50 protein-coding genes (1 of these 50 running past the window's edge) are annotated in these 57,671 nt (G+C 63.4%); 24 read left to right on the forward strand and 26 right to left on the reverse strand.

All coding sequences use genetic code 11. The features are described from left to right. Positions 1 to 182 precede the first annotated feature (182 nt). A complete protein-coding gene (locus L981_RS07030; protein ID WP_043613308.1) occupies positions 183 to 365 on the reverse strand; it encodes a hypothetical protein in 183 nt (60 codons plus the stop codon). A 141-nt stretch (positions 366 to 506) separates the two neighbouring features. Further along, complete coding sequence (locus L981_RS07035; protein WP_043613582.1) at positions 507 to 2,276, reverse strand: cytochrome c biogenesis protein DipZ; 1,770 nt, start codon at positions 2,274 to 2,276, stop codon at positions 507 to 509. 224 nt (positions 2,277 to 2,500) lie between these two features. On the opposite strand from L981_RS07035, the gene L981_RS07040 reads away from it, so the two are divergent. The 4 genes from L981_RS07040 to tsaA are packed head-to-tail and all read left to right on the forward strand — an operon-like array spanning position 2,501 to position 5,886. Next, on the forward strand, positions 2,501 to 3,538 hold the full coding sequence (locus tag L981_RS07040) for an iron ABC transporter substrate-binding protein (protein WP_043613311.1): 1,038 nt from the start codon (positions 2,501 to 2,503) through the stop codon (positions 3,536 to 3,538). A 23-nt stretch (positions 3,539 to 3,561) separates the two neighbouring features. Then, the gene (locus L981_RS07045) at positions 3,562 to 4,569 is read left to right on the forward strand and encodes an iron ABC transporter permease (protein WP_043613313.1); all 1,008 of its coding nucleotides are present in this window, start codon (positions 3,562 to 3,564) and stop codon (positions 4,567 to 4,569) included. Beyond that, positions 4,566 to 5,390 carry an ABC transporter ATP-binding protein gene (locus L981_RS07050; RefSeq protein ID WP_052201642.1) on the forward strand — a complete coding sequence of 275 codons (825 nt, stop codon included), beginning with the start codon at positions 4,566 to 4,568 and terminating at the stop codon, positions 5,388 to 5,390. The genes L981_RS07045 and L981_RS07050 overlap by 4 nt, the downstream gene beginning before the upstream one ends. Beyond that, the gene (tsaA, locus tag L981_RS07055; protein WP_043613316.1) at positions 5,365 to 5,886 is read left to right on the forward strand and encodes a tRNA (N6-threonylcarbamoyladenosine(37)-N6)-methyltransferase TrmO; all 522 of its coding nucleotides are present in this window, start codon (positions 5,365 to 5,367) and stop codon (positions 5,884 to 5,886) included. Before L981_RS07050 ends, tsaA begins: the two co-directional genes overlap by 26 nt. 58 nt (positions 5,887 to 5,944) lie before the next feature. Here tsaA and L981_RS07060 read toward each other — a convergent pair whose 3' ends face one another. The 6 genes from L981_RS07060 to ligD all read right to left on the reverse strand — a co-directional run bounded on the left by L981_RS07060 (position 5,945) and on the right by ligD (position 12,212). Further along, positions 5,945 to 6,151, reverse strand: a complete 207-nt coding sequence (locus L981_RS07060; protein WP_043613318.1) for a molybdopterin-binding protein — start codon at positions 6,149 to 6,151, stop codon at positions 5,945 to 5,947. Between the two features lie 163 nt (positions 6,152 to 6,314). Then, positions 6,315 to 7,088 (reverse strand): exodeoxyribonuclease III, encoded by a 774-nt coding sequence (xth, locus tag L981_RS07065; RefSeq protein ID WP_043613320.1) that lies wholly within the window; start codon positions 7,086 to 7,088, stop codon positions 6,315 to 6,317. Positions 7,089 to 7,101: 13 nt separating this feature from the next. Then, positions 7,102 to 7,743, reverse strand: a complete 642-nt coding sequence (locus L981_RS07070) for an alpha/beta family hydrolase (protein ID WP_043613322.1) — start codon at positions 7,741 to 7,743, stop codon at positions 7,102 to 7,104. A gap of 1 nt (position 7,744) precedes the next feature. Continuing rightward, positions 7,745 to 8,830 (reverse strand): tetratricopeptide repeat protein, encoded by a 1,086-nt coding sequence (locus L981_RS07075; RefSeq protein ID WP_043613324.1) that lies wholly within the window; start codon positions 8,828 to 8,830, stop codon positions 7,745 to 7,747. Next, a complete protein-coding gene (locus tag L981_RS07080; RefSeq protein WP_043613327.1) occupies positions 8,830 to 9,714 on the reverse strand; it encodes a Ku protein in 885 nt (294 codons plus the stop codon). Before L981_RS07080 ends, L981_RS07075 begins: the two co-directional genes overlap by 1 nt. 26 nt (positions 9,715 to 9,740) lie before the next feature. Next, a complete protein-coding gene (gene ligD, locus L981_RS07085) occupies positions 9,741 to 12,212 on the reverse strand; it encodes a DNA ligase D (RefSeq protein WP_043613330.1) in 2,472 nt (823 codons plus the stop codon). A 133-nt stretch (positions 12,213 to 12,345) separates the two neighbouring features. Here ligD and L981_RS07090 point away from each other — a divergent pair, with 133 nt between their 5' ends. The 3 genes from L981_RS07090 to L981_RS07100 all read left to right on the forward strand — a co-directional run bounded on the left by L981_RS07090 (position 12,346) and on the right by L981_RS07100 (position 16,376). Beyond that, positions 12,346 to 12,993 (forward strand): TetR/AcrR family transcriptional regulator, encoded by a 648-nt coding sequence (locus tag L981_RS07090; RefSeq protein ID WP_043613332.1) that lies wholly within the window; start codon positions 12,346 to 12,348, stop codon positions 12,991 to 12,993. A 161-nt stretch (positions 12,994 to 13,154) separates the two neighbouring features. Then, positions 13,155 to 15,434 carry a methyl-accepting chemotaxis protein gene (locus tag L981_RS07095; protein WP_052201643.1) on the forward strand — a complete coding sequence of 760 codons (2,280 nt, stop codon included), beginning with the start codon at positions 13,155 to 13,157 and terminating at the stop codon, positions 15,432 to 15,434. Between the two features lie 132 nt (positions 15,435 to 15,566). Continuing rightward, positions 15,567 to 16,376 (forward strand): phosphate/phosphite/phosphonate ABC transporter substrate-binding protein, encoded by an 810-nt coding sequence (locus L981_RS07100; protein ID WP_043613334.1) that lies wholly within the window; start codon positions 15,567 to 15,569, stop codon positions 16,374 to 16,376. Between the two features lie 29 nt (positions 16,377 to 16,405). On the opposite strand, the gene L981_RS07105 is transcribed toward L981_RS07100, so the two are convergent. Beyond that, positions 16,406 to 17,149 carry an SDR family oxidoreductase gene (locus L981_RS07105; RefSeq protein ID WP_043613336.1) on the reverse strand — a complete coding sequence of 248 codons (744 nt, stop codon included), beginning with the start codon at positions 17,147 to 17,149 and terminating at the stop codon, positions 16,406 to 16,408. Between the two features lie 97 nt (positions 17,150 to 17,246). Here L981_RS07105 and L981_RS07110 point away from each other — a divergent pair, with 97 nt between their 5' ends. Then, positions 17,247 to 18,155, forward strand: a complete 909-nt coding sequence (locus tag L981_RS07110) for an AraC family transcriptional regulator (protein WP_043613338.1) — start codon at positions 17,247 to 17,249, stop codon at positions 18,153 to 18,155. A gap of 129 nt (positions 18,156 to 18,284) precedes the next feature. After that, positions 18,285 to 18,872, forward strand: a complete 588-nt coding sequence (locus L981_RS07115) for a YqaA family protein (RefSeq protein ID WP_043613341.1) — start codon at positions 18,285 to 18,287, stop codon at positions 18,870 to 18,872. Between the two features lie 16 nt (positions 18,873 to 18,888). On the opposite strand, the gene L981_RS07120 is transcribed toward L981_RS07115, so the two are convergent. From L981_RS07120 to L981_RS07135, 4 genes are all read right to left on the reverse strand, one after another. Further along, entirely contained in the window at positions 18,889 to 20,328 is a 1,440-nt protein-coding gene (locus L981_RS07120) for an amidohydrolase family protein (protein ID WP_043613343.1), read from the reverse strand. Continuing rightward, positions 20,321 to 21,427 carry an amino acid ABC transporter permease gene (locus L981_RS07125; RefSeq protein ID WP_043613345.1) on the reverse strand — a complete coding sequence of 369 codons (1,107 nt, stop codon included), beginning with the start codon at positions 21,425 to 21,427 and terminating at the stop codon, positions 20,321 to 20,323. Before L981_RS07125 ends, L981_RS07120 begins: the two co-directional genes overlap by 8 nt. A gap of 3 nt (positions 21,428 to 21,430) precedes the next feature. After that, positions 21,431 to 22,579, reverse strand: a complete 1,149-nt coding sequence (locus tag L981_RS07130) for an amino acid ABC transporter permease (RefSeq protein ID WP_052201652.1) — start codon at positions 22,577 to 22,579, stop codon at positions 21,431 to 21,433. Positions 22,580 to 22,754: 175 nt separating this feature from the next. Then, entirely contained in the window at positions 22,755 to 23,786 is a 1,032-nt protein-coding gene (locus L981_RS07135; protein ID WP_052201644.1) for an amino acid ABC transporter substrate-binding protein, read from the reverse strand. A 239-nt stretch (positions 23,787 to 24,025) separates the two neighbouring features. On the opposite strand from L981_RS07135, the gene L981_RS07140 reads away from it, so the two are divergent. After that, positions 24,026 to 24,712: a GntR family transcriptional regulator gene (locus tag L981_RS07140; protein WP_043613592.1), complete on the forward strand. Its 687-nt coding sequence runs from the start codon at positions 24,026 to 24,028 to the stop codon at positions 24,710 to 24,712. 165 nt (positions 24,713 to 24,877) lie between these two features. Continuing rightward, positions 24,878 to 26,467 carry an ABC transporter substrate-binding protein gene (locus L981_RS07145; RefSeq protein WP_043613348.1) on the forward strand — a complete coding sequence of 530 codons (1,590 nt, stop codon included), beginning with the start codon at positions 24,878 to 24,880 and terminating at the stop codon, positions 26,465 to 26,467. 60 nt (positions 26,468 to 26,527) lie between these two features. Here L981_RS07145 and L981_RS07150 read toward each other — a convergent pair whose 3' ends face one another. From L981_RS07150 to L981_RS07170, 4 genes are all read right to left on the reverse strand, one after another. Next, entirely contained in the window at positions 26,528 to 27,202 is a 675-nt protein-coding gene (locus L981_RS07150; protein WP_043613351.1) for an HAD family hydrolase, read from the reverse strand. A 112-nt stretch (positions 27,203 to 27,314) separates the two neighbouring features. Then, positions 27,315 to 27,986 (reverse strand): metallophosphoesterase family protein, encoded by a 672-nt coding sequence (locus L981_RS07155; protein WP_043613354.1) that lies wholly within the window; start codon positions 27,984 to 27,986, stop codon positions 27,315 to 27,317. 215 nt (positions 27,987 to 28,201) lie between these two features. After that, positions 28,202 to 28,573 carry a hypothetical protein gene (locus tag L981_RS07165; RefSeq protein ID WP_043613358.1) on the reverse strand — a complete coding sequence of 124 codons (372 nt, stop codon included), beginning with the start codon at positions 28,571 to 28,573 and terminating at the stop codon, positions 28,202 to 28,204. 142 nt (positions 28,574 to 28,715) lie between these two features. After that, on the reverse strand, positions 28,716 to 30,428 hold the full coding sequence (locus tag L981_RS07170) for a phosphoethanolamine transferase (protein WP_043613360.1): 1,713 nt from the start codon (positions 30,426 to 30,428) through the stop codon (positions 28,716 to 28,718). A gap of 271 nt (positions 30,429 to 30,699) precedes the next feature. Here L981_RS07170 and L981_RS07175 point away from each other — a divergent pair, with 271 nt between their 5' ends. The 8 genes from L981_RS07175 (at position 30,700) to L981_RS07210 (ending at position 39,936) form a co-directional block, all read left to right on the forward strand. Then, on the forward strand, positions 30,700 to 31,374 hold the full coding sequence (locus L981_RS07175) for a response regulator transcription factor (protein WP_043613363.1): 675 nt from the start codon (positions 30,700 to 30,702) through the stop codon (positions 31,372 to 31,374). Then, on the forward strand, positions 31,371 to 32,729 hold the full coding sequence (locus L981_RS07180) for a HAMP domain-containing sensor histidine kinase (RefSeq protein ID WP_043613364.1): 1,359 nt from the start codon (positions 31,371 to 31,373) through the stop codon (positions 32,727 to 32,729). The genes L981_RS07175 and L981_RS07180 overlap by 4 nt, the downstream gene beginning before the upstream one ends. A 168-nt stretch (positions 32,730 to 32,897) precedes the next feature. After that, on the forward strand, positions 32,898 to 34,064 hold the full coding sequence (locus L981_RS07185; protein WP_043613366.1) for an HPP family protein: 1,167 nt from the start codon (positions 32,898 to 32,900) through the stop codon (positions 34,062 to 34,064). Between the two features lie 180 nt (positions 34,065 to 34,244). Then, positions 34,245 to 34,946 (forward strand): CerR family C-terminal domain-containing protein, encoded by a 702-nt coding sequence (locus L981_RS07190; protein WP_043613367.1) that lies wholly within the window; start codon positions 34,245 to 34,247, stop codon positions 34,944 to 34,946. Next, positions 34,943 to 35,950, forward strand: a complete 1,008-nt coding sequence (gene hlyD / locus L981_RS07195) for a secretion protein HlyD (protein WP_043613369.1) — start codon at positions 34,943 to 34,945, stop codon at positions 35,948 to 35,950. Before L981_RS07190 ends, hlyD begins: the two co-directional genes overlap by 4 nt. Then, the gene (locus L981_RS07200) at positions 35,947 to 37,677 is read left to right on the forward strand and encodes an ATP-binding cassette domain-containing protein (RefSeq protein WP_043613371.1); all 1,731 of its coding nucleotides are present in this window, start codon (positions 35,947 to 35,949) and stop codon (positions 37,675 to 37,677) included. The genes hlyD and L981_RS07200 overlap by 4 nt, the downstream gene beginning before the upstream one ends. Further along, on the forward strand, positions 37,674 to 38,822 hold the full coding sequence (locus L981_RS07205) for an ABC transporter permease (protein WP_043613374.1): 1,149 nt from the start codon (positions 37,674 to 37,676) through the stop codon (positions 38,820 to 38,822). Before L981_RS07200 ends, L981_RS07205 begins: the two co-directional genes overlap by 4 nt. 1 nt (position 38,823) lies before the next feature. Beyond that, positions 38,824 to 39,936, forward strand: coding sequence for an ABC transporter permease (locus tag L981_RS07210; RefSeq protein WP_043613376.1), 1,113 nt, complete (start codon positions 38,824 to 38,826; stop codon positions 39,934 to 39,936). Here L981_RS07210 and L981_RS07215 read toward each other — a convergent pair whose 3' ends face one another. Further along, positions 39,937 to 40,539, reverse strand: a complete 603-nt coding sequence (locus L981_RS07215; protein ID WP_043613379.1) for an alpha/beta hydrolase — start codon at positions 40,537 to 40,539, stop codon at positions 39,937 to 39,939. It lies immediately after the preceding gene. 161 nt (positions 40,540 to 40,700) lie between these two features. Then, positions 40,701 to 41,630: a VOC family protein gene (locus L981_RS07220; RefSeq protein ID WP_043613381.1), complete on the reverse strand. Its 930-nt coding sequence runs from the start codon at positions 41,628 to 41,630 to the stop codon at positions 40,701 to 40,703. Between the two features lie 234 nt (positions 41,631 to 41,864). Here L981_RS07220 and L981_RS07225 point away from each other — a divergent pair, with 234 nt between their 5' ends. Further along, positions 41,865 to 43,691, forward strand: coding sequence for a sensor histidine kinase (locus L981_RS07225; RefSeq protein ID WP_043613383.1), 1,827 nt, complete (start codon positions 41,865 to 41,867; stop codon positions 43,689 to 43,691). Continuing rightward, positions 43,688 to 45,049: a sigma-54 dependent transcriptional regulator gene (locus tag L981_RS07230; protein ID WP_043613385.1), complete on the forward strand. Its 1,362-nt coding sequence runs from the start codon at positions 43,688 to 43,690 to the stop codon at positions 45,047 to 45,049. Before L981_RS07225 ends, L981_RS07230 begins: the two co-directional genes overlap by 4 nt. Before the next feature lie 107 nt (positions 45,050 to 45,156). On the opposite strand, the gene L981_RS07235 is transcribed toward L981_RS07230, so the two are convergent. The 5 genes from L981_RS07235 to L981_RS07255 form a co-directional block, all read right to left on the reverse strand. Then, positions 45,157 to 45,558 (reverse strand): VOC family protein, encoded by a 402-nt coding sequence (locus L981_RS07235; protein WP_043613387.1) that lies wholly within the window; start codon positions 45,556 to 45,558, stop codon positions 45,157 to 45,159. Between the two features lie 189 nt (positions 45,559 to 45,747). Continuing rightward, entirely contained in the window at positions 45,748 to 47,349 is a 1,602-nt protein-coding gene (locus tag L981_RS07240; protein WP_043613389.1) for an ABC transporter ATP-binding protein, read from the reverse strand. A gap of 1 nt (position 47,350) precedes the next feature. Beyond that, entirely contained in the window at positions 47,351 to 48,481 is a 1,131-nt protein-coding gene (locus L981_RS07245; protein ID WP_043613392.1) for an ABC transporter permease, read from the reverse strand. Beyond that, complete coding sequence (gene oppB / locus L981_RS07250; RefSeq protein WP_034799616.1) at positions 48,474 to 49,397, reverse strand: oligopeptide ABC transporter permease OppB; 924 nt, start codon at positions 49,395 to 49,397, stop codon at positions 48,474 to 48,476. The genes L981_RS07245 and oppB overlap by 8 nt, the downstream gene beginning before the upstream one ends. Positions 49,398 to 49,451: 54 nt before the next feature. Then, complete coding sequence (locus L981_RS07255) at positions 49,452 to 51,050, reverse strand: peptide ABC transporter substrate-binding protein (RefSeq protein WP_043613394.1); 1,599 nt, start codon at positions 51,048 to 51,050, stop codon at positions 49,452 to 49,454. A 759-nt stretch (positions 51,051 to 51,809) separates the two neighbouring features. Between L981_RS07255 and fba the strand changes: the two genes are divergently transcribed. Continuing rightward, a complete protein-coding gene (fba, locus tag L981_RS07260; RefSeq protein ID WP_043613395.1) occupies positions 51,810 to 52,853 on the forward strand; it encodes a class II fructose-bisphosphate aldolase in 1,044 nt (347 codons plus the stop codon). A 140-nt stretch (positions 52,854 to 52,993) separates the two neighbouring features. Here the strand turns inward: fba and L981_RS07265 are convergent, their stop codons facing one another. Continuing rightward, entirely contained in the window at positions 52,994 to 53,806 is an 813-nt protein-coding gene (locus L981_RS07265; protein WP_043613398.1) for a MerR family transcriptional regulator, read from the reverse strand. 226 nt (positions 53,807 to 54,032) lie between these two features. Between L981_RS07265 and L981_RS07270 the strand changes: the two genes are divergently transcribed. Both L981_RS07270 and L981_RS07275 read left to right on the forward strand, forming a co-directional pair. Further along, complete coding sequence (locus tag L981_RS07270; protein ID WP_043613401.1) at positions 54,033 to 55,301, forward strand: 4-aminobutyrate--2-oxoglutarate transaminase; 1,269 nt, start codon at positions 54,033 to 54,035, stop codon at positions 55,299 to 55,301. A 257-nt stretch (positions 55,302 to 55,558) separates the two neighbouring features. Then, complete coding sequence (locus L981_RS07275) at positions 55,559 to 57,034, forward strand: NAD-dependent succinate-semialdehyde dehydrogenase (protein ID WP_043613403.1); 1,476 nt, start codon at positions 55,559 to 55,561, stop codon at positions 57,032 to 57,034. Between the two features lie 84 nt (positions 57,035 to 57,118). On the opposite strand, the gene fabI is transcribed toward L981_RS07275, so the two are convergent. Next, positions 57,119 to 57,671: the 3' portion of an enoyl-ACP reductase FabI gene (gene fabI / locus L981_RS07280; RefSeq protein WP_043613405.1), read on the reverse strand. The gene runs 233 nt beyond the window's last position; the window shows 553 of its 786 coding nt (coding positions 234–786); its start codon lies off the right edge, out of view; it ends in the stop codon at positions 57,119 to 57,121.

Here is a 57,671-nt window from a genome sequence, read left to right on the forward strand (position 1 = left end):
CCCCCATCCGCAACCGGCCCCAGCATCGGCTCGGCCGGATCGAGGATCCCGTTGGTCAATTCGTTGACGAATACCGTCCGAGCCCCGGCCGTCTGGCGCTCTCTCGTTTTCTCCAGCATGTCACTTTCCTCCAGGTTGATTGGTGTCAAAGGTTCAGGCCGTTCGTCACGGCGATACTATCATCAGTTGAAGAAGGGATCGGCAAGCTCCTCGTGCGGCAATCTTGCCGCCTGCTCGACTCCCGTTGCGGATCCGGAACCGGAAACGAGCGCGGCAAGAAGCGAAGGCTCTCTCGGGTCGCTATCCCAGGCGCATGGGGCGGCCACGAGCACGGCGATGGCGAAAATTGTTGCGAAGATACGCATGGTGGCTCCTTCCGTTATTGATGTCGGCAGCGGCGTTTCGTCACCAAGGGCTCGTGCTCGCGGCCAGAGATCTTCTTGGACGTATCGCGGGCGTAACCAGTTGCGCGCTGGCAGTTCGTCTCTGTCGCCAACGGCACGCTCTCATCCAAAGGTGAAGACGAAGGCTTCTGCGCCGGGTGCGAGGAAGCGGATTTCGAAGGTCCGCTCCCGGGCTTCGCCGGACTGGCGGACGAGTTGGTAAAGACGGGTCTCCGTGACGGTACCGTTGCCGGCAGCATCGATATCCGCTCCATGGTCCGCCGCCGGCGGCGCCCCGTCCACAGTTACCTGAAACGGGACCGGCTTGCCGCCGGCGCCAGTGCCGAGCACCAGGTGCAGGTCCCGCGCGCGGAACCGGTAGGTGATGCCGCCGCCGGGGTCGTTGAGCCGCGCCTCTTCGGCGCCGACCGTCCAGTTGCCGGTCAACCCCCATTCATTGAGCCCCGGTTCGCCGGCCGTGTACTGTGCCGCTGCATTGGCCGAGACGCCCTCGGGCGAGACGAAGTTTGCCGCGCGCGCATAGCCGACATAGGTCTCGCCTGAGCCGAGGCGTGCCAGGTCCGGCGAGGCCTCGGCGCCCTTCGCATCCGGCTTGACCAGACCGCCTTCGGCCTTTTTCTTGCCAGCTGCTTCCGCCAGCAGGTCCTGGATCACCCGCTCGGATCCTTCGTAGTCGCCTTCGCCGAAATGGGTGTAGCGGATCTGCCCCTCGGCATCGATGAAGTAGTGGGCCGGCCAGTAGCTGTTGGAGAAGGCGCGCCAGATGGCGAAATCGTTGTCGATCGCCACCGGATAGGTGATCTTGAAATCGCGTACCGCCTTTTCGACGTTGCCGATCTGCTTTTCGAAGGCGAATTCCGGGGCGTGCACGCCGATGACGACGAGGCCCTGGTCCCTGTACTTCTCCGCCCAGGCCCGAACGTAAGGAATGGTGCGGATGCAGTTGATGCAGGAATAGGTCCAGAAATCGACGAGAACGACCTTGCCGCGAAGCTCGGCCGGCGTCAGCGGCTTCGAATTCAACCACTGAACTGCACCGTCAAGCGACGGGAACTGTCCTTCGACCGGAAGGTCGCTGCGATAGGCCGCCTGTCGCGTATCCTTTGCGGCAAGGGTCGTACGCGTGCTTGCGACGTCCGCGGGCGATGCACCGCTGCGCAGGTGATCGAGGATCGACTGTTCGACGCCTGAGGTGCTCGCATAGGAAAGCTGCGCCAAAAGACCGGTGTCGAGGCCCAGCGCAATCGCGCCAACGCCGGCAAGCACTGCGACGCCGAGACCCTGGCGGATGCGGTCGCCAAGGCCGAGAAAGCGCTTCATCGCCGCGAACACTCGAGCACCGGCCAGAACGGCAAGCGCCAGCGAGGTCGCAGCACCGGCCGCATAGGCCACAAGCAACAGCGTCGTCTGCGCATTCGCGCCATTCAGCGCCGCCCCTGTTAGCACCAGGCCAAGCACCGGCCCGGCACACGGCGCCCAGAGCAATCCGGTCGCAACGCCAAGGAGGATCGAGCCGCCGATGCTACCCTTCTCCCCGGTCGCGGCCTTCCGCGACAGTCGGTTGCCGAGTTCCACGAACGGACCGGTTACAAAAGCGGCGGCCCGCGTCGAGAGCAGTGTCACACCGAAGACGGCGAGCATTGCGATCGCTGCGTAGCGGCCGTAGGCGTTTGCCTGCACCGCCCAGTTGCCGCCGAGGGCTGCAAGCGAGGCGATGCCTGCAAAGGTCACGATCTTGGCGAGCAGCATCGGAAGAATGCTGGTGGAAAAGGGCTGGCCGGCGCGGGCAAACACGAATGGCAGCACCGGCAGGATGCAGGGGCTGACGATCGTCAGCACGCCGGCAAGATAGGCTACAACAAAGAGGATCATCATCGTCTCTCCGCATGGGATCGATGCCCGAGGCACAGATCGCTTGTCACGTGCGGCAGAGGACCATCGCGACGTATCGCGGATGTTTCCGACAGGAGCGGATTTGTATCTCAATGCATCAGAGTGCAGCTCACCATCGCAATTCGCGCAATCAATATATTCCATGAGATATAACGGCATGCCATAGTGCGGCCCGACCGATCCCTCTCGCTATCGTGGCCTCCATGTTGAAATCTCTTGCGATAATCTTTTCCGCCATGCTCGGCCTTGCCTCAGGCGCAGCCGACGCGCGTACGATCACCGATGCTGCAGGGCGGACGGTTGAGGTTCCCGATACCATCACCCGCGTGCTTGCTGCCGGCCCGCCGGCCTCGGTACTCACCTACGTGCTGGCGCCGGACAAGCTCGCCGGCTGGGTACGGGAGCCGACGGAGGAGCAAAAGGCATATCTGATGCCGTCGGTCCGGGACCTGCCGACCTACGGTCAGCTCACGGGCAAGGGCGGCAGCGCCAATGTCGAGGCGGTGCTTGCCGCCAAACCGGACATCATTCTCGACGTCGGCACCGTCAACGACACTTACCGCTCGCTGGCCGACAAGGTGCAGGCGCAGACCGGCATTCCCTACGTGCTGATCGACGGCCGCTTCGCCGACAGCGGCAAGACGCTGCGCGACGTCGGCGCCCTGCTTGGCGTGAGCGAACGCGCCGAAACGCTCGCGACCTATGCCGACAAGCGGGTCAAGGAACTGAACGACAACCTTGCCAAGATACCGGCCGATCAGCGGCCGCGCGTCTATTATGGACGCGGCCCGGAAGGGCTGGAAACAGGGCTTTCCGGCTCGATCAATGTCGAGATCCTGGAAGCCGTCGGCGCTGAAAACGTCGCGGCGGCGGCCGGCAAGGGCAGCTTGACCCAGGTGTCGCTCGAACAGATCCTCTCCTGGAACCCGGACGTCATCATCGCCGCAAGCGGCAAGTTTGCAGCCTCGGCCAAGAAGGACCCGCTCTGGGCCGATGTGAAGGCAATCACCACCGGCCGGGTGTTCACTGCGCCGTCCCTGCCCTACGGCTGGTTCGACTCGCCGCCTGCGATCAACCGTCTGATCGGCGTCGCATGGCTGCAGACGCTGTTCTATCCCGATAGCTTCAAGGGCGATCTGAAGGCTGAGACCCGCGACTTCTACAAGCTGTTCTACCAGGTCGACCTGACGGACGAACAAGTGGCCACGCTCCTGAAGGGGGCGGTGCCGGCTTCGAAATGAACCGGAGACAGGAAACATCGGAAATGACGGCCGACGGGCGCAAGGGCAATCTCTGGCTCCTCGTCGGCCCACTCCTCCTGCTGGCCCTGGTGTCGATGTCGGTCGGCAAATATGCCGGCCCTGCGGAGATCGCCGGGGCGCTGCGCGCCGCCCTGTCGGGACAGCCGAGCGATCCCGTTCTTTCGACCGTGCTCTGGAATGTGCGGCTGCCGCGCATTGCAGGCGCGATGCTGATCGGCGCGGCACTTGCCGCAGCCGGCGCCACCTATCAGGGGCTTTTCCGAAATCCGCTCGTTTCGCCGGATATTCTCGGCGTTTCCGGCGGCGCCAGTCTCGGCGCCGTCATCGGCATCTTTCTGTCGCTGCCGGTCCTCGCAATCCAGGCGATCAGCTTCGCCGGCGGGTTGCTTGCGGTGGCTGCGGTCTATGCTGTTGGCTTGGCGATCCGCGGACGCGATCCGGCCCTGACCCTGGTCCTGGCGGGGATTGCCATCGGCGCCCTTGTGGGTGCTGGCATATCGCTGATCAAGATCCTTGCCGATCCCTATGACCAGTTGCCGGCGATCACCTACTGGCTGCTCGGCAGCCTGACGGCGATCACCCGTCTCGACGTCATCTCGATCCTGCCGGCGCTTTTGATCGGGCTGGTGCCGCTGGTGCTTTTTCGCTGGCGCATGAACCTGATGACGCTCGGAGACGAGGAAGCACAGACCCTGGGCATCGATACGCGAATGACCCGCGCTCTGCTGATCGCGGCAGCGACGCTCATCACCGCCGCGGCTGTCTCCGTCAGCGGCGTCATCGGCTGGATCGGCCTCGTGATCCCGCACATCGCGCGCATGCTGGTCGGCCCGGACTTCCGCCGCCTGCTGCCGGCGTCGATGATCGCCGGCGCTGCCTATCTACTTGTCGTCGACATGCTGGCGCGCAGCATAGCGCTCATCGAAGTCCCGCTCGGCATTCTGACGGCGGCCGTTGGCGCGCCCTTCTTCCTCTGGCTGCTCGCCTCCGGCCGGAGGGCCTGGCGTTGACGCTGGAGATCAGGAATCTCGCCTTTGGCTATGGCGGACGCTCGGTGGGTGAGAATGTCTCCCTGTCGCTCGCATCCGGCGAGGTTCTGGCCCTGCTTGGCCCCAACGGCGCCGGCAAGACGACGCTGTTCAAGACTGTGCTCGGCCTTCTGCCAGTCAGGGCTGGAGACATTCTCCTGGACGGACGACCGCTTTCCGCCTGGCCACGGCGTGAGCGCGCCAGGCAGATCGCCTATGTTCCGCAGGCGCATGCAGCACTCTTTCCGTTCACGGTCCTTGAGGTGGTGTTGATGGGGCGAGCCCCTCATCTCGCGCCGTTCTCCTCGCCTGGCACCCGCGATCGCCGGATCGCCATGGAAGCGCTTGGCGGCCTCGGCATGGCCCACCTTGCCTTGCGTCCCTATACCGAGATCAGCGGTGGCGAGCGCCAGATGGCGTTGATCGCTCGCGCGCTGACGCAGGAACCCGCCATCCTCGTCATGGACGAGCCGACCGCCAATCTCGACTACGGCAACCAGATGCGGGTGCTTTCGCATGTCCGGGCGCTGGCGGAACAGGGGCTCTCGGTTGTGCTTTCGACGCACAATCCGGATCACGCCTTCCTCGTTGCGGACCGCGTCGCCCTTCTCCATGCCGCAAAGCTTATCGCGCTCGGTTTGCCCAAGGACGTGTTGACGCCCACCGCCCTCAAACAACTCTACGACATCGATGTGGTGATCGGCTCGATCGACGGCAGCGAGGCCCGCCTCTGTGCGCCGCGCCTCACCGCCCCCTCTGCAAGGAAAGGAACAGACCATGGTTCGCCAGAACGAAATCCGTGAGAACGAGGTGGCCGTGGCGCCGCCCGCGCCAACCGACGCCGGTCTCGTCTTTATCGGCCGCATTTCGACGCCCTGGACGTCGCGCATGGAAACCCCACGCCAGGGGCGGCATGACGGCCCGGTCTGCCGCATCGAAATCTTCGAACCCTGGGTTCTCGCTCTGAAAGGCGTGGAAGCGTTCGAGCGACTGGAAATCCTCTACTGGCTCGACCGCTCGCGGCGCGACCTGGTGCTGCAGAGCCCCGCCAGCAACGGCGAAGTGCACGGAACATTCTCACTGCGCTCGCCGGTTCGGCCGAACCCGATCGGCACCTCGATCGTCAAGCTCGGGGCCGTGGAAGGCTCGAGCCTTCTCGTTCGCGGTCTCGACTGCCTCGACGGCACGCCGCTCATCGATCTCAAGCCCGACCGGACGCTGTTCAAGCCGATTGCGCCGCCGCAGCGCGGCGACTTCGAGACCGGCGACGGCAACGTGCATCATTGCCAGAAGGCGTGATCCGGCCGCGGTTTGGCAGGGCGCGACGGTCGGTTCGCGCGCCCTTGCCGCAAGCCTATCAGTCGATGCCGACCATGACGTCCGAGGCCTTGATGACCGCGTAGGCTTCGCCGCCAACCTTCAGGCCGAGTTCGTCGACCGACTCGTTGGTGATCGCAGCCGTCACGATCGAGCCGCCGACGTCGATCCGGACATGGGCGGTGGTCGCGCCCTTGACGACTTCGACGATCTTGCCCTTGAGGCGGTTGCGTGCGCTGATTTTCATGCGGTTCTCCTTCGTGTTGGCTAGTCTGAATGTCGCGGTGGCCGCATTCATCCGCTAGGCCGGACGGGGTTTATCCCGGATCGGCGCTGCGAATAGCAGCCTGCAAGGCGAAACAGTATCATCGTCGCGCAGGCACGTGCAGTCTCCCCGCGGCATTGTCATGTCAATCGCGGAGCGTGATCCACACCGGCGCATGATCGCTCGCGCCCTCCATGCCACGAACTTCACGGTCGATGCCGGCACCGGTCAGCTTGCGAGAAAGCTTTCGGCTGAGGAGCATATGATCGAGCCGAAGCCCCGCATCGCGCTGCCAACGGTTTCGGCGATAGTCCCAGAAGGTGAAAAGCTGTTCTTTCGGGTGTTTTTTGCGCAAAGCGTCGAGCCAGCCCTGATCGAGAAGGTCGCGGAATGCGGCACGGCTTTCCGGCTGGACCAGCGCGTTGTCGTCATAGGAGGTTGTCGGGTAGATGTCGCGAGGCTCCGGCACGATGTTGTAGTCGCCGGCAAGCACGACAGGCAGGTCGAGCGCGTAGAGTTCGGCGGCATGTTTGGCCAGACGCTCGTGCCAGCCAAGCTTGTAGACGAACTTGGGGCCTGGCCGCGGGTTGCCGTTGGGCGCGTAGAGACAGGCGACCAGGAGGCCGCTGACGGCAGCCTCGATATAACGAGCCTCGGCATCCGACGGGTCATGGTCGAGCCCGACACGGGTCAGCACCGGCTCGCTGCCGCGGGCGAGGATCGCCACACCGTTCCATGCGGATTGTCCCTGCCAGACCGCGCCATAACCGGCCGCCTCGATCGCTGAACGCGGGAACTGCCGATCGGTCGCCTTCAACTCCTGCAGGCAAACGATGTCCGGCTCCGCCTCGCCCAGCCAGGCGATCAGGTTGTCGAGCCGCCTGTTGATGCCGTTGATGTTGAAGGTGGCGATCTTCATCCCGGCGATCGGATCAGTGTGTCAGCCGGGCAGCCCAGGCTGCCACCGCATCGGCCAAGGTCCTCAAATGGTCGGCGGTCGAAAAGCCGGAAATGCTCTTGCGCGGTTTGAGGTCATGGTCTCCGTCCTCGAGCCACAGGACTTCGATCGCATCGGAAAGCACGTAGTTCTGCACTTCCTCGCGCGTGCCGAATTCGTCGCGCGTTCCCTGGCAGATCAGCGTCGGCGTCTTGAAGTCGGCCAGGTGCTTGGTGCGCAGCTGCTCGGGCTTGGCCGGCGGATGAAAGGGATAGCCAAGGCAGAGCAGCCCGGTGATCCTGCCGGCCGCATGCAACGGATCGGCGACCATACTCGCGACGCGTCCCCCCATCGACTTGCCGCCGATGATAAGTGGGCCTTTGACGTCCAGATCGTCGATGGCGGCGAGGTATTCGGGATTAAGCGTGTCGGCGCGGGGCGGCGGTTTGCGCCCCTCCACCGTGCGCCTTGCCGCCATGTAGCCGAACTCGAAGCGCGCGACACGAAAGCCTGCCGTCGCAAGCGCCCCTGCGGTCGCGGTCATCGACGCCGAATCCATCGGCGCGCCGGCGCCATGGGCAAGGAGGATGGTGACCGCGGCATCGTCGGGTCCGTCGAAGAGAAATTTGTCACCCATATCAGCCTGCTGTTCTCGGGCGGTCCTGCAGGTCGACATATTGCACGCCGCGCTCCGCCGTTCGCGCCCATTCGCTATCGCTATCGAGTTCCAGATAGCGGCTCCACCAGCGCCTCGCCTCCGCGAGATCGCCGGCATCGAATTCGAGTTTCGCCAGATTGAAGACGGCGTCGGCATAGTCGCCGTCGATCTCGATCGCCTTCCTGAGATGCCGGCGCGCGGCGTCGATCCGCCCCCGCTCGTTCATCAGCCCCGCGAGGTTGAACCAGGCCTCGACGAAGGATGGATCGAGCTTGATGGCACGGGCGTAATCATGGGCGGCCTCAAGCTCGCGCCCCGCCGCCTTCAGGCAATTGGCGCGGTTGAAGGCCGCGACCGAATCCGTCCGGTCCATGGCAAGATAGCGCTGATAGAAGGCCGCAGCCTCCAGGTAGTCGCCATTGGCTTCCGCCTCCTCGGCCAGATCGAAGAGATCTTCGAGGGCGCCATCGTCCGGTGTATCGAGATCGAAGAGCAATTGCCCATTCAGCTCGCTCAGGCCCTCGGCGCTGCGGGCGTAGATCGCATCGGTGCCGCCATGGTGTAGCGAAAGTGCCGTCAGCGAGGCAACCGGTCCGGATCGATGAACGGACCGTGCGATTGCGCTCCAACTCGCCCCGCTGGCAATCAGCTCGGCATATTTTCGGGCAAGGATGAGGTCGCGGAACGAATAAGGCTCGCTGTCATGCTCGAACGCGTCGAACAGGGAGAGCAGGTCGAAGACGCGCGGCGAGAGCCTCGCCTGATCGATCAGCGACTGGCGACTGAGCGCGGAGGCCACCGGCACCGACATCAACCCCAGAAGGCGAAGAAAGCCGTTTTCGCTGACAAGCCATCGCCCGCTTTCGCGTTCGCCATCGAAGCGGGCTTCGATCTCCGCCTCGCTCGATTTGGCAAGCAGGCTGCGGCCGAACACCAGATAGGTCGTCTGGCGCGTGAGGCCGCGACGCAGGTGGCCGTGCTGGCGCTCGACCTCGCGCGCCAGCAGCCGGCGCGGGAAGGCCGAGAGCGCCCCGACGATACCGAATGTCTGGCCTGCTACAGCCATCAGGCTTTCTTCTTCGCGGCCGGTTTTGCCGCCGTGCGCTTGGCTGGCGCCGCCGCCTTGGAGGTTTGCTTGGCCGCCGGCTCGGCCTTGGGCTTGCTCTTTGCAGGCGGCTTCGACTGCGACAGGCTCGCCTTCAGCGCATCCATGAGGTTGATGACGTTGCCACGCTCAGGGGCTGCCGCAATGATCGGCTTGTGACCTTTGAGCTTCTCGCGGATCATCTTCATCAGCGCGATCTCGTAGCGGTCCTCATAGTTCTTCGGATCGAAGACCGTCATCTTCTGCTGGATCAAGGCTTCGGCGAGTTGCAGCATTTCCGGGTCCGGGTGACCAACGGGTACATTGCCAAAATATTCAGCCGTTCCGCGCACTTCGCTCGGGTTTCTCAGTGTACACACGAACATCCCGGTTTCGCGCGCACCGATTGTCACCACCCGTTCGCGGCTCGAAAGCACGAGGCGCGCGATCGCCACCTTGCCGCTCTTTTTCAACGCTTCGCGCAGCACGACGAAGGTTTCCTCAGCCATCGCGCCGTCTGGGGCGAGATAATAGGGCGCATCCTGGTAGATCACGTCGACAGAGCCTTCATCGACGAAGGCCTCGATGTTCATCGTGTGATTGGACTCGATCCTGACGCTGTCGAGATCGCTGTCCTCGATGATGATGTACTTCTTGTCTTCGTATTCGTAGCCCTTGACCAGATCCGAGCGCTCGACGAGCCCGAGTTCGGGATCGACCGGCTTCATGTTGATCCGGTTATGGGTGTCCTTGTGCAACTGGTTGAAGCTGATGCGCTCGCTCGAACTGGTCGCCGGATAGAGCCTGACGGGGCAACTGACGAGACTGAGTTTGAGGTAACCTTTCCAACTTGCCCTGGGCGCCATTGATGTCTCCTACGCGGCCAAACGCATTACGTCCTCGTTTCGGACAGAAGCGGCAGTTCCTTGGCAAAGTCGTCGATATCCGCCCAGGGATCGCCGAAAGTATCCAGAAGTCCAGGCAGCGAAGAATAGTTCAAATCCTCCGGAGCGTCGATAGTCTCCAGATCCGCCCACTGAAGCGGCGCCGAAGCCGGCAGATTGGTGCGTGCGCGCAGCGAATAGGGAGCGGCCGCCGTATGGCTGCGCGCATTGCGGTGGAAGTCGATGAAGATCCGCTTGATGCGGTTTTCCTTGCCCATGGTCGTGGTGAAGGTATGGGGCGCGGTCGCCGCCAACCGGGTGGCAATCGCGCTCGTCGCCTGGTGTGTCTTCTTCCAGTCCAGCTTCGGTTTAACCGGCACCACGACGTGGATACCGCTGCCGCCTGACGTCTTGACGAAAGGAACCAGGCCGAGCGCTTCCAGCTCGCCGCGTATGTGGACGGCCGCCTCGACCACGTCGCGCCACGAGATCCCTTCGCCGGGATCGAGATCGAAGACGACGCGATCGGGTTTCTCCAGCCGCGCGCGCCGCGAACCCCAGCTGTGAAGCTCGATCACGCCGAACTGGGCGAGCGCCAGATAACCCTTCGTGCCCTCGATCGAGAGGAAGGACTTGCTCTCGCCCTCGGAATTGGTCGCGTTGAAGCTGACGATCGAAGATGGCATGCCGGTGAAGGGATGGCGCTGAAAGAAACAATCGGCGTGCTTTCCCGTCGGGCAGCGGAAAAGCGATACCGGGCGCCCGAGGATATGCGGCAGCATGAAATCTCCGACCAGCGCATAGTAGACGGCAATGTCGAGTTTGGTCGGTCCGGATCTTCCGAACACCCGGCGGTCGGCATTGGTCACCTGGATCGTCGCCAGATCGGCGTCGGTGATCAGGCGCTTGCGCGGCGCGGTCGCCGGAGCCGAAAGCTCGACATCGCGAAGCCCCTTGAACACCGCGTGGCGCAGCACGTTGTCGGTCGTGCGGTTGGAGTAGTGGATGCGGGCCGATAGCACCGGCCGCACCCAGACGATTTCCTTGGGCGCGCCATCGAGCGCGGTCTCGCCACCGCGCAAAGCTTCCAGCCGCGCGAGCAATTGCTTGGCTGTCGCCGCATCGAAGCCGGTCCCGACCTTGCCGCGGTAGTGCAGCTCTCCGTCTACCCATTCCGCAAGCGCCAGTGCTGCGAGCCCCTCCGCCGCCTCGGAGACGGTGTAGCCCGCAATCACGAAGTCTTCGCTTTTGAGCGCTTTGGTCTTGGTCCAGGTCTGGGTGCGTCCGCTGCGGTAGGGCGCGGAGGCACGCTTTGAGACGATCCCTTCCAGCCCAAGCTCGGCCGCCTGATCGTAGAGCCCGCGCCCATCGCCCTTCACATGGTCGCTGAACTGAATGGCTGAGCGGCTCGATAACTGCCCTTCAAGCAGTTGCGCCAGCAGCGCTTTGCGCTTTTCCAGCGGAGCTTCGGCAAGGTTCCAGCCGTCGAGATGGAGGACGTCGAAGGCATAGAAAACGAGCTTGCCATCCGTCCCGGACGATAGAGCCTCCTGCAACAGCGAGAAGCGGCTGATGCCCTTGTCGTCGAGAGCGACGATCTCGCCATCGATCATCGCCTCCCGACAGGGCAACTTGCCGAATGCGTCTGGCAGATCGCCGTAGCGCTTCGTCCAGTCGAGGCCGCTGCGTGTGATCAGCCGCACTGAGCCATGCGAGATATCTGCCATCGTGCGATAACCGTCGAACTTGATCTCGTGCAACCAGGCTTGTTTTTCCGATGGTCCTCCGGGCGGCTTCGGGATCGGACTGGCCAGTTGCGGCTCGATCCGCTGCGGCTTCGGACCTTTCACGGCGCCCGTCAGCGAACCGGGCTTGAGGACGGCCGGCTTTGCCGCTTTTGTCGGTTTCTTCGGCGGCTCGACCAACTCTTCGATCCGCCGCCCGCTTTTTACGCTCTCCGGACGCGCCGTCAGAATGTCGACATCGGCATCGGCGGCGGGGTCATGCTCCTTGAACAGCAGCCAGTTGCGCTTGTCGTCGTCGCCCGGTTTCGGCTTCAGCCGCGTCAGCATCCAGCCGCCATTGAGCTTCTCGCCGGCGAGACGAAACTTGAACGCGCCCGTTCTCAGGCTCTTCTCGATATCGTCCATCGGCGCCCAGACGCCGGTGTCCCAAACGATCATCGGCCCGCCACCATACTCACCCTCGGGAATGACGCCCTCGAAGTCGATGTAGTCGAGCGGATGATCTTCGGTCTCGACGGCCAGCCGCTTGTCGGCGGGGTTGAGCGAGGGCCCCCTGGGGACCGCCCAGCTTTTGAGCACGTCGCCCACCTGCAATCTCAGATCATAGTGGTCGGCAGTGGCGTGGTGCTTGTGCACGACGAAACGATTGCCCTGCCCGCCGGTTTTTCCGGCAGGCTCCGGCGTCCGGGAAAAGTCCCGCTTCGCACGATAGGTCGTGAGTTTCGACGTCGCCATGCGGCAAAGCTAGAACGTGTTCGCAAAGGTCGCAATATCCGTCACGGCAAGGACGCGCAGCCCAGAAATTTCGGAAAACAATTGCTTTCGCAACTCGGCTCGCCTAAAAATTCGAAGAATTTGGAAAGCCGCCATGATCGAAAAGCAAACGACGCCACGCTCCCGCGGCCGCCCCCAGGTCCGGCCGGACGACGAGACGCGCCAGGTGATCATCCTGGCCGCCGAGCGGCAATTCTGCGACCTCGGCTACGAGGCGGCGAACATCAACGTCATCGCCCAGAACGCCGGCGTTTCCACCAAGACGCTCTATCGGCTGTTTCCGACCAAGGCCGATCTGTTCGAGCGCGTCATCTCCCTCCGGATCGCCGAGTACGTGCTGGAAGCCGACGAAGAGAACTTGGAAAATCTGGGCGTGAGGGGTGGCCTGGTGCACCTGCTTGCCGCCTACGGACATCTCGTGCTCTCGCGCGACACGATCGCGATCATCCGCCTGGTGCTCGCCGAGGCGGAGCGCTTTCCGGAAGTTGCCGCCACCTTCTGGGAACAGGCGATCCAGCGAACGAGTGCCACCTTGGAGCGATGGCTGACGACACAGGTGGCCGAGGGCCGGCTCGCGGTCGCAGACCCGCGTCTGGCCGCGGGCATGCTGCGCGGCATGATGGCCATGGAGCCGCAACGCGCCGTCATGATGGGTTGCCTTGGCACGATCGACGAGGCGACGATCACGGCACGGGCCGAAAGCTGCGCCGACCTCTTCCTGACGGGCGCCTTGCCGAGATAAGCCTTTCGCTCCACTGCAAACTTTGGCGATGTCATCCAGCTGTCATCAAGCTGTAACGTGAGGCCGTATAACTCTCCGCGCGGAAGCCCTTCCGCCGGACGCATGAGGCGTCGCGACCAGCCTTCGGCATGGCCTCCTCCCCTGCACGTCCGGTGATTGTTATGCGTTTGTCCGCGAAGCTTCCTCTCGCTGCGGCGGCTCTTGCCGCCTTTTCCATTGCCGCCACCAGCCTTGCCAGCCTCACGGTCAGCGGCAATCTCTCGTCACGCGCGGCGATCGAGAAGCTGGAGGCGCTTGCCGATGCCCGCCGCAACGAGCTTCGCCATTACCTTACCACCGTGGAAAATGACCTGCGCAATCTGCAGGCGCAGAAATCCGTCGCCAAGGCGCTCAGCGAACTGAATGGTGCGGCTGCCAAGTTCGGCGACAAGACCGAAAGCGAACTGCAGCGCCGCTACCTGGCGGAAAACCCCAACGCCGAGGACAAGCGCGCGCTCTACGGTTCCGCAGGGATCGACGACTACGATACGCTGCATGCGCGCTATCACCCGTTCTTCCGGCGCTTTGCGGAAGCCCACGGCTATCGCGACGTGCTGCTCGCCAATCTCAGCGGTGACGTCGTCTACGCCCTCAACAAGAAGGGCGATTTTGGCGTCAATCTCAAGAACGCTGCCTGGAAGGATACCGGCCTTGGCCGCGTTTTCCGGGAGACGGCCGAGGGAACGGACAAGAGCAAGCTCGCCTTTGCATCCTACGAGACCTATGCGCCGCTTGGCGGCAGCCCCGCCGCGTTCATCGCCATCCCCCTGGAATCGATCGACGGCAAGATCGGCACGCTGATCCTTGAAATGCCGGACGGGCGTATCGGCGAAATCGTCGGCAACCGCACCGGCCTTGGCGAAACCGGCGAGACGATCCTGCTCGACACCAGCGGGTTTTTCCTCGCCGACAGCGCCGCCACGCCCGACAACGATATGCTGGAGGCCCGGATGGCGACCGACCAGCCAGCGGAAGACGGCATCATCAGCAGCAGGCTTGCGGATTTCCGTGGCGAGGAGGCCCAGATGGCGGCAACCAGCCTTGATGCATTCGGCACGCGCTGGACCATGGCTGCGGTCATGACCTCGCGGGAGGCCTTTGCCGCGGTTACCGCCTTGCGCAATTGGACGCTTGCAACGGCACTCGCCGTCCTTGCGGCCGCGCTGGCGATCTCGGTCTGGTATTCGCGCCGCCTGACGCGCCCGATCACCGGTCTCGTCCACGACATGAGCCGGCTCGCCGATGGCGACACGACGATCGACGGTGTCGGGGGCACCCGCAAGGACGAGATCGGTGACATGGCCCGTTCCGTCCTCGTTTTTCGCGACGCACTTCGCGACCGCGCCCGCCTCGAAACCGAGGCCGCGGAAACGCGAACCATGATCGAAGCGGAACGGCACAGCCGCGAGACGGCGCAGGCGGAGGTGTCCCGCCAGATCAACGACGCCGTCGAAATGCTGGCTTCGGGGCTCGAACGCTTGTCCCATGGCGATCTGACGGCCCGCATCGACCGCCCCTTCGGCGCCGGTTTCGATCGCCTGCGCTCGGACTTCAACCTGTCGCTGGAGAGCCTCGCGATCACGCTTGGCGACGTGAAGGCGAGAAGTGCCGAGATCGACGGCGAAACCGGCGAGATGCGCGACGCCATCGGCCAGCTAGCCAAGCGCACCGAACATCAGGCGGCGACGCTGGAAGAGGCAACCGCAGCGCTCGGCGCAATCACCGCCACCATCGGCCGCACCGCCGAGCACGCCACATCGGCAACCGCGATCGCGGCCGCCGCCAAGGCGAGTTCCGACCGTTCTGGTCAGGTGGTGATGAATGCCGTCGGCGCCATGGCCCAGATCGAAAAGGGATCCGTCGCCATTTCGCAGATCATCGGAACGATCAACGACATCGCCTTCCAGACCAACCTCCTGGCGCTGAACGCGGGGGTCGAGGCGGCGCGCGCCGGCGAAGCGGGCAAGGGATTTGCGGTCGTTGCCCATGAAGTTCGCGAACTGGCGCAGAAATCGGCGCAGGCCGCCCGGGAGATCAAGGCGATCATCACGACGTCGGCCGAGGAAGTGGCAAAGGGTGTGTCTCTTGTACGGGCCGCCGGCGAGGCGCTCGACGAGATCTCCGGACAGATCCACGCGATCAACGAGCAGACGCTGCAGATCGCCGGCGACGCGCGCGACCAGGCGACCGACCTGCAGCACATCAACCAGACCATGTTGTCGCTGGACGCTGTGACCCAAAAGAACAATGCGATGGTCGAGGACAGCACGGCCATGACCCACAGGCTTTCAAGCCAGGCGTCGGGCCTGTTCGATCTCGTCGAGCGTTTCCGTACGGCATCCGACGGAGGTCGATCGGAGACGCGCGCCCTGGAGCCGGTCCACCTTCGCCGCACGGCCTGACCTCCGCCACTCTGGCGGCCGCCACCCGCATGCGTACATGCCACCCGCTTTGGCGCGGCGGCCATGGTCTTGACGCTTTGCCGAACGCATTTTACGCCCATAACGAGAGTGCTCATCGAGCGCGGGGAAATCATGCGGATAGCCAGTCTTGCGATGTATGTCAGCCCTCCGCCGCTCGCGGCAGCAACAGCAACGCTCTGGGCGTTCCTGCGCGACGACCTGCGGCGCGAGGGCCTGACGGATGTGCCCGACCGCTTGGACGCTGCCCTCCATCATGCCGACGCCTGGCTTCATCCGGCGCTGCTGCTCGCGCAGACCTGCGGCTATCCCTACGTCCGGGACCTCCGCGGCAAGGTTCGCCTCGTCGCCACCCCGGTCTACGGGCATCCGGGCTGCGACGGCGCCGACATGTGCAGCTTCATCATCGTGCGAGCAGGCGGCCCGGTCCGTTCCCTCGAAGATCTCCGGGGGACACGGGCTGCCATCAACGATCCCGTCAGCAATTCCGGAACAAACCTGTTGCGGGCGACGATCGCCCCCCTCAACCGAAATGGCCGGTTCTTCTCATCTGTTGTCGAAACCGGCAGCCATCTGGCGAGCATCGATGCGGTTGCAACAGGCACTGCAGACGTAGCCGCAATCGACTGCGTGACCTTTGGCAACACGCAAAGGTTTGATCCGGGACGGGTGTCCAAGCTGCGGGTCTTGATCACCACCGCAAGCACGCCGGGCCTGCCGCTCATCACCCGCGGCGACGCCTCGGACGACGAGCTTTTGTTGCTGCGCGGTTCACTCGGACGCGTAATCACGGAGCCCACCTTGGCTGAGGCACGCGATGTGCTCTCCCTAAAGGACTTCGCGGTCCTGTCGGATGCGGATTACGAGCCTGTGGCGGAACTCGCGCGGTTCGCACATCGTCTCGGCTATCCCGCGATCGCCTGAACACGCGCAAGCTGCCGGGGTCAGGCGCGTCAGCTTGCCTGTGCCAGCGCCACCGCATCGGCGCCAGCCGGGAAATGCAGTTGGGCGGACACATCGTTTGCCGCCTGCCAGACGGCCTCCGCGACGTCGGCCTCGGTCGTCACCATTGGCGGTGTTGCAAATTGGGCGAAGATTGGCGCTGCGAAATCGGCATAGGCCTCGGGGATCAGGTCCTCGACGCGTACCGCGGTGTTGTGGGCGAAGCGCGTGGTCGGCGCATAACCCGGTTCGACAAGCTTGACGCGGATATCGAAGGCCGCAAGTTCATGGGCAAGCGAACCGGTAAAGCCGGTGATCGCGGTCTTACTTGCGGTATAGGCGGCGGCCAGCGGCATGGAAGCAAGCGTTACACTCGAGGTGACGTTGACCACGACGCCGGACCGGCGGGCGCGGAACTGCGGGATCACGGCCTGGGTCATCGCCATTGTGCCGAAGGTGTTGGTGTCGAAGATCTTGCGGATATGGGGCATCGGCGTCGCCTCGAAGGCACCCACCACGCCGACGCCGGCATTGTTGACAAGCGCATCGATCGGGCCGCTTTCCGCAATGGCGGCTGAGATGCTGTCGGGATCGGTGACATCGAGTGCCAGCAAGCGGAGGCGCTGCGCGGGCGGCAGGATGTCGCGTCGGGGCGAGCGCATCGTCGCGATCACGTTCCAGCCTTCGGCATGGAAACGGCGCGCAGTCTCCAGTCCGTAGCCGGAAGAGCAGCCAGTGATCAGTACGGTCTTCATAACGTTTTCCTTCGTGGTTGCGATGGAACCGGAATACCGCGGCGACTTCGGATGATCTACGACTTGAAGTCCGGATTACGTTTGCTATCGTCCTGACATGACAGATCCCCTCTCGCAACTCATTCAGCTTCTCCACCCACGCACCGTGTTCACCAAGGGCATCAGCGGCGCCGGCCGCTGGGCGGTTCGCTACTCGGAATTCGGCCATCCGAGTTTTTGTACCGTCATCGAGGGATCGTGCCGGCTGGCAGTTGACGGCGAGGCGCCGGTGACGCTGCAGGCAGGCGATTTCGTTTTGTTGCCGCGCACGCCCGGCTTCACCATGTCGGGCTTTGACCCGGTGCAGCCGACTTTCATCGATCCCAAGGCGGCGCCTTCGCCGGTCGGCGAAGTTCGCCATGGCAGGCAGGACGGCGAACCGGACGTGCGCCTGCTCGGCGGCTATTTCGTTCTCGACTCTCCGGACGCCGGACTGCTGGTTTCGCTGCTGCCGGCATTGATGCACCTGCGCGGGATAGACCGGCTTTCGACACTCGTCCGCCTTGTTGGCGAAGAAGCACGCGACGAACGCCCCGGCCGCGATCTGGTTCTGACTCGGCTTGTGGAAGTGATGCTCGTCGAGGCGCTGCGATCCATCGAAGGGGAGAGCGCTGCACCCGGCCTCTTGCGCGGGCTGGGAGATGCGCGTCTGGCGGCGGCCATTCGCCAGCTCCATGCTGATCCGGCCCGTGACTGGACCGTGGCGGAACTGGCGCACGAGGCCGCACTGTCCCGATCCGTATTCTTCGAGCGCTTCACCCGCGCCGTCGGGCTGCCACCGATGGAGTACCTGCTCGTCTGGCGCATGGCGATCGCCAAGGACCTGCTGCGGCAACGCGAACTGGACCTTGCAGCTGTCGCTGAACGGGTCGGCTACAGCTCGGCAAGCACCTTCAGCACCGCTTTCAGCCGCCATGTCGGGCAGCCGCCAGGGCGCTATGCGCGCTTGGCCGTGGCCGCCCAATAACGCCGGCACGGCTTTTCGTGAGAATTATCTCAAATACAGAAGTCAGCCACATTTACACCCTGCTCTCGGGCCTATAGACGAGCCTTGGGGCCTGTAAACGGACCCTGGGCCAACAGAGAACCGCACCTCATGCTCCGACGCCTGTACGATTGGACAATGTCGCTCGCAACACGGGAGACCGCCATTGTCTGGCTTGGCATCATTGCCTTCGTCGAAAGCTCGATCTTCCCGGTTCCAGCCGATCTTCTGCTGATCCCGATGGCGCTGGCACGCCCGGAGCGGGCCTGGCGTTATGCGCTCGTGGCAACTGTCTGCTCGGTTCTCGGCGGCATCGCCGGCTGGTATCTCGGCCATTACGCTTTCGACACGCTCGCCAGACCGCTACTCGAATTCTACGGCAAGCTCGACACGTTCGAGCACCTGAAGGCCTCGGTCGACAGCGAGATGCTGGCGTTGCTGCTCGTCACCTCGGGCCTGGCGCATCTGCCGCCGATCAAGGTCGTGACCATCCTTTCAGGCGCCGCCAACATCAATCTCGGCCTGTTCATCGTCTCGGCGATCATTGCCCGCGGCGCGCGCTTCTTCCTGCTTGCCTGGTTGCTGCGGCGTTTCGGCGAAGAGATCCGCGACTTCCTCGAAAGACGGCTTGGCGCACTGGCGGGCGCGGCGGCGACGATCCTGATCTGCCTCTTCGCCGCACACCGCTTTCTGTCCTGACGGATCGCGCCTGTAACTACCTGCGCGGCAACGAGAGGGGCGCAAGCGTCCCGATCGCCCGGCCCTTCGTGTCGTTCTCAGCCGCCTTGCGGCAAGCGTAGTCCTGCGCTTCCTGTAGCTTTGCAAGAGCGCCGTCATAGTCGATCGACGTCGGACGGCCATCACTGACGACGCAAGCGCCGTCCACATGCACACGCTCGATCGCCCGCTCGGCCGCGCAATGCAACAGGTTGCGCAAGGGGTCGTAGACCGGCTGCATAGCGTGGTGCCTGAGATCGACCACCAGGAAATCCGCCTTCGCGCCGACGGCGATCCGGCCAATGTCGTCACGGCCGAGCGCCCGGGCACCGGCGGTGGTTGCCGCCTCGAGGATGTCGCCGGTCGAAACGTCGAAGACGGACTTGCCCGAGAGCCGCGCGCAGATCATCGCCTGGCGCATTTCTTCGAGCATGTTGAACGGGTAGCTGTCGGTTCCGAGCGCGACGTTGACGCCGGCGCGGCGATAGCGGCCGACCGATTCCAGCGCCATGCCGCTGCGCGAAAAGGTGACCGGGCAATGGGCGACCGTCGTCTGTCGATCGGCGAGCAGGCGCAGATCGATCTCCGTGCGCTGCCGCGTCCAGGAATGGCTGTCGACGAAGATGCAATGGCCGAGGATCAGGTCCTTGCCGAGCAGACCCAGCTTCTCGAGATACTGCACGGCCGTCAGTCCGTGCCGGCGCAAGAGTTCCTCGTGCTCGGTCATGGTCTGGGCGGCGTGGATGGTGATCGGCATGCCGCGTTCACGCGCTGCCGCCACCGCATCCTGCAGCAGTTCCGGCGAACAGGTTTCGATCTGCGACGGTGCGACGACGCCGCCAAGGCGCCCCGAGGGGTGTGCATTCGCCGTATCGACAACCTCAAGCGCTCGCGCAAAGGCTTCGCGCCCCCGCGCCTTGTCCCAGCGGAAGTCGAGACGATGGCTGTCTTCCACGTGCCATTGCGCTTCGCGGAAACCCGGCGCGACAAAGGCGCGTGCGCCGCTCTTGGCAAGCGTCGGCAGCCAGCTCGCATGCGGGCCGGCAATATCGAGCAGCGTGGTGACACCACTGCGCATCAGGTCGCCGACCATGACCGTCAGCGACGCCTCGATCGCGTCGTCGTCGATTTCCAGAAGGTTGGAGTATTCGTACAGCGCGTTGCCCCAAAGCGCTGCCGTCCCGATGTCCTCGAAGATGCCCTTGGAGATCGGCTCCTCACCGGAATGGCAATGCACGTTGACGAAGCCCGGCATGATCATCCGGTCGCGGCCGGAACTCTCGCTGACATAAGGACCGTCATAATGGCCGCCGACATGCACGAAGCCCGCGTCGTCATAGGCGACGTCGGCGTCGTTGAGATAGACATGGCCATTAAGCTCGCGGTCGAAGGCGACGAGCGTATGCGCTTTGCGGATGACGTGGATCTCTTTAGTCATGCGTGGTCCTGAAATATTGCTCGAGGAAACGGCTGTAAGCCCCCATCAGGGCGCTGAAAACGAAGTATACGACAGCGGCGAAGACATAACCCTCGAGCACTGCGATACCCTGCCATTGCGGGTCGCGCATGGCGGTGCGGACGGTATCGAGGAAGTCGAGCAGGCCGACGATCGTCACCAGCGTCGTATCCTGGAAGAAGCCGATGAACAGGCTGACCAAGGGCGGAATGACCTTCTTCAGCGCCTGCGGCAGCACGATCTTGCGCATGATCTGCCAGTAGTGCAGGCCCAGCGAATGGCCGGCCTCAACCTGCCCCTTGGGAACCGCCTGCAGGCCGCCGCGCACGATCTCGGCAATATAGGCGGCGGCAAAGAGGATGATCGCCACCTGCGCCCGAACGAGCTTATCGATGGTGATGCCATTGGGCATGAACAGGGGCAGCATGACCGTCGCCATGAACAGGATGCTGATCAGCGGCACCCCGCGGACGATCTCGATGAAGCCGACGCCGAGGACGCGGATTGCCGGAAGGTTCGACGCACGGGCGAGCGCCAGCGCAATGCCAAGTGGCAGCGCGCAGGCAAGCCCGATGAAGGAGAGCATGAAGGAAAGCGGCAGCCCGCCCCATTGCGTCGTGGGCACGACCGTCAGGCCGAAATAGCCACCCGCCATCAGCACATAGAGCACCGGCAGGACGACGGCGACCCAGGCGATCAGCAGTCCCCGCCCCCAGACCTTCGGCACCATCGAGACGAGGCAGGCGCCGAGAAACAGAAGCATGGCCGTCAGCGGACGCCATTGCTCTTCGAACGGATAAAAGCCGAAGAAGATGTAGCGCATCTTTGCCGACAGGAACGGCCAGCAGGCACCGCTCGTTGCCTTGCACTCCGCCGGCGTGCCGACAAAGGTGGCGTCGACGAAGAGCCAGCCGATCGCGAGCTTGGCGACCGCAAAGACCGTGCCGAGGCAGAGGATGGTGATCAGCGCATTGCCGGGCGTGCCGAAATAGGCGCTGAACCAGCGGCCGCGAGCCGCCGGCGGCGCTTCGCGGCTCGGCGCAAGTGCCGGGCTGCTCACGAGGGTGTCGACCTGTGTCATGGCTCAGCGCTCCCTCAGCGCGACCCGCGCATTGTACCAGTTCATCACCAGCGAGATCAGGATCGACAGACCGAGATAGACGCCCATGAAAATGGCAATGGCTTCAATCGCCTGGCCCGTCTGGTTCATAATCGTGTTCGAGACCATCACCAGATCCGGATAACCGATAGCGATCGCGAGCGAGCTGTTCTTGAACACGGTCAGATAGGTGTTGGTGAGCGGCGGAATGATGATGCGCAGCGCCTGCGGCAGGATCACGAGCTTCAGCGTGCGGGCTCGCGACAGGCCAAGCGCCGTCGCGGCCTCCCACTGCCCCTTGCTGACCGCCTGGATACCGGCGCGAACGATTTCCGCGACATTGGCCGACACGCTGAGCGTGAGGCCGAGCAGAAGCGCCACGAACTCAGGGCGCAGGTGGTAACCGCCGCTCAGGCGGAAACGGCCGAGTTCCGGCACGTCCCAGGTGACCGAGATATCTGCGAACAGGACGGTTGCCATGAGCGGCAGCAGAAACGCGATCGCCGCGAACAGGGCAATCGGCCGCTCCTTTCCGGTTGCGATGCGGCGGCGACCGAGGACGCGCGCGGTAGCGAAGGCGGCCGCGACGCCGATAATAAAGGCCGTGACAAGCGAAGCTAATCCGCTCTGCCAGTGCAACGCCGGCGTGACCAGGCCGCTGTTTGAGAGAAAGACGCCGGGCAGCATCTCGATCGCCTGCTTGACCGGCGGAAAGACGGAAATGATCAGCGAGTACCAGAGCAGCAGGTAAAGCAGCAGCGGCACGTTGCGCAGCGCTTCCACATAGGCAAGCATCAGGCGCGACAGTACAGGATTGTGCGACAGCCGCCCGATGCCGACCAATAGCCCAAGAACGGTGCCGAACAGGGCGGCGAGCAGCGAAACCTTGACGGTGTTGGCGATGCCGACGAGGATCGCGCGACCGATCGTATCGGTCGGCTCATAGGTGATGGCGGATTCGGTAATGACAAATCCGGCCTGGCGGGCCAGGAAGCCGAAACCAGTCGCAATATCCTGCTTGGCAAGATTGGCGCTTGCGGTGCTGAACATCACCCAGGCGACGAGCAGCACGACGCCGACGGCGATCACTTGATAAAGATAGGCGCGAATGCGCGCATCATAAAACAGGGGCATCGGCACCCGTCCCTTGGAGCACAATGATCTCGGGCCGGCACGACCCAAGATCAGAACCTGATCGATTTCCATCGTTTATAGTACGGGCGGCATGCCGCGCGCACTCTCCACAGGCCGATTAGGGAGCACCATGTGGAGACGTGGACCCGCGCGAAACGCGCGGGTCCGTCAATTCTCAACGGAACGGCGGTGCGTAGAGCAGTCCGCCTTCGCTCCAGCGCGTGTTCGGGCCACGCGTCAGGCCGAGTGCGGTCTTGGTGCCGAGGTTGCGCTCGAACACTTCGCCGTAGTTCCCGACGCCCTTGATGATGTTGTAGCCCCACTTGTTGTCGATGTTCAGCATCTTGCCGAGTTCTTCGCTGACGCCGAGCATGCGCTGGATCTCCGGATCCTCGCTCTTGGTCATCTCGTCGACATTGGCTTGGGTGATCCCACGCTCTTCGGCCGCCATCAGCATCCAGGCAGACCAGGAGACGATGTCACGCCAGTTGGAATCGTTCTGGCGAACGGCGGGCGCCAGCGGTTCCTTGGAGATGGTTTCCGGCAGGACGACGTAATCATCCGGGTTGTTGGCAACGGCGCGGATCGAGGCAAGGTCCGAACGGTCGGACGAGATCGCCTCGCAACGGCCGGAGAAGAAGGCATTGCGGTTTTCGTCCGGGCTTTCGAAGACGACCAGTTCGAACTTGCCGCCGATCGAACGGAAGAAGTCGCTGAGGTTCTGGGCGGTGGTGGTGCCCGGCAGCGTGCAGATCGCCGCGTCGGTCAGTTCCTTGGCGCTGCTGACGCCGAGCGACTTCGGCACCATCAGACCCTGGCCGTCGTAGAAGACGGTCGGACCGAAATCGAGCCCGAGCGAGGTTTCGCGCGAGAAGGTCATGGTCGTCTGGCGCGACAGCATGTCGATCTCGCCGGACTGAAGCGCCTGGAAGCGCGTATTGATGTTGGTGAGGACGAAGTCGACCTTTTCCGGGTCGCCGAATACGGCAGCCGCCACGGCGCGGCAGACGTCGACGTCGAAGCCCTCCATGTGCCCCTTGGCATCGGCCGTCGCAAAGCCCGGCGTGCTCATCGAGACGCCGCAGATCAGCTTGCCGCGGGCCTTGACGGTTTCGAGCGTCGTCGCAGCGTTGGCAGTGGTCGCGGCCACCAGTCCGACGGCAATGCCGGCAACCGTCGCACAGAGCTGCAGAATCCTGCTGTTCATGAATTCCCTCCCATTGGCTGTTCCCTTTCAGGCCTCCTCAGGTCGCACGGTCCTCTCCGCACGCCTCCTCCCGAGCCGGCCGGCGCCGCGTTGTTTGTCGGCGCCTGCAATTGCATACGACAAGAGAATACAAACATCAACATTATTGTATACAATATTGACGACCATTTGGACGGACGTTATCGAAGACAGGGGACATGTTCGGCCGGTCTCCGATCGGCCCGTTGAGGGAGGCAACCTTGTCTGAGAAATCTAGCCGCAGCGAAGTGGTCTACAAGCTCTTGCGCCAGGCGATTCTGGAGCAGGCTCTGAGGCCCGGAACGAAGCTTTCCGAAGACACGATCGCCGACCATTTCAAGGTCAGCCGCACCAGCGTCCGGGCGGCCCTGGTCCGGCTCAACGCGGAAGGCATCGTCGATTTGCGCGCCAACAAGGGCGCCTGCGTGGCCGAGCCGACATTGGAGGAAGCCCGCGACATCTTCGCGCTGAGGCGCATGCTCGAAGCCGAGGTGATCCGGCGGCTCGTCGCCGATCTCGACGCTGCCGGCGTCAAGCGGCTGCAGCAGCATGTGAAGCAGGAGGAAACTGCACTTTCCGACCATGGACCGCTTTCGATCCGATTGGCCGGCGAATTCCACATCCTGCTTGCCGAACTCACGGGTTCCCAGGCGCTGACGCGTTTCGTCCGCGAGATTGTCTCGCGCTGCTCGCTGATCCTCGCCCGGTTCGCGCGGCTGCATTCGCCGGAATGCGCCGTCGACGAGCATGTCCAGATCATCCGTGCCCTGCAATCGCGCGACACCGCCACGGCGGAGCGGATCATGCTCGAACACCTCGACGCGGTCGAGCTTCGCGCCGAACTCGACACCGACAAGACCGAGCCGGACATCTCCGCGATCCTGCAGCGCTACGCCCGCAAGGGCTGACGCTGCACCCACCGTTTCCGGCGCAAGCGGTCGCGGATACGACTTTCTTTCGCCGATCTGCGGCACCATCTGTCGCGCGGCAACACACCAGTCGCGGCATCTGCCTCCAATATCTGCAACGTTACCGGTTACGCCGGGTGGGTCTTGCAAGGGAGGGAGTAAGGCATGCCAATTGAACTGGAATTCATGAGCAAGCAGGTTGCCGCGGGCCGGCTGTCGCGGCGGGAGTTTCTCGGACGCGCCGCAGCACTCGGGATAACCGCCGCCTCGGCGAACCTGCTGCTTGGCCAGGCGGCCCGCGCCGCAGGGCCAGTCAAGGGTGGAACACTCAAGGCGGGCCTCGTCGGCGGGGAATCGACGAACAGCCTGGACCCGGCAACCTGGGCAAGCCAGGTTCCCTATACGCTCGGGCGCTGCTGGGGTGAACAGCTTGTCGAAGTCTCGCCGACGGGCGAGATCGAGTACCGGCTTGCGGAAGCCTACGAGGCGACGCCGGACGCCAAGACCTGGCGCTTCAAGATCCGCAAGGACGTGACCTTCCACAACGGCAAGGAACTGACCCCGGCCGACGTGGTGGCGACGCTCGAGCGTCATGGCGACGCGGACTCCAAGTCTGCGGCCCTGCCCTTCGTTCAGGACTTCGAGACGATCAAGGTCGATGGCGACAGCGTCGTCATCACGTTGCGCGCGCCGAATGCCGACCTGCCCTACATCGTCAGCGATTACCACCTGATGATCCAGCCGAACGGCGGCAAGGACGACCCGACGGCGGGCATCGGCACCGGTCCCTACAAGGTCGTCTCCAACGAGCCCGGCGTCAAACACATCGCCGAGCGGCACGAAGGCTATTGGGGTTCGGCAGAACGCGGCCATGCCGATCAGATCGAAATCGCTGTCATCAACGATTCGACCGCGCGCACCGCGGCTCTCCAGAGCGGCCAGATCCACATGATCAACCGCATCGAGCCCAAGGTCGTCGCCCTGATCAGCCGCCTTCCGGGCGTCGTCATCCGCAACGTTCCCGGCAAGGGCCACTATGTCTTCATCGCCCATTGCAACACGGCGCCCTTCGACAACAACGACCTGCGCCTGGCACTGAAATATGCCGTCGATCGCGAGGAGATGGTGTCAAAGGTCCTCGCCGGCTACGGCACGGTCGGCAACGACACGCCGATGATCAAGGGCTATCCGCTGTTCGACAACGATATCGAGCAGCGCGTCTTCGATCCAGAGAAGGCAAAGTTCCACTACAAGAAATCCGGCCACAGCGGCTCGGTGCTGCTTCGCACCTCCGATGTCGCCTTCCCCGGCGCCGTCGATGCAGCACAACTGTTCCAGATGAGCGCCGCCAAATGCGGGATCACCATTGACCTCAAGCGCGAACCGGGCGACGGCTACTGGTCGGACGTCTGGAACAAGCAGCCCTTCAGCATGTCCTACTGGACCGGACGGCCGACGCAGGACCAGGTCTATTCGATCGCCTATCTCTCAAAGGCCGAGTGGAACGACACCCGCTTCTTCCGCGACGATTTCGACAAGCTGATCTTTACTGCGCGTGGTGAACTCGACAACGGCAAGCGCAAGGCGCTCTACCGTCAGGCGGCGATGATGCTGCGCGACGAAGGCGGCGTCATCGTGCCGATGTTCAACAACTACATCGACGCGACCAACGACAAGGTCGGCGGCTGGATCGACGATCCGAACGGCGAACTGATGGGCGGGCACGCACTGACGAAATGCTGGCTCAACGCTTAAGGCCAGCGACGTAAATGACGGGAGGTCGGCAAGCGGCCTCCCGGCCTCAACGACGGTATTTCAAGCGGTCGGGCGCAACGATACCGTGCCGTCAGTTGCGCGCTCCACCGCGATGTCGTGGTAGCGGGCAAGCGTCATGTGCGGCATGCCTTCGGCGGCGGCATGCGCGCCGGTGACGACGACGACGTCGGCGCCGGCTGCGAGCCCGGCCAGAATTCCGGCCGGCGCGTCTTCGAACACCAGGCAATCCTCCGCACGCACGCCCAGCCGCTCGGCCGCCATCCGGTAGCCCTGCGGATCGGGCTTGCCGACGGAAACATCCTCGCCGGTGATCATCAGCCGCGGCGTCGGAATGCCGGCAGCAGTGAGACGGCGCACGGCGAGATCCAGCGGCGCGGACGTCACGATCGCCCACCGTTCCGGCGGCAGGGAATTCAGGAAGTCGACCGCACCGGGGATCTCGACGATACCTTCGACGTCGGCGATTTCCGCAAGAGCCAGGTCATAGGCTTCCTTCTCCGGGTCGATGTCCGGCAGCTCGAGATTGCGGATCGTATCGACGGCGCGCACGCCATGCACGGTCTTGGTAAACTCGACCGGGTCTAGACCATTGCGCTCCGCCCAGGCACCCCAGACACGCTCGACCACGGCCATGGAGTTCAGCAACGTGCCATCCATATCGAACAGGAGGGCAGCAAAATTCTTCGTGAAAACGGATGAAGGCGCGGCGTCCAAGGCAATCCCCTGAGATGATGAGACGGGCGGCAAAGGCTTCGCCCAGCGGAGAAGCCACACCTACTACCGCAGAGCCGCCCGCACAATGCCATTTACACCACGATGCTACCGCTCACTCGACGCGCCAGGCGGCCTTGCTCGCCGTCAGGAAATCGATCGGTCCGCCCGGCTGATCGTCGTCGAAGATGGCGCAGGAGAGGATACCGCTGAACACCGCGCCGGAATCGACATTGGTGCGGTTTCCGACCGTTCGCGGATTGGCCGTACTCGGCGTGTGGCCATGACAAAGATGCCGGCCCCAGTATTCGCCGGAATAGTCTTCGGGCGGCCGGATCCAGAGAAAGACCCCGTCGTCCTGCTGTTCCAGCGGCCGCGTGTCGTCGACGCCGGCATGCACGAAGATGCGAAAGCGCTCGACCAGGATCGTGGGCAGTTCCTTGATCCATTTCAGGTGCCGGCCGGGAACCGTGCCGTCGTAGGAGATCAGCGTCTCGCGACCGCCATTGACCAGCCACCAGTCGACGTCGTTTTCGCCGCTGCTTGCGCCCCAAAGCATTTCCTCGTGATTGCCCTTGAGGGTCTGCCAGGTCCAGCCGGGCTTGCTCGGGCCGGCCATGATCAGCTCGATGACAGCGCGGCTGTCCGGCCCCCGGTCGATCAGGTCCCCGAGAAAGATCACCCGGCCCGTCGGCGCATAATCTTCGATTTCATCCAGCAGCGCGCGCAGCTGATCGAGGCAGCCGTGAATATCGCCGACGGCGAACGTCAGATGCCGGACGGCCATGCATTCACTCTCCAAATTCCGATAGCGGGCGACGGCCGTGTCGAGGCCGAAAACATCGCCAGATCAAGGCGCTATAACATGCCTTTTGCCGAAAGGATGCAAGATGCCTCGGCCGCGATGCGGACGCGTGCGACAATTGGGAATGCGGATCGTGAGGGCGGAAACCTCCGGCGAAGTGACCAGGAGGTGGCAGCTACGTCACTGAGATGCTGATGTCAGCGTCGGGAATGGCCCTTGGCGATGGTCGAACTGGCAATCGACACCGGATCGCTTGCCGGGAAGGTATCCTCGAGCCCCTCGTCGAGTTGTTCTTCCATCGCATCGCGGTCATGCGCTTGGCGCGCGTTTGGCAAAGTTCCGCGGCGCATCCCTGCTTGGCCGCTAGAACCCGCGACCGCTTCGTCGGCAGCAATGGCGGCCTGCAGAATTTCCTTGGCCTTCGCAATCGCGTTCAACCGGTTGAGGGATCCAGCCTTGTCCTGGGGACACATCACTGTCACCACCTCCTCGCCGTCGCCTATGAATTCGACGGTGAAGCCTGAGCGACCAGCTCTTTCGGCAGTGACCTGCAGGCCGACGATGTGCATCGAACCTCTCCTTCCTTGGGCAGTCCCGAAGGGCCGAGGCCGTGTTGACGGTCTCGGCCGTCGCGGGAACGAAAATCGGGTGTCTTTTCAAAGAAGCGTCGAGGCGAGGTTTTGTTCCGACCGCGGGCAAAATTACGGGCCGCTAAAGGGCGCCTGGAAACCTTGAGGAACGCATGGGGCTTGCCGGCAAGTCGTTGGTCGTATCCGCGGCCTGGAACGCCGCCCCGCCGCCCGGCTTCTTCGTGCAGCTCGCAAAGGCATCGAGGCCCTGTTTGTAGATCTTGGTCTCGACATTCATCATACCAAGCACGGTATGAAACAGGTTGTCGTGGGATTTCGGCTGCGCCGTATCCTTGGCGAGGCACGCCGTGTCGACACCCATTGCCGCCTGGTAAGGCTTCGAGAACCAGGCGACGAACGGTACCTGCGTCTGTTCGCGCGGTGCGATGGAATAGGGCGCCCCGTGCAGATAGATGCCGTTCTCGCCGAGCGACTCGCCGTGATCGGACATGTAGATCATCGCGCCCGCGATCTGGTCCTGATGCTTTTCCAGCAACCGGGCGACACTCGCCACCACATGGTCGGTGTAGAGGATCGTGTTGTCATAGGCGTTCGTGATTTCTTCAACCGAGCACTTCATAAGTTCGGGCGTGCGGCAATCGGGCGTGAAGCGCCGGAACTTCTCAGGGTAGCGCAGATAGTAGGACGGTCCATGGCTGCCGAGCTGATGGAGAACGATCACACTGTTCTTCTTCGTCGCCGAAAGCTTCTTGTCGAGTTCACCGAGGAAGATCTCGTCCAGGCACTCGCCGTTCTTGCAGAGCGGGCTGTTCTTCTGGTCGGTCATGCTGGCGAAATTGATGAGGTCGGCGATGCCCTTGCTGCCGGTGTTGTTGTCCCACCAGGTGGTCGAAACACCGGCGCGCGTCAGCACGTTCATGAGGTTTTCCGTCGAGCGCGCCTTCCAGTCGCTGTACTCGTCGCGCGGGTAGACGGAGAACATGCAGGGCAGCGACGTTGCCGTCGCCGTGCCGCAGCTCGTGGTGTCGGTGTAGTTGACGACGCCAAGCGCTTTCAGTTCCGGATTGGTCTCACGGCCGTAGCCGTTCAGCGAGAAGTTCATCGCGCGCGCCGTTTCACCGGCCACGACGACGACGACCACCGGCTTGCCGGCCGCGGCAATCCGCGCACCCTGGCGCGCGTCTGTGCCGAGCGGCTGCACGACGATGTTGCGTTCCTTGTAGGTCGAGGATGCGTAGCGGACCGCCGCCGAGACCGGCCCCGTCGGATTGAACCGCTTCATCAGATCCTTGTGTTCGCGGATCACGTAGGCGACGTTTGCAAAGTTCGCGTAGACCAGCCCACCGCTGACGAGCAGGCAGGGGATGATCACTGCCAGGTTGATCGCGGCATTGGACAGGAAGGGCCGGTAGCGCAGCTTGAACCAGATCACCACCAGCGACGGGAGCACCCCGTAGAGCAGCAGGTGCGTCGCCAGACTGCCGGTCAAGATATGGCTGGCTTCGGCCTGCGTCGTTACCGCCGCGTTGCCGATCATGTCCTTGTCGATGATGACGCCGAAGGTGTCGATGAAGTAGGAGGCGGCCGCCGACACCATGATCAGGAAGATCATCACCGGCTTCATCACATACTTGACGGAGGCGAGTGTCAGGCCTGCGAGGGTCAGCAAACACAGAGCGGCGCTGAAGGACAGAAGCGCCGTGACGGAATCGTCGAAATAGGCGACCGTGTGTTTCCAGAAGGAATTGTTGGTGGCAAGCAGAAGATAGGCGCTGACGAGGGCGCTCAGCGAAATACTGCCGATTTCGGGGCGGCGAATACCTGAAAATCTCAAAACTGTACTCTCCTGCGGCGACTGCAAGAGCGTCTGGGAGGGACGTTGCAGTCACGGCCATTCAATCGAGATGGAGACCGCGTGGCGGCCACCTGCTAGGTTGCAGCCTCCCCCTCAGCTGTTGAGATACGACGGACAAGCTGTCCAAACCCCGTCAAGATTGCTCTTTGTCCGGCCTATGCGCGCGCTGGTAGGTATCGCGCAGGCAGTTGGCAGCCCCGGCGAAAGTCCATATGGTCGGTACTGGCCCCAGTAATATCGAGACGAATCAATGCGCCTGCTCCTGGTCGAAGACAGTCCGCGACTGGTTGAACTGGTCGGTGAAACCATGCGGGATGCGGGCTGGCGCCTCGATGCGGTCTCAAGCGTCGCCGACGCCGAAACGGCGATCGCTGCGCGCGAGCACGACCTGGTGCTACTCGACCTCGGGCTGCCCGATGGCGACGGGCTGTCGCTGCTTCGACGTGTCCGCCAGGAATATCCCGGATTGCCGGTGCTGATCATCACGGCCAAGGGCTCCGTCGACGAGCGCATTGCCGGGCTCGACGCCGGGGCCGACGACTATCTCGTCAAGCCGTTCCACCACCGGGAACTGCTGTCGCGCTGCCGCGCCATGCTCCGGCGCAACCCTCAGGCCGTACAGCCGGTGCTCGAAGCCGGAACGTTGCGCTACGACCCGGCGACCGCCAATCTCACCTGCGACGGCACGGTGGTGCCGTTACCGCCGCGCGAGCGGTCGCTGATCGAGATCCTGATGCGCGAGGTCGGCCGTGTCGTGCCGAAGCGAAAGCTGGAAACGGCCCTTTCTGAATATGGCCAGGAAGTCACGCCCAATGCCCTGGAACTGGCGGTTTCAAGGGTGCGCAAGCGTCTGCAGCCGCTCGAAACCGGCGTGCAGATCGAGACGGTCCGCGGCATCGGCTATCTCCTCAGGCAAGCCCCATGAGGCGCCGAAACCCTTCGCTGATCGGTATCGTCTCCCGCCGCATCGTTGCCTTCTCGCTGCTGGCCATGGCGATCCAGATCGGCGTCGTCTTCGCGGACTACTGGTTCGACGACGACAAACTCAGCGTGCTCATGCTGCAGCAGGAAACCGAAAAGCTGATCGAGTATGTCCATGTGCGCGACGGCGTGGCGCATTACGAGCCCGATCGCGACGCACGCGAACGCTATCTCGACCGATCGGACGATAACGGCGCAATTTTCCTACGCATCCGCACCGCGTCCGGAGAGATGATCCATTCAAACTGCACGGCCGAATGTGCTCAGCACTTCCTGCCGCTCAATGTCGACGCGCCCCAATTCTGGAAACGCCTGATCGCGCCGGGCAAACCCTTCAGCGTTGCCGGCGGTCAGACCTTCGAACGGGGCGGCCTGGTCGTCCTTGTCGAGCTCGCGATCCTCAACGACCCGAACGGTTTCATGTACGGCGCCCTGCTGCACGAGATGTTCGATTCGATGATCGTGCCGATGACGCTGATGTTCTGCCTGGTGGTCGGCGCGACCATCTGGTCTGTCCGCGGCGCCCTGCGGCCGGTCGCCATGGCCGCCCAGGCCGCCGATGCCCTCGACCCCCGCGACGGCAATGCGCGCCTGCCGCTGACACGAATGCCGCAGGAGATCGCCCCTCTCGTCACCGCCGTCAACCGGATGCTGGCCCGCGTTGCCGATCTCATCCAGTCGCAGAAGCTGTTCTCCTCATCGATCGCCCACGAAATCCGCACCCCGGTGTCGATCGCCAAGATGGAGCTGAGCCGCATCGACGACCCGCGGGCGCGCAACGCGGAGCGCGATCTCGACGCGCTTACCCATATCCTGGAGCAGTTGACCTCGCTCGCGCGCGCCGACGCCGTCGATCCTTCCGCCTACCAGCGCACCAGCCTGTCTCAAATCGGCGCCGCAGTTGCGGAGGCCATCGCACCTTTTGTCTTCGACCACGACAAGTCCCTCGAGTTCGTAGACGAAGGCACGCCGACGGTCACCGCCATCCCGGCGTTGGTCGAAAACATGCTGCGCAACCTCATCGAGAATGCCGTCAAGCATAACCCACCGGGAACCCGCATCGTCCTGACCTGCGGCCCCGGCCCGGTCGTCTCCGTCGAGGATGACGGCAAGGGGATGATCGACCTGCCGGAACACAACGAAGACCTCGGCTTTGTGAAGAGCTCCGGCCAGCTCGGCCTCGGCCTGAAGATCGTTAGGCGCATCAGCGAGTTGCACCAGGCAACCGTCGCTGTCGATACCACGCCCGGCCGCGGCACGCGGTTCTCGATCGATTTTTCCGCCGCCGTGTCGGGCTAACGCGCCCGGCGAAAGGACGGCGCGCGCCCGCGTGTGCAGCGCACATTTTTTAGGCGCGATGCATATATTTCAATCCAGCGCCGGTTTTTGGATGCGGATTTCATGCCCAACGATGCGCCATGTGCTATTGCGCTGCGCAAGTTTGCACCTCCCCTCCCGAGAGGCTCCATGTCGAAGGCCCGCGCCTACATCAAGCGTTTCGTTCCCTCGCTCGTTCCGATCAGCCATCTGGAGCGCCTGCGTGCGTCTTTGGGCGCGCTTCTTGGCATCCTGCTTACCGGCTTGATCAGCACCTATGCGCTGGGCGCCGGCGCCAGCCTGCCGCTGTTGATCGCACCGATGGGCGCCTCAGCCGTGCTTCTCTTTGCCGCTCCGGCAAGCCCGCTCGCCCAGCCCTGGTCGATCGTCGGCGGCAACACCGTCTCCTCGCTGATCGGCGTGACTGCGGCGTTGCTGATCCCGGATCCGGTCATTGCTGCCGCAGTCGCCGTCGGCCTTGCCATCGCGACCATGCTGCTGCTCGGCTGCCTTCATCCGCCGAGCGGGGCGGTGGCGCTGACTGCCGTGCTCGGTGGCCCGGCGATCCATGAGGCCGGCTACTGGTTCGTCCTCTCGCCGGTCGCCATCAATTCGGTCGTCATTCTCCTGATCGCGCTGGCGTTCAACAACGTGACCGGCCGTCGCTATCCACATCTCGCGCAGGCGCCGACGCTGCATGGAACAAGCGACCCCGCGCCGACGCACAGGCTCGGCATCGTTCCCGAAGACCTGCAGGCCGTCCTCGCCCAATATGGCGAAGTGGTCGACGTCAGCCCGGAAGAGCTCGACGCGCTGATCCATCAGGCGCAGATCCGCGCCTTCAACCGCCGCTCCGGCGAAATCACCTGCGCCGAGATCATGTCGCGCGACGTCGCGACGGCCACGCCGGAGACGACCCTGCGGCAGGCCTGGCAGACCCTGATCAAGCATCACATCAAGGCGCTGCCGGTCGTGACCGAAAAGGACGGACTTGTCGGCATCGTCACGCAAACCGATTTCATGAAGCACGCGATGGTCACGCCGCAGGGCGGCATCCGCCAGCGGCTCGGAAACGTCATCGGTTTCGGCCCGAAAACGCCGCGGCTCGTGTCCGACATCATGACCCGCAAGGTTCAATCGGCCTTGCCGGAAACCATGATCGCCAAACTCGTGCCGCCGATGTCCGACATGGGGCTGCACCATATGCCGGTGGTCGATCCGGACAACCGGCTGCTCGGCGTTGTGACCCAATCGGACCTCATCGCCGCCCTCTTCCAACGCCGCCTCGAACGGGGTGAAGAGCGCGACGTCGCTTAAGCAGCAAGGCCGGCCTGAAAATCCTTCGCCAGCACAGCGGCCGGTGACGCGAGCCGGCTGGGCGACTTTGCACGACATGCCTTCGGCAATACTGCCCTATCGACCCAAGGCACGTCTTCATTTGCCAACAAAATTCATTCGATTGACTTAATCAATGGAATGATGTAATTTCAGTATGTCATGAAAAAAGAGACCTCGCCCCGCCCGACGAAGCAGGACCGCGGAGATGCCACCCGCGAGAAACTGCTGACCAGTTCCATCGACGTCTTCGGCCGCTATGGCTTTGACGGCGCCACCACCCGCATGCTCGCCGAAACGGCCGGCGTGAACCTCCAGGCGATCCCCTACTATTTCGGCGGCAAGGAAGGCCTCTATATCGCAGCTGCCGAGCACCTTGCCTCGATCATCATCGACCACGTCGCGGACCTTCGAAACGCGGTTCTTGCCCGCCTTGCCCATCTCGACAACCAGGGCCAGCCGCTGGAAGCCCACGAAGCCCGAGACATGCTCAGGCAGTTGGCGCAGCACATGGTCGCCCTCTTCGTCAGCCGTCAGTCCGAAAGCTGGGCGCGCTTCATCATTCGTGAGCAGATGGAGCCGACGGAAGCCTTCGAGCGCGTCTATGCCAATGTCATGGGCCCGATGATCGGCATGGCCGGCCGACTGGTTGCCACCATCCTTGGCGAGACTCCACAATCGGAACAGGTCCGGCTGAAAACCCTGTCCTTCGTCGGCAGCATCCTCGTCTTCCGCATGGCCCACGCAGCCGTGCTTCGGCAAATGAAATGGCAGGCGGTCGGCCCCGACGAGCTCGACCTCTTGCGCCGGCATGCCGCCGAACTGGTCGCGGCCATTGAAAGCAAGCGGGAGGACCGGTCATGAACAAGCCAGCAATAGCGCTGATCCTGATCGCCGGCGCCGCGGCCGGCGCCTGGTGGATCGACGTTCCCGAGCGGCTCGGCTGGATCGGCAAGGAGCAGACCTCGGTGCTCTACGGCAACGTCGACATCCGACAGGTTTCGCTTGGCTTCCGCGTCAGCGGCCGCATCGCAAGCCTTGGCGTCGACGAGGGCGACACGGTCAAGCCCGGAGACGTTCTGGCGACGCTGGACGCTGTTCCGTTCGAGCAGGCGGTCGCCGCGGCGCAGGCCGATCTCGGCGCGCTCAGAGCCAACCTTGCAAAACTGAGGGCGGGCGCACGCCCGACCGAAATCGCCCAGGCGCGCGCCACCCATGAGGAGCGCCTGGCCGATCTCGAAAACGCCGATCTCGCCTATGAGCGTGCCCGGCAATTGCGCCCGAACGGCACCATCTCCCAGGCCAATCTCGACGAGGCGAGCGCCAACAGGGCTGCGGCCGCAGCGCGCGCCACTTCCGCCCGCGAGGCTCTGGCGCTCATCGAAGAGGGAAGCCGGATCGAGGATATCGAAGCGGCCCAGGCGCAGGTGCTTGCCGCCGAAGCCAAGCTCGAAAGCGCCCGCACCTCGCTTGCCGATACCCAGCTGTTTGCGCCGAACGCCGGCACGGTCCTGTCGCGGGTGCGTGAAGCCGGCGCCATCGTCGCGCCCTCCGACACCGTCTACGTCGTTTCGCTGAACGAGCCTGTCTGGGTTCGCGCCTATGTGGCGGAACCGGACCTTGGCCGCGTGCATCCCGGCATGGCCGTCGAGGTTACCTCCGACAGTGCTCCGGATCACCGCTACAATGCGACGGTCGGCTTCATCTCGCCGGTCGCCGAATTCACGCCCAAGTCGGTGGAGACACCGGAACTGCGCACCGATCTCGTCTACCGCCTGCGCATCGTGGTCGACAAGCCGGGGGCCGATCTGCGGCAGGGCATGCCGGTGACCGTGCATCTGCCGGAGAAGGCTGGAGCGGCGCAATGAGTGACGAGGCGCCGTTCGTTCGCATCGCCGATGTGGTCAAGCGTTTTGGCGATGCTCCGCCAGCGCTCGACCATATCGCTGGCGACATCCTCGGCGGGCGGATTACCGGGCTCGTCGGCCCTGACGGTGCCGGAAAGACCACACTGATCCGGCTGATGACCGGGCTGATGGTGCCGGACGAAGGCAAGGTCGAGGTTCTCGGGTTCGATACGGTGACGAATGCCGCCGATATCCAGGCGGCCATCGGCTACATGCCACAGCGCTTCGGCCTCTATGAGGACCTTTCCGTTCAGGAAAACCTCAATCTCTACGCCGACCTGCGCGGCCTGCCGCTTGGCGAGCGTGCGGCAACCTTCGACGAACTGCTCGAATTCACCGACCTCAAGCGCTTCACCACGCGCCTTGCCGGCAAGCTCTCCGGCGGCATGAAGCAGAAGCTTGGCCTTGCCTGCGCCCTGCTGCGCAAGCCGAGGCTGCTCCTGCTCGACGAACCGGGCGTCGGCGTCGACCCGATCTCGCGCCGCGATCTCTGGAAGATGGTCGAGAACCTGACGAAGGAAGGCATCGGCGTCGTCTGGTCGACGGCCTATCTGGACGAGGCGGAAGCCTGCGACAGCGTTCTGCTCCTGAACGAGGGCAAGCTCCTGTTCACGGGCAGTCCCGACGAGCTGACCGCCAGGGTCGCCGATCGCGTCTTCAAGGTTTCCGGCATTACGCATGGGCGGCGCCAGAAGCTCGCAAGCTATCTCGACGGCGACGATGTCGTCGACGGCGTCATCCAGGGCGAAGCGATCCGTCTGGTCATGAAGCCCGGGACCAAGCCGCCGGCCCCGGACGAACATTCCGCAGCAGCGGGCGTGGCAACCACCACGCCACGTTTCGAGGATGCCTTCATCGACATGCTCGGCGGCGGCCCCGGCGGCCGCTCGAAGCTCGCGGAAACCCAGACGCCCTTCCCGACCGACAACGGGCGCCCGGTCATCGAAGCGCGCGGACTGACGAAGCGCTTCGGCGATTTCACTGCCGCCGACGCAATCACCTTCGACATACCACGCGGCCAGATCTTCGGGCTCTTGGGTCCGAACGGCGCCGGCAAGTCCACGACCTTCAAGATGCTGTGCGGGCTGTTGAAGCCAACCGCCGGCGAAGGCCGCGTCGCCGGTTTCGATCTGCGCCGCGATGCCGCCGAGGCGCGCAACCGGCTCGGCTACATGGCGCAGAAATTCTCGCTCTACGGCGATTTGAGCGTCGGCCAGAACCTGAGCTTCTTTGCCGGCGTCTACGGCCTATCCGGCGCGCGCAAACGCGAACGCATCCAGCTGATGACGGAAATCTTCGGCTTCGCCCGCCTGCTCGACATGTCGGCGAAAGATCTGCCGCTCGGCCTCAAGCAGCGGCTGGCACTCGCCTGCGCCGTTCTGCACGAACCGGAAGCGCTGTTTCTCGACGAACCGACCTCCGGCGTCGATCCCATCACCCGGCGGGAGTTCTGGACCCATATCAACGGCCTCGTCGAGAAAGGCGTGACCGTCCTCGTCACCACCCACTTCATGGACGAGGCCGAGTACTGCGACCGCATTTCGCTGATTTATCGCGGCCGGTCGATCGCGCTGGGTTCTCCGGACGAGTTGAAGGCGCAGGTCGCCAGCCCCGAGTTTCCGGACCCGACGATGGAGGATGCCTTCATCGCCCTGGTCCAGGGCTCGGAGGAGAAGGAGGCCGCATGAGCGCGCGCGCCACAACGACCGAGGGCCGCGCCACGAGAGCCAGACGCTTTGCCGCGCTGGTGCGCAAGGAAAGCTATCAGATCGTTCGCGACCCGAGCAGTATCCTGATCGCCTTCGTGCTGCCGCTGATCCTCCTGTTTCTCTTCGGCTACGGCGTTTCGCTCGACACGACGCAGACCCGGATCGGCCTCGTCGTCGAGGAAGAAGCGCCGTTGACCCGCGATCTCGCCGCCGGTTTCCAGGCGTCACGCTACTTCCTTGTAACGGTCGGGCGCGATCGGCGTGATTTCGAGGAGGATCTGGTGCTCGGCCGCGTGCGCGGCATTATCGTGATTCCCGCAGGGTTCATGGCGCACTACGCCGCCGGCCGGCACCCGAATGTGCAAGTGCTCGTCGATGGCTCCGATCCCAACACCGCGAACTTCGTCCAGAACTATGCGCAGGCGACAGTTGCCAACTGGGAGCGCCAGCGGCTGAGCGATGGCGCCGGCCGGCCGCCGGCGATTTCCGCCGAGCAGCGCTTCTGGTTCAATCCGGAGCTCACCAGCCGGAACTTCCTGGTGCCGGGCTCGATCGCCATCGTCATGACGCTGGTCGGGACGCTGCTCACCTCCCTCGTCGTTGCGCGCGAATGGGAGCGCGGAACGATGGAGGCGATGATGGCAACGCCGGTTTCGGCAGCCGAGCTCCTTGCCGGCAAGCTGCTCCCCTATTTTATTCTCGGGCTCACCTCGATGACGCTCTGCGTACTGCTTGCCGTCTTCCTCTTCGGTGTCCCCTTTCGCGGCTCTGTCGCAGCGCTCTATGCACTGTCGGCGACGTTTCTGATGCCGGCGCTCGGTCAGGGCCTGCTGATTTCCGCGGCGACGAAGAACCAGTTCCTCGCCTCGCAGCTCGCGTTGATTTCGGCGTTTCTTCCGGCCTTCCTGCTCTCGGGTTTTCTCTTCGAGATCAATTCGATGCCGACGGTCATCCAGTGGATCACCTTCATCGTGCCGGCGCGCTATCTGATCCCGAGCCTGCAGACGGTGTTTCTGGCCGGTGATATCTGGCCGATGTTCGGCAAGTCCATTGCCGCCATGCTCCTGATCGGCAGCGTGTTCTTTGCGCTCGCTGCTCGCAGCACCCGCAAGAGGATCGGCTGAGATGTGGTGGACCAGACTGAAAGCCCTGATCGTCAAGGAATTGCTGGCGGTGCTGCGCGACCCCAAGGGGCGCACCGTGCTGATCGTGCCGCCGATCCTGCAGCTTCTGGTGTTTTCCTACGCCGCGACGCTCGAGGTCACCAATGTCGACGTGCTGGTGCTGAACCGCGACAACGGCCACTGGAGCCAGGATCTGATCGAGGGGATCGACGGCTCGCCGACCTTCCGAAGCATCCGCTTCACCGACAGTCCGCAGGAGGTGCGCCTGGCGATCGACACCCAGAAGGTCATTGCGGCGATCGAAATCGGGCCCACCTTCTCGCGCGATATCGAGGCCGGCCGGCCGGCGGAGGTGCAGGTCATCCTCGACGGCCGCCGCTCCAATGCGTCGCAGATCGTCTCCGGCTATCTCGGCCGCATCGTCGGCGCGCTTGCCGCCGAGACACCCGCCGGCAAGCGCATGGCATCGGGGGCGGTCACCGTCGTTGCCCGCAACTGGTTCAATCCGAACCTTACCTATCAGTGGTTCATGGTTCCGAACCTGGTCGCCAGCATCGCGCTGTTGATCGGCCTGATCGTGACCGCGCTGTCGATCGCGCGCGAACGCGAGTTGGGGACCTTCGACCAACTCATGGTGTCGCCGCTTCGAACCCATGAGATCCTGATCGGCAAGCTGATCCCGCCGATGATGATCGGGCTCTTCCACATCACCATCTATATTCTGGCGGCCGTCTTCATCTTCGGGGTGCCGCTGCGCGGCTCGCTGCTGTTGCTCTATGGCAGCGCGGTGTTTTACCTCGCCTCCGTCGTCGGTCTTGGCCTGTTCATTTCGGCCCTGTCGATGACGCAGCAGCAGGCGATCCTCGGCGCCTTCTTGTTCATGGTGCCGGCGATGCTGCTTTCGGGGTTTGCCACGCCGATCGAGAACATGCCGTCCTGGCTGCAGCCGATCACCTATGTCAATCCGCTGCGCTACTTCCTCGTGATCGTGAAGGGCGTGTTCCTCAAGGACATTCCGGCGGTCGAGGTGGCGCGACAGACGATCCCGCTGTTTCTGATCGCCATCGTCACCCTCTCGGCCGCCTCCTGGCTTTTCCGTCGCCGGCTGGAGTGATCAGTCCTTCAGGAAGCGCGCGATCGCCGCAATCTCATTCTGGCGGATGTCGTGCCCGCCCGAATGCCACTCGGTCTCGGTTGCGGCACCCTGTCCCTGGAAGTAGTCCGCGAGTGCCTGGGTCAGCGGCGCCGGGCAGATCGGGTCACGCTCGCCGGCGGTAATCAGGACGCGACGCCCCTTCAGCGCCGCATTGTCCTTCGGGCGGAACGGGATCAAGGGATGCATCAGCACCGCCTTGTCGAAAACACCGCCTTCGATCAGCACGTTGGCAAGGATGTTCGCGCCATTGGAATAACCAAGGCCTATCACCTGTGAAGCCTGATGCTCCGCAGCCAGCGCCTTGACGAGGCCCGTCATCTTCTCGGTGGCGCGGGCAAGGTCGGCCATATCGTAGACACCCTCGCCGGTGCGCTTGAAGAAACGAGCGGCGCCATATTCCGAAACGTCGCCGCGCGGCGAAACGATCGTCGCGTCGGGCAGAAGCTCGGATGCGAAGGTGAAGAACTGGTTCTCGTCACCGCCGGTCCCGTGGAACACGAAGAATATCGGCTGGCCGGGCTTTCCGGCCTTCAGCTTGTGAACATAGCCATGATCTACCATTTTTGTCTCCTGGGGCAAGCTTCCGGCGGGTCAAAGCCTCGTGCGTACCTGCCTGATTTCAAAGCGTTGGCTTCACGGTTTCGACGAAACTGTGAACCGATCTGTGCAAGGTCGGGTAGCGAAGGCTCGCCGTAGCGGCGAGCCTTCGCTGTCTCGGTGTCCTAGTCGATCTTCTGCAGGCGACTTTCGAGGATCGGGCGCAGGTGCTTGTGCTGCTGCGGCAGCTTCAGCGCCTCGCCGAGATGGGCGCGGTCCTCGTCCCGGTCGAAGCCCGGCTCGTTGGTCGCGATCTCGAACAGCACGCCGCCCGGCGTGCGGAAATAGATCGCCCAGAAGTAATCGCGGTCGATGACCGGCGTCACCTGATAGCCTGTGTCCATCAGCGCCTTGCGCACCTCGAGCTGCTTTTCGCGGTTCTCGACAGCAAAGGCGATGTGGTGCACCGAGCCTGCCCCTTGCGAGGCGCGGCCGATATTCGGCATTGTTTCGAGGTCGATGACGCGGGCATCGTTGCCGCCGGGCACGATCAGACGGGTGACACCATCCTTGCGATCGAGTTCTTCGTAGCCCATGAACTTCAGAAGTTCCGCCGTCGCACCTTCGTCACGCAGGCGCAGTGCTGCCGAATGGAACCCGCGGATTGCATGGTCCGCCGAAATGCCGCCTTCCGTCCAGGGCGCCCGCCCGTCGTCCTTGACCTCGACGAGTGCGAAGCCGTCGCCATCAGGACCGGCAAAATTCAGGCGCTTTTCACCAAAGGTTTCCTCATCCTTGAGACCGGTGACCCCCAGCGTCGCCAGCCGCTCCTTCCAGAACCCGAGCGAGCCTTCAGGTACAGAGAAGACGGTGGTTCCGACTTCGCCGGTACCGGCGCGGCCGCGCGGCATCTGCGGGAATGGGAAATAGGTCATGACCGTGCCAGGCGTGCCGGCTTCGTCGCCGTAATAAAGGTGATAGACATCGGGCGAGTCGAAGTTGACCGTCTTCTTGACCCGACGCAGGCCGAGCGACCTGGTGAAGAACAGGTTGTTCTCGCGCGCATCGTCGGCCATCGAGGTGACGTGATGCAGACCCTTGATCTGATTGAGCATTGCCGTGATCCTTTCTCTCCGGCGCCATCGGGCGCTCCGTTGGGTCTTAGATGCGCCTATCCGCTCCTCAGCGAAAGACGGCCGCAACCAAACGCATTGTCAACACGACATTGACGACGCCCGGAACTCGTCAACAGACACGAATTCCGGAGGCGACTTGTGAGCCCTCGCCACGATGCTTAAGATCGATCGTCGGCATATGCCGCGGCAACGCGAGGAGGGGCGCGTATATCTGTGAAACATCGCTTGGTCCTGGCGTTCCTGCTGTTGCCGCTGCTTGCAGCGATGCTGGCATGGAAAGGCTATGCGGTCACGACCGACAGCTATTTGCGCGAGGCAAGCGCCCAGGCGACGACGGCGCTGCGCCTCGCCGTCACCGCGCTCGACGGCCACCTCAACCGATACCAGGCGCTGCCGGCGCTGATTGCAGATCATGACGACGTCCGCGAACTCGTCACCCGCCCACGCGACCGGCGGCTAAGGGAGGCCGTCGACAGCTACCTCAAGGACATCAACGGCCTGCTGCAGTCCTCGGACATCTACGTGATCACGCCGGATGGCAACACCATCGCCGCCAGCAACTATGACGGGCCGACGAGCTTCGTCGGGCAGAATTTCAGCTACAGGCCGTATTTCCAGGAAGCGCTTCGCGGGCAGCAATCGCGGTTCTATGCGCTCGGGACCACATCGCTGAAGCGCGGCTACTTTTTCGGCTCCCCGATCCGGGTCGGAAACGAGATCCGCGGCGTCATGGTGTTCAAGGTCGATGTCGAGCGCATCGAGGCTTCCTGGCAGGGCGGCGAGTACAAGATTTTCGTCTCCGACCCGGAAGGCATCATCTTCATGTCCGGCGATCCGGAGTGGCGCTACGCGTCGGTCCTGCCGCTGACATCGGACCGGCTGGCACGAACCGAGGCCTCCAGGCGCTACGCCGACGCCACCGTGCACGCCCTTCCCGTCGTGGAGCGCGTCTCCTCCGATCGTCACTTCCTCACCGTATCGGCCGGAAACTCGAGCCGCGAATACCTGATGCTTTCGCAGCGGATGCCCGACGCCGACTGGACCGTAAACGTGCTGGTCGATACGGCGTCGGTGCGAACACAGGCGCTGACGACTGTCATCGCCGCCCTGCTTCTGCTTTGCCTTGCCGGCCTCGGCGTCGCCATCATTTTTCAGCGACGGGCACGGCTCAACGAGCGCCTGTCGATGCAGGCGGAAGCGCAGGCCGAGCTGGAGCGCCGCGTCGACGAACGCACCGCCGACCTCGCCCGCGTCAACGCCCAGATCGAGGAAGAGATCGCCGAACGGCGGCTGACGGAGAAGCAGCTGCGCCGCACGCAGGCCGACCTGATCCAGGCCGGAAAACTGGCAGGGCTCGGGCAGATGTCGGCCGCCCTTTCACACGAATTCAACCAGCCGCTTGCCGCCGCCAAGACCTATGCCGACAGCGCCGCGCTGCTGATCGAACGAGGCCGGTCTGACGAGGCGACCGATAATATCCGCCGCATCTCCGGGCTCGTCGACCGCATGGCGGCGATCAGCAAGCACCTGCGCAACTTCGCCCGCAAGCCGAACGAGAAACTCGGGCCCGTTCTTGTCGAGGACGTGGTGCGCGATACGATGGAGATCGTCTCGGTTCGGCTGAAGGCGGCGGCGGCAAGCATCGATATCGATCTCGGCGACGAACCGCTCGTCGTTCGCGCCGGCTCGGTGCGCCTGCAGCAGGTGCTCGTCAACATCATTTCCAATGCCGCCGATGCCGTCGAAGGGCTCGATGACCGCACCATCCGCCTGCGGGCGCGACAGGAAGATGGCAAAGTCGTGCTGACCGTCAGCGACCCGGGACCGGGGATTGCCCCGGCGATTGCCGAGCGCATCTTCGATCCGTTCTTTTCCACAAAGGGCGTCGGCAAGGGGCTGGGCCTTGGCCTTTCGATTTCCTATAACATTATCAAGGATTTCGGCGGAAGCCTTATCGCCACCAACCCTGCGGGCGGCGGCGCCGAGTTCCGCATCGAACTCGCTGCCGAAAACAGCAATGCCCGGGAGGCCGCCGAATGATCGAGAGCCGGATCCTGCTCGTCGACGACGAAGAGGATGTGCGCCATTCGAGCGCCCAGGCGCTGGAACTCGCCGGTTTCCGCGTCGACGCCTTTTCGGCCGCCGAACACGCGCTCGAATTCATCAGCTACAGCTTTCCGGGCGTCGTCATCAGCGATATCCGAATGCCGGGCATGGACGGCATGACGCTCCTGCAGCGCATCCGCGAGATCGATGCGGAAGTGCCGGTCATTCTCATCACTGGCCATGGCGATGTGCAGCTTGCCGTTCGCGCCATGCGCGAAGGCGCCTATGATTTTGTCGAGAAGCCCTTTGCAGCGCAGATGCTCGCCGGCACGATCCGCCGGGCGCTGGACTGGCGCGCGCTCGTTCTCGAGAACCGGCGGCTGAAGGCGGTGGCCGGCAAGCGCGACGACATCGAGCAACGACTGCCCGGGCGAAGCCAGGTCATGGTCGACCTGCGCTACCGTATCCGCGCACTGGGCGCGGCCGATGCCGATACCTTGATTATCGGCGACACCGGCGTCGGCAAGGAGGTGCTGGCCCGGACGCTGCATGACCTCAGCACCCGCGCCAACAGCCCGTTCATCGCCATCAACTGCGCCGCATTGCCGGAAAACCTGATCGAAAGCGAACTCTTCGGCCATGAGCCCGGCGCCTTCCCGGGCGCCATCCGTCCGCGCTACGGCAAGTTCGAACATGGTCGCGGCGGCACGATCCTGCTCGACGAGATCGGCTCGATGCCCTTCGATCTGCAGGCAAAGTTTCTGCGCGTGCTGCAGGAACGCGTCATCACCCGGCTCGGGTCGAACGAGCAGGTGCCGCTCGACGTGCGCTTCATCGCCACCAGCAAGGTCGATCTTGAGAAGGAAGTGGCAGCCGGACGCTTCCGGGCGGACCTCCTCTATCGCCTCAACGTCGCAACGCTCCGCGTGCCCTCGCTTGCGCAACGACGCGCCGACATTCCGCTGCTCTTTCTGCAATTGGTCAGGGAGTCGGCTGCACGTTACGGCCGGGATGAGGTGGAAATTTCCCAGTCGATGCTGGCCGAAATCGCCGAGCGCGACTGGCCGGGCAATGTGCGCGAGCTTCGCAATGCGGCCGAGCGGCTGGTGCTCGGGCTCGATGCGGCCCCCGACGACAGCGCACGATCGGAGAACGGCAACCGTCTTGCCGACAAGGTGGCAGCCTATGAAAAGGGTCTCATCGCCAGCGCCATCGCCGCCCATGGCGGCGCGCTGAAGCCGGTCTACGAGACCCTCGGCATCTCGCGCAAGACCCTCTACGAGAAGATGCAGAAGTTCGGGCTCGACAAGAAACTGGTCGCCGCCGACTTCTCTGCGGACGGCGAGCATTGACCCGGTCGAGCGCCTAACGCTACGCCCTTGACCGGCGCCTCGCCGGTCGGATCGGTGCATCGGCCCGATGCGGCGAGCGGTAACGCCCGCGCACCGAAACCGCCGCGCTATTCTGCGTCGGCAGTCGCGACGAATTCCACCTTGATGCGATCCGGGTCTTCGATGAACAGGGCGTAATAGTCGCTCCCACCGTTTGCGAATGGGTAGCGCTCGTCATAAAGGCAGGAGATGCCGTTTTCCTGGCAATATTCCCGCAGCCTGTCGACCGTTTCCCGATCCTTCACGCGAAATGCCAGATGATTGAGGCCGACCCCGCAGCGGTGATAGTCGCGAAGGGCATGCTTCTCGGCGACCTGAACGAAAGTCAGGTAGGCATCGTTGCCATGGGCGAGCGAGAAGCCGTCATTCCAACGACCGCTTTCCTCGTACCCGACCTGCGCCAGAAGCGCTGTCCAGAACGCATGGGAGGCATCGAGGTTCGACACATAGATCTCGATATGGTGGAGCATCGGCCGGTTTCTCCCTAACGCTGATCTGTTCTATAACGGCGACCACCCGGCAATGTGAACGCCCTGGAAGCGACCTCCGATCATGGCGCATACGGCAAGTCGCAAAGGCAAGGGCGCAGTGCGCAAACGCAGGCAACAAAAAAGGGGACGCGATCGCTCGCGTCCCCGGCAATGGTCACGGCGACCGGCTCAGACGTTGAAGGCAGCGCCAATCAGCGTCTTGGTATAGGGCTGCTTCGGCGCCTCGAAGATCGCGTCGGTCTCGCCTTCTTCGACGATCTTGCCGTTCTTCATGACGATCACGTAGTCCGACATCGCCTTCACCACCGAAAGGTCGTGGCTGATGAAGATGTAGGACAGCCCGTGCGAACGCTGCAGGTCGCGCAACAGCTCGATCACTTGCCCCTGGACCGAACGGTCGAGCGCCGACGTCGGCTCGTCGAGGATGACGACCTTGGGCTTCAGGATCATGGCGCGGGCAATGGCGATGCGCTGGCGCTGGCCGCCCGAGAACTCGTGCGGGTAGCGGTTGCGCGAGGCGGGATCGAGTCCCACTTCCTTCAACGCTTCCGACGCCCGGCGGTCACGGTCGGCACGGGTGAGCTCGGGCTCGTGCACGTGTAGCCCCTCGGTGATGATTTCGCCGACGGTGCGCCGTGGCGAAAGCGAGCCGTAGGGATCCTGGAAGACGAGCTGCAGCGTGCGGCGCAGCGGCCGCATCTGGCCACGGTCGAAGCCGGAAATATCCGTCGTGCCGAAGCGGTAGTGACCGCTGCTCGGCAGGAGCCTCAGGAGCGCCCGGCCGAGCGTCGACTTGCCGGAACCGGACTCGCCGACGACGCCGATTGTCTGCCCTTCTTTCAGGCGCAGATTGACGCTGTCGACGGCGCGGAAGACCGACTTGCCACCCTTAAAGAGACCGCCGCCGATCTGGTAGTCGACGCAGACGTCGCGGCCTTCCAGGATGATCGGCGCGCTGTCGGGCGGAGATGCCTTGCGGCCGCTCGGCTCGGCAGCAAGCAGCATCTTCGTATAGTCGGCCTGCGGCCGCTCGAAGATGTCGGCCGTCGTGCCCTGTTCGACCACTTCGCCACGGCGCATCACGGCCACACGGTCCGCAAAGTGCTTGACGATGCCGAGGTCGTGGGTGATCAGCACGATCGCCATGCCGAAGCGCTGCTGCAGCGACTTCAGGAGATCGAGGATCTGCGCCTGGATCGTCACGTCGAGCGCCGTCGTCGGTTCGTCGGCAATCAGCAGATCCGGCTCGTTGGCAAGCGCCATGGCGATCATCACGCGCTGGCGCTGGCCGCCCGAAAGCTCGTGCGGGTAGCTGTCGATACGGCGTCCCGGCTCGGGAATGCCGACGAGTTCCAGCAGCTCGAGCACGCGCGCCCGCGCCTGTTTGAACGAGCCGCCCCGGTGATGGACGATCGGCTCGGCGATCTGGCGACCGATCGGGTAGAGCGGGTCGAGCGAGGTCATCGGCTCCTGGAAGATCATGGTGACCTTCGCGCCGCGCACCTGGTTGAGCGCCTTCGGCGGCAGGCCGACGAGTTCCTGCCCGCGGTAGCGGGCCGAGCCGGTCACGGTGCCGTTCTTGGCGAGCAGTCCCATGATGCCCATCATCGTCTGGCTCTTGCCGGAGCCGGACTCGCCGACGACGGCAAGCGTTTCGCCGGTGCGCACATCGAGGTCGATGCCCTTGACCGCCTCGACGGTGCCATCGGGCGTCGAGAAGTTCACCTTGAGACCGCGAACGGCCAGGATGGTTTCCTTGGTATCTGACATGTCAGCGATCCTTCGGGTCGAGCGCGTCGCGCAGGCCGTCGCCGACGAAGTTCAGCGAGAACAGCGTCAGGACGAAGAAGATGGCCGGGAAGATCAGAAGCCACGGCGCCGACTGGATGTTGTTTGCGCCTTCCGAGATCAGCGCACCCCAGCTCGTCAGCGGCGCCTGAACGCCGAGCCCGAGGAAGGAGAGGAAGCTCTCGAGCAGGATCACCTTAGGCACGACGACGGTCACGAAAACGATGACCGGGCCGATCGTGTTGGGGATGATGTGCCGGCGGATGATCTGCCAGTCCGTCAGGCCGAGTGCCTGCGCGGCGCCGACGAATTCTCGACGTTTCAACGCCAATGTCTGGCCGCGCACGATACGGGCCATGTCGAGCCATTCCACCGCCCCGATCACCAGGAAGATCAGGATGAACGAGCGGCCGAAGAACACGACGAGCACGACGACGAGAAAGACGAAGGGCAGAGAATACATGATCTCCACCAGGCGCATCATGACGTTGTCGACGCGCCCGCCGATATAGCCCGATGTCGCGCCGTAGACGACGCCGATGCCGAGCGACACGAGGCTCGCGAGCAGGCCGACGGCGATCGAGATCTGGCCGCCGAGCATGACGCGAACGAGCAGGTCGCGGCCGTTGGAATCCGTGCCGAAGGGGAAATATTCCCGGTCGACCTGACCGGTCACCTTCAGCGTCTTGCCGTCGTTTTCCGATGCCACCACCTGGGTATCGCGGAATTCATTGGCGCGGTCGAAGTAGCGCGTGGCACGGGAATCGATCGGCTGTTCCGAGGTAATCGTCGCGGTGAAGGTTTCACCCTCGAGATTGAACTCCTTCAGCGTGACGCGCGCGCGCGTTGCCACCCCTTCCATCACGTCCTGAAGCGTCGACGTATCCGGACGCGGCTCGAGGCTCGGGCTGATCGAGACATAGGAGGGAAACACCTGATCGTAGGTGTGCGGAACGAAGAACGGACCGAGGAACGAAAACAGTGCGATCAGCGCGAGCATGAAGCAGCCGGCCATGGCGGCGCGGTTGCGCTTGAAGCGCATGGCGGCGAGCTGGAAGAGGCTGCGCCCCTTCGTTTCCGGCGTCGACGCCGGGGTCTGGGCGATATCAGTCATGGCGGACCCTCGGATCGAGCAGGCCGTAGAGAATGTCGACCAGGAGATTGAAGACGATGACGAAGATGGCGACGAGAATAACCGTGCCCATCACCAGCGTGTAGTCGCGGTTGATAGCGCCGAGGACGAAGTAGCGGCCGACGCCCGGAATGGTGAAGATCGTCTCGACGACGGCCGAGCCCGTCAGAAGGGCCGCGGCGCAGGGCGCCAGATAGGAGACGACCGGCAACATCGCACCACGCATGGCATGGGTGACGACAACCGTTCGAGATGGCAGGCCATAGGCCTTGGCCGTTCGGATATGGTCGGTATGCAGCGCCTCGATCATCGAGCCACGCGTCAAACGCGCGAAAACTGCAAGCTGCGGCAGCGCCAGCGCGATCATCGGCAGGATCAGGAAGCGCAACGATCCATCACCCCAGCCACCGGCCGGCAACCATGCGAGCACGATTGCAAAGACCAGCGTCAACACCGGACCGACGACGAAATTGGGCACGGTGACCCCTATCGTCGAAAACGACATGATGGTGAAATCGAGCACGCTGTTTTGCCGCAGCGCGGCGATCGTTCCGGCGGTAACGCCGCCGATCAGCGCGATCAGCAACGCGTAGAAGCCGAGCTCCATCGAATAGGGCAGACCCTTGCCGATCAGTTCAGCGACGTTGTTGTCCTTGTAGACATAGCTCGGCCCGAAGTCGCCGGTCACCGCATTGCTGAGATAGTGCGTGTATTGGCGCCAAAGAGGCTGGTCGAGCTGGTACGTCTTCATCAGGTTCGCCATCGTTTGTGGCGGAAGAGGACGCTCGAGATTGAAGGGACCACCAGGGGCGAACCGCATCAAGAAAAACGAAATGGTGACGACGATAAACAAGGTCGGCACCGCACTCGCCAATCGGCGAAGGATGAAGGAAATCATGGACGTACTCCGGAGGCGACGCGCGGCCTTCCGACCGCGCGTCGTCCCTGTTCGTTATTCGGCGATGCTCAGGAACTTGCTGAGGTGCTCGTTCGGAGCATTGTCCGCCCAGCCCTTGACGCGGCTGGCAACCAGCCACAGGTCGGCCTGGGTCAGAAGCGGAGCGATCGGCTGTTCCTTCATCAGCAGCGCTTCGGCGTCATGCATCAGCTTGGAGCGGGCTGCCGGGTCCTGCTCGTCGTAGGACTTCTTCATCAGGCCGTCGAATTCAGCGTTTTCGAAGTGGCCGTAGTTGAAGGTCTTGTTGGAGCCGACGCTGAGCGCCAGGAAGTTCTCGGCGTCCGCGTAGTCAGCCTGCCAGCCGGCGCGGGCAACGTTGAACTTGCCGCCTTCCTGCAGGTAGGCGTAGTGCGAGGACACGTCGAGGTTCACCAGCGACACCTTGGCGCCGAAGGTGTTCTTCCACATGTCGGCGACGGCAGTCGCGACGCGCTCGTGGTTCGGGTTGGTGTTGTAGCGCAGCTCGATGTCGAGCGGCTTGCCACCTTCGCCGTAACCGGCTTCCTTCATCAGAGCGATGGCCTTGTCTTCGCGGTCGAGCTGCGACATCGTGCTGAACTCGGCCTTGGACGGCTCGCCGTAGCTTTCAATGCCCGGGGGAACCATCGAGTAGGCCGGCAGCTGCGAGCCAGCGTAGATTTCCTTTGCAAGGAAGTCGCGGTCTACAGCCATGGAAAGGGCCTGGCGGACGCGAACGTCGCTATAGGGCTCCTGGCGGGTGTCGAAGGCATAGTAGTAGGTCGCGAGCGACGGGGAGACGTGGACCTGCTCGCCGTAGGACGTGCGCAGACGGTCGATCTGGTCAGCCGAGAAGTTATAGACGAGGTCCATTTCCTTGGCTTCGAAGCGGCGAACCGAGGCAGCCTGGTCGTCGATCGGATAGAAGATGACCTTGTCGAGCTTGACGTTGGCGGCATCCCAATAGTTGGCGTTCTTGACGACGGTCAGGCTGTCGTTCGGAACATGGGCCTGCAGCGTGAACGCGCCGTTCGAAACCATGACGCCCGGCTTGACGAAGTCTGCGCCGTTCTTTTCGACGCTCGCCTTGCTGACCGGAAGTGCGGTCTGGTGCGCGAGCAGTTCGAGGAAGAACGGAGTCGGACGCTCAAGCGTGATTTCGACCGTCTTTTCGTCGATCGCCTTTACACCGAGCTGGTCGGTCGGCAGTTCGCCCTTGTTGACCTTTTCAGCGTTCTTGATCGGGAAGAGAATGTTGGCGTAACCGGCAGCAGTCTTCGGATCTTCAACGCGACGGAAGGAGAAGACAAAGTCTTCGGCCGTCACCGGCGAACCGTCGGACCACTTGGCGTCGGCACGCAGCTTGAAGGTGTAGACCGTGCCATCGTCCGAAAGCTCCCACGTCTCAGCAACACCGGGGACGATCTTGGCAGAGGCGTCATAGATCGTCAGGCCCTCGTAGAGGTCCTTGAGGATGAACGCTTCGATATTGATCGAGGTGTGGTGCTGGTCCAGCGTCTGCGGCTCACCCGCGTTGCCACGATGCAGGACAGCTTCGGCGAGCGCCGGGCTTGCTCCGATAAGCAGCGAGCCGATCAGCGCGGCAGCACGCAGGTTGAGTTTCAGTGAAGCCATTTTGTTTCTCTCCTTCCCCTTTTTTGGGTTTGTGATCGCAGGAGAGAAGTGCAAATCGTTCGCGAACGCAAGGCGGATTCTGCGACCGTCTGCATCTTTATCTATAGGCAGGGAATCGACCTATCCCATAGGTTGTATTTTGTTTGCGATTCTTTTCATCGCCTTTGCGACGGACATATGACGTGAACAGGGCATTTCTGCGAAATCTACTGCAACGTTTTAGGTCCGCGCTTTTCCTCGGCCGGATCGCGCTTCGAATCATCCCCGATGCAAAGTTTGTGAATTTTAGCGGCAGTTTACGTAATCTGCGCAAAGAAAGAGGGGCATTGCCGCAATCTTCTTGCGAGCCGTTCAGCTCCTGTCGACAGACTGTTTCCGACAGGGCATCTACCACTATAGTGCAGAAGACGAAACCAGCGCCCAAGGGTTGCATTCAGGCCCCTCGACTCCGCCTCCTCTCAGCCACCACCAGAAAGTGAAAACACTTCACACTGAAGGTGTTGCATCCAGTCCACAGTAAAATCGATTGAAGCGAGTTTCGACCTCTGGCAACCTGCCTTTTGCCCGGTTGTCAAACCACTTCGATGAACTATTGTGCGCCTGACTTCGGTGGGCGCGACCAATTCGCGCGCGCCGTCACGCCGCACGAAAAAGCCGGCCATCGACTTTGCCATCGATGCATTTCGTGCGGTTCATCGGCCGGATTGTTTTTGTGGTGCGCCGCATAGGTTGCACCGAGTATCCAAAGGGAGATAGCGAATGGCATTGATCACATTGCGGCAACTGCTCGACCATGCGGCGGAGAACGACTACGCGCTGCCGGCGTTCAATGTGAACAATCTGGAATACATTCAGGCCGTCATGCGCGCCGCCGATGCGACCGACAGCCCGGTCATCCTCCAGGCAAGCCGTGGCGCCCGCTCCTACGCCGGTGACGCGTTCCTGCGCCACCTCATCCTGGGTGCCGCGGAAGAATATCCGCATATCCCGGTCTGTTTGCATCTCGACCACGGCGACCAGCCGTCGACCTGCATCTCGGCCATCACCAACGGATTCACCTCCGTCATGATGGACGGCTCGCTGGAGAAGGACGGCAAGACCGTTGCCAGCTATGAATACAATGTCGCCGTCACCGCGGAAGTCGTGAAGATCGCGCATGCGGCCGGCGTTTCGGTCGAAGGCGAACTCGGCTGCCTCGGCAACCTTGAAACCGGCGCCGGCGACAAGGAAGACGGCCACGGCTTCGAAGGCAAGCTGTCGCGCGAAGAACTGTTGACCGACCCGGACCAGGCGCTGGATTTCGTCACCAGGACCGGCGTTGACGCGCTGGCCGTCGCGATCGGCACCAGCCACGGCGCCTACAAGTTCACCCGCGAGCCCGATGGCGACATCCTGTCGATCGAAACGATCGCCAAGATCAACAAGAAGCTGCCGAACACCCACCTCGTCATGCACGGCTCGTCGTCGGTGCCGAAGGATCTCCAGGATCTCTTCAACACCTATGGCGGCAAGATGAAGCCGACCTGGGGGGTTCCTGTCTCGGAAATCCAGAAGGCGATCCCGCTTGGCGTTCGCAAGGTCAACATCGACACCGACCTGCGCCTCGCCATGACCGGCACGATCCGCAAGAACTTCGCCGAGAACCCGGAGAACTTCGACCCGCGCACCTACCTGAAGCCGGCAACCGCGCTGATGACCGAAGTCTGCCGCGAGCGCTTCGAAGCCTTCCGCACCGCCGGCAAGGCCTCGAAGATCCGCACGCTGCGCCTGCCGGAAATGGCAAAGCGCTACGCGGCTGGCTGATCCGACTAACCCCGCGCCGGATCACCGGATCGGGGAGCAGACGGCTTGTCTAAGCTCACAACACCAATCGGCGCGCGGTTCTATTCAAACCGTGCGCCGATTTCGTTTCAGTTGGGAAATGCCGCGTGACCGTCCGACGATTAGAACGTCGGCGGCGTGTTGACCCAGAGAAGCACGGTCTCGCCGTCGTGACGGTTCGCCCAGGCGTGCCGCCGCTTGCTTTCGAAATAAAGCGAGTCGCCGACGCCGAGGTCGTAGAACTGGTCGCTGTCGAGAATGAACTCGACACGGCCGGAGAGGACATAGACAAACTCCTCGCCCTCGTGCCCATAGGCGCCTTCGCTGGACGCGCCCGGCTCCAGCACGAAGCGGTGGCAATCCATCTGGTTGCGGCCATCGGCCAAAAGCTGCACCGTGACGCCGGGGGTCGTGCGCGGCCATGTCCGCCATTCTCCGGCCCGAACGACGGCGCGCCCATCCGCCTCCTCTTCACCGGCAAGGCTGGAAACGGTGGTGCCGAAGAATTCAGCGATGTTGTGCAGCACCGCGACCGAGACGCCCTGCGACGTGCGCTCCAGCGTCGAGAGCACCGAGGCGGCGATGCCGATCTCACCGGCGACCTGCTCCAGCGTCTTGCCGGCGGCGTGCCTGAGGCTGCGCAGCTTGCGCCCGACCTGGTTTTCAGGACCGTCGCTTGCTGCCGCCGACGGCTGGTCGTCCGCAGCCCCTTCGGCGTCCAGCGCCTCACGGATCGCAGCCGGATTGAGACCGCGCTCGGCCCGGAACCAGGAGATGCGCTTCAACCGGGCAAGATCGTTCTCGGTATACTGCCGATGTCCCGTCGGCGAGCGCTCGGGCACAACGAGACCCTGCGTCTCCCATAGTCTCAGCGTCGAGGCGGAAACACCCGCCAATCGTGCCGCTTCGGCGACCTTGTAGCGCACTGCGCCCATTCCAATTTCCCTTTACCGCTCAAGCGGCGCTGCCCGAATCCTTGCAATTCCGGCGTGTCCGCAACCTTAGCCGCCGCGATCGAGATCTGACAAGAACGGCGCATCAGCAACCGTGGTGTCTCGATCACCAAATTTGATTTGCAATCGACTGTGAAAGGTGTACCACTTCCACAATAAACTTGCAGAAAAAATGCAATATATTAACTCCAGACGACAGGAACGCGCCATGACCAGCCTCACCGACCGCAAGAACGCCGCCATCTCGCGCGGCGTCGGCATGACCACCCAGATCTACGCCGATCGCGCGGAAAATTCGGAAATCTGGGACAAGGAAGGCAATCGCTACATCGATTTCGCCTCCGGTATCGCCGTCGTCAACACCGGCCATCGCCACCCGAAGGTCATCGAAGCGGTCAAGGCGCAGATCGATCGCTTCACCCACACCTGCCATCAGGTCGTTCCTTACGAAACCTACGTGCATCTCGCCGAGCGCCTCAATGCGCTGACGCCCGGCGACTTCGCCAAGAAGACGATCTTCGTGACAACAGGCGCCGAGGCTGTCGAAAACGCCGTCAAGATCGCCCGTGCTTCGACCGGCCGCCAGGCCGTGATCGCCTTCTCGGGCGGCTTCCACGGCCGCACCTTCATGGGCATGGCGCTGACCGGCAAGGTCGTTCCCTATAAGGTCGGCTTCGGTGCGATGCCGGGCGATGTCTTCCACGCCCCCTTCCCGATCGAACTGCACGGCATCACCACCGAACAGTCGCTCGCCGCATTGAAGAAGCTCTTTGCTGCCGACGTCGATCCGGGCCGCGTCGCTGCGATCATCCTTGAGCCGGTGCAGGGCGAAGGTGGTTTCTACCCGGCGCCCGCCGCCTTCATGAAGGCGCTGCGCGAAATCTGCGACCAGCACGGCATTCTGCTCATCGCCGACGAGGTCCAGACCGGCTTTGCCCGTACCGGCAAGATGTTTGCAATGGACCACCATGATGTCGCGCCCGACCTCATCACCATGGCGAAAAGCCTTGCCGGCGGCTTCCCGCTGGCCGCCGTCACCGGCCGTGCCGAAGTCATGGACGCACCGGCTCCGGGCGGCCTTGGCGGCACCTATGGCGGCAATCCGCTGGGCATCGCTGCAGCCCATGCCGTGCTTGATGTCATCGCAGAAGAGAAACTCTGCGAACGCGCCGAACAGCTTGGCGGCCGCCTCAAGCAGCGCCTTGCCGCAATCCGCGAGCAGGCACCCGAAATCGTCGACATCCGTGGCCCCGGCTTCATGAACGCCGTCGAGTTCAACGACGTGAAGACCAACCTGCCGAGCGCCGATTTTGCCAACAAGGTGCGCCTGATCGCACTGGAAAAGGGCCTGATCCTCTTGACCTGTGGCGTGCACGGCAACGTCATTCGTTTCCTGGCGCCGATCACCATCCAGGACGAAGTCTTCGCCGAAGCGCTCGACATTCTCGAAGCCTCGATCCTCGCGGCGCGCGCGTGATCCTCGACCGGGCGGCCGCCAACGCGGTTGCCCGGTGCATAATTCCTCAATTCGGGATCGACTTGAGGGTAAAATTATGCAGCAATTCAAAGTGCTACGGCGACCTTAGCGCGTCTTGAAAGACGCGCGGCGCTGTGGGTGCTGCGCGCCAATTTCAGACGCGCAATGCTCGGGTGCCGGGATAAGTCGGCACCCGCAAGAACAAGCAAAAGCGGGCCTGCCGTCTCGCGGCAGGCCATCGCCGGAGGATGCCCGCCATGACCTTGACCCCCGCCTTGACCAAGCACTTGCGTGACGCCGACCTGTTCGCGTCGCTTCATACCGTTCCGGAGGCCGGCAGGAACTGGGCGGGCGCGACCTTCGACGTCTTCAACCCATCGACCGGCGAAAAGCTGGCAACGCTTCCGGACATGGGCATCGACGAGGCCCATGCCGCAATCGAAGCTGCTGCCAAGGCGCAGGTTCTCTGGGCGGCAAAGCCCGCCAAGGACCGGAGTGCCGTGCTTCGCCGCTGGTACGACCTGATCGTCGCGCATGCGGACGATCTTGCAGCCATCCTGACGGCTGAGATGGGAAAACCGATCGGCGAATCGAAGGGTGAAGTGCTGCATGCTGCGGCCTATGTCGAGTGGTATGCGGAAGAGGCCAAGCGTATCTATGGCGAAACCTTCCCGGCCCCGGCCAACGACCGGCGCATGCTTGTGATCAAGCAGCCCGTCGGCGTCGTTGGTACGATCACGCCGTGGAACTTCCCGGCTTCGATGGTCGCCCGCAAGATCTCGCCGGCCCTTGCCGCCGGCTGCACGATCGTCCTGAAGCCCGCCGAACAGACACCGCTCGTTGCCGGCGCGATGTTCGTGCTCGCCGAAAAGGCCGGCTTCCCCACCGGCGTCGTCAACCTGCTCTATGCCGCAGAAGGTGCCGCGATCGGCCGCGAACTCTGCAGCAATCCCAAGGTTCGCAAGATCAGCTTCACCGGTTCGACCGAGGTCGGGCGGATGTTGATGCGGCAATGCTCCGACCAGATCAAGAAGGTCAGCCTCGAGCTCGGCGGCAACGCCCCCTTCATCGTCTTCGACGACGCCGACATCGACGAGGCGGTGGACGGCGCCATCCAGGCGAAATTCCGCAATGCCGGCCAGACCTGCGTCTCGGCCAACCGTATCTATGTGCAATCGGGCGTACACGATGCCTTTGCCGAAAAGTTCGTCAGGCGCGTCGCAGAGCTGACCGTCGGCGACGGCTTTACGCCCGGCGTTACACTCGGCCCGATGATCGACAGGCACGCGATCGAGAAGATCGAGGCGCATGTCGCCGACGCCGTTTCCAAGGGCGCCAAGGTACGCGCAGGCGGCCACCGGATCGGCACGTCAGGCACCTTCTTCGAACCGACTGTTCTCACCGGCATTTCGACCAACATGCGCGTCGCTCAGGAGGAAACCTTCGGCCCGATCGCCCCGATCATTCGCTTCGAGACGGCCGAACAGGTCATCGCCGAAGCCAACGATACAATCTACGGTCTTGCCGCCTATTTCTACGCCGAGAACCTGAAGCGGGTCTGGCATGTGGCCGAAGCGCTGGAATACGGCATGGTCGGCATCAACACCGGCCGCATGTCCTCGGAAGCCGCCCCCTTTGGCGGCATCAAGCAATCGGGCATCGGCCGTGAAGGCTCACGCCACGGGCTCGAAGACTATCTTGAGATGAAATATCTCTGCATGGGCAATATCTGACCCGTGCGGAGACCCGGCGCCTTACGCCGTTGATTTGCCACATGTTGCAACCGCAAAAACGCTGCGCACTTTTGCGTGACGAGCTTAGTCGATGATGTGGTAGCCGCCATCGACATAGAGCACCTGGCCCGTGATCAGACGGGCGGCGTCATGCGCAAGGAAAGCAGTGGCTGCGCCGACGTCGTCGATGTCGATCAGCTCGCGGCTCGGCGATTTGACCTTGGTCTTTTCGAGCAGCGCGTCGAATTCCGGAATGCCGGAAGCGGCGCGCGTCGCCAGCGCGCCCGGCGAAATCGCGTGCACGCGGATCCCTTTCGGACCGAGTTCGGAGGCAAGGTAGCGCACGGCGCTTTCGAGCGCCGCCTTGGCGACACCCATGATGTTGTAGTTCTCCACCACCACCTGTGAGCCGTGATAGGTCATGGTAAAGAGCGTACCGCCATTCTTCATCAGCGGCTCGGCGAGATGCGCCATGCGGATGAACGACCAGCAGGAAACATCCATGGTCTTCAGGAAGCCATCGCGCGGTACGTCGACCACGCGGCCGCCGAGCGTATCCTTCGGCGAAAAGGCAATCGAATGGACGACGAAATCGAGTTCGCCCCAGGTCTTCTCGATCTCCTCGAACACCGCCTCC

Source organism: Ensifer sp. ZNC0028, from assembly GCF_000799055.1.
In the GTDB taxonomy this organism is placed as follows: Bacteria; Pseudomonadota; Alphaproteobacteria; order Rhizobiales; family Rhizobiaceae; genus Ensifer.

Excerpts from the sequence above, each read along its gene's own strand:
- L981_RS07115 (WP_043613341.1), top strand. The coding sequence starts at position 18,285 with ATGCTCCGACGCCTGTACGATTGGACAATGTCGCTCGCAACACGGGAG.
- hlyD (WP_043613369.1), top strand. The coding sequence starts at position 34,943 with ATGAACAAGCCAGCAATAGCGCTGATCCTGATCGCCGGCGCCGCGGCC.
- xth (WP_043613320.1), bottom strand. The coding sequence starts at position 7,088 with ATGAAGATCGCCACCTTCAACATCAACGGCATCAACAGGCGGCTCGAC.
- L981_RS07205 (WP_043613374.1), top strand. The coding sequence starts at position 37,674 with ATGAGCGCGCGCGCCACAACGACCGAGGGCCGCGCCACGAGAGCCAGA.
- L981_RS07220 (WP_043613381.1), bottom strand. The coding sequence starts at position 41,630 with ATGCTCAATCAGATCAAGGGTCTGCATCACGTCACCTCGATGGCCGAC.
- L981_RS07070 (WP_043613322.1), bottom strand. The coding sequence starts at position 7,743 with ATGGGTGACAAATTTCTCTTCGACGGACCCGACGATGCCGCGGTCACC.
- L981_RS07230 (WP_043613385.1), top strand. The coding sequence starts at position 43,688 with ATGATCGAGAGCCGGATCCTGCTCGTCGACGACGAAGAGGATGTGCGC.
- L981_RS07105 (WP_043613336.1), bottom strand. The coding sequence starts at position 17,149 with ATGAAGACCGTACTGATCACTGGCTGCTCTTCCGGCTACGGACTGGAG.
- L981_RS07045 (WP_043613313.1), top strand. The coding sequence starts at position 3,562 with ATGACGGCCGACGGGCGCAAGGGCAATCTCTGGCTCCTCGTCGGCCCA.
- L981_RS07145 (WP_043613348.1), top strand. The coding sequence starts at position 24,878 with ATGCCAATTGAACTGGAATTCATGAGCAAGCAGGTTGCCGCGGGCCGG.
- L981_RS07125 (WP_043613345.1), bottom strand. The coding sequence starts at position 21,427 with ATGACACAGGTCGACACCCTCGTGAGCAGCCCGGCACTTGCGCCGAGC.
- L981_RS07215 (WP_043613379.1), bottom strand. The coding sequence starts at position 40,539 with ATGGTAGATCATGGCTATGTTCACAAGCTGAAGGCCGGAAAGCCCGGC.
- L981_RS07080 (WP_043613327.1), bottom strand. The coding sequence starts at position 9,714 with ATGGCGCCCAGGGCAAGTTGGAAAGGTTACCTCAAACTCAGTCTCGTC.
- ligD (WP_043613330.1), bottom strand. The coding sequence starts at position 12,212 with ATGGCGACGTCGAAACTCACGACCTATCGTGCGAAGCGGGACTTTTCC.
- L981_RS07255 (WP_043613394.1), bottom strand. The coding sequence starts at position 51,050 with ATGGCTTCACTGAAACTCAACCTGCGTGCTGCCGCGCTGATCGGCTCG.
- L981_RS07245 (WP_043613392.1), bottom strand. The coding sequence starts at position 48,481 with ATGACTGATATCGCCCAGACCCCGGCGTCGACGCCGGAAACGAAGGGG.
- L981_RS07165 (WP_043613358.1), bottom strand. The coding sequence starts at position 28,573 with ATGCACATCGTCGGCCTGCAGGTCACTGCCGAAAGAGCTGGTCGCTCA.
- L981_RS07075 (WP_043613324.1), bottom strand. The coding sequence starts at position 8,830 with ATGGCTGTAGCAGGCCAGACATTCGGTATCGTCGGGGCGCTCTCGGCC.
- L981_RS07040 (WP_043613311.1), top strand. The coding sequence starts at position 2,501 with ATGTTGAAATCTCTTGCGATAATCTTTTCCGCCATGCTCGGCCTTGCC.
- L981_RS07265 (WP_043613398.1), bottom strand. The coding sequence starts at position 53,806 with ATGGGCGCAGTGCGCTACAAGGTCGCCGAAGCGGCACGATTGGCGGGT.
- L981_RS07110 (WP_043613338.1), top strand. The coding sequence starts at position 17,247 with ATGACAGATCCCCTCTCGCAACTCATTCAGCTTCTCCACCCACGCACC.
- oppB (WP_034799616.1), bottom strand. The coding sequence starts at position 49,397 with ATGATTTCCTTCATCCTTCGCCGATTGGCGAGTGCGGTGCCGACCTTG.
- L981_RS07155 (WP_043613354.1), bottom strand. The coding sequence starts at position 27,986 with ATGGCCGTCCGGCATCTGACGTTCGCCGTCGGCGATATTCACGGCTGC.
- tsaA (WP_043613316.1), top strand. The coding sequence starts at position 5,365 with ATGGTTCGCCAGAACGAAATCCGTGAGAACGAGGTGGCCGTGGCGCCG.
- L981_RS07120 (WP_043613343.1), bottom strand. The coding sequence starts at position 20,328 with ATGACTAAAGAGATCCACGTCATCCGCAAAGCGCATACGCTCGTCGCC.
- L981_RS07200 (WP_043613371.1), top strand. The coding sequence starts at position 35,947 with ATGAGTGACGAGGCGCCGTTCGTTCGCATCGCCGATGTGGTCAAGCGT.
- L981_RS07210 (WP_043613376.1), top strand. The coding sequence starts at position 38,824 with ATGTGGTGGACCAGACTGAAAGCCCTGATCGTCAAGGAATTGCTGGCG.
- L981_RS07060 (WP_043613318.1), bottom strand. The coding sequence starts at position 6,151 with ATGAAAATCAGCGCACGCAACCGCCTCAAGGGCAAGATCGTCGAAGTC.
- L981_RS07235 (WP_043613387.1), bottom strand. The coding sequence starts at position 45,558 with ATGCTCCACCATATCGAGATCTATGTGTCGAACCTCGATGCCTCCCAT.
- L981_RS07135 (WP_052201644.1), bottom strand. The coding sequence starts at position 23,786 with ATGAACAGCAGGATTCTGCAGCTCTGTGCGACGGTTGCCGGCATTGCC.
- L981_RS07175 (WP_043613363.1), top strand. The coding sequence starts at position 30,700 with ATGCGCCTGCTCCTGGTCGAAGACAGTCCGCGACTGGTTGAACTGGTC.
- L981_RS07270 (WP_043613401.1), top strand. The coding sequence starts at position 54,033 with ATGACCAGCCTCACCGACCGCAAGAACGCCGCCATCTCGCGCGGCGTC.
- L981_RS07130 (WP_052201652.1), bottom strand. The coding sequence starts at position 22,579 with ATGCCCCTGTTTTATGATGCGCGCATTCGCGCCTATCTTTATCAAGTG.
- fba (WP_043613395.1), top strand. The coding sequence starts at position 51,810 with ATGGCATTGATCACATTGCGGCAACTGCTCGACCATGCGGCGGAGAAC.
- L981_RS07030 (WP_043613308.1), bottom strand. The coding sequence starts at position 365 with ATGCGTATCTTCGCAACAATTTTCGCCATCGCCGTGCTCGTGGCCGCC.
- L981_RS07090 (WP_043613332.1), top strand. The coding sequence starts at position 12,346 with ATGATCGAAAAGCAAACGACGCCACGCTCCCGCGGCCGCCCCCAGGTC.
- L981_RS07035 (WP_043613582.1), bottom strand. The coding sequence starts at position 2,276 with ATGATCCTCTTTGTTGTAGCCTATCTTGCCGGCGTGCTGACGATCGTC.
- L981_RS07180 (WP_043613364.1), top strand. The coding sequence starts at position 31,371 with ATGAGGCGCCGAAACCCTTCGCTGATCGGTATCGTCTCCCGCCGCATC.
- L981_RS07095 (WP_052201643.1), top strand. The coding sequence starts at position 13,155 with ATGCGTTTGTCCGCGAAGCTTCCTCTCGCTGCGGCGGCTCTTGCCGCC.
- L981_RS07275 (WP_043613403.1), top strand. The coding sequence starts at position 55,559 with ATGACCTTGACCCCCGCCTTGACCAAGCACTTGCGTGACGCCGACCTG.
- L981_RS07185 (WP_043613366.1), top strand. The coding sequence starts at position 32,898 with ATGTCGAAGGCCCGCGCCTACATCAAGCGTTTCGTTCCCTCGCTCGTT.
- L981_RS07240 (WP_043613389.1), bottom strand. The coding sequence starts at position 47,349 with ATGTCAGATACCAAGGAAACCATCCTGGCCGTTCGCGGTCTCAAGGTG.
- L981_RS07190 (WP_043613367.1), top strand. The coding sequence starts at position 34,245 with ATGAAAAAAGAGACCTCGCCCCGCCCGACGAAGCAGGACCGCGGAGAT.
- L981_RS07100 (WP_043613334.1), top strand. The coding sequence starts at position 15,567 with ATGCGGATAGCCAGTCTTGCGATGTATGTCAGCCCTCCGCCGCTCGCG.